Source organism: Jiangella sp. DSM 45060 (assembly GCF_900105175.1).
In the GTDB taxonomy this organism is placed as follows: Bacteria; Actinomycetota; Actinomycetes; order Jiangellales; family Jiangellaceae; genus Jiangella.
Map to the genome: position 1 here is coordinate 7,201,675 of NZ_LT629771.1, position 57,438 is coordinate 7,259,112.

49 protein-coding genes and 1 tRNA gene (1 of these 50 only partly in view) are annotated in these 57,438 nt (G+C 72.1%); 24 read left to right on the forward strand and 26 right to left on the reverse strand.

Annotated elements, in window-relative coordinates; all coding sequences use genetic code 11:
• Positions 1–92: the 5' portion of an ABATE domain-containing protein gene (locus BLU82_RS35885; protein ID WP_092624939.1), read on the reverse strand. The gene continues 481 nt to the left of window position 1, outside the view; 92 of the gene's 573 nt are visible here — the first part of the coding sequence; its start codon is at positions 90–92; its stop codon lies off the left edge, out of view.
• A 99-nt stretch (positions 93–191) separates the two neighbouring features.
• On the opposite strand from BLU82_RS35885, the gene BLU82_RS32560 reads away from it, so the two are divergent.
• Positions 192–1,466 (forward strand): MFS transporter, encoded by a 1,275-nt coding sequence (locus BLU82_RS32560; RefSeq protein WP_157741408.1) that lies wholly within the window; start codon positions 192–194, stop codon positions 1,464–1,466.
• Here BLU82_RS32560 and BLU82_RS32565 read toward each other — a convergent pair.
• The gene (locus tag BLU82_RS32565; protein WP_092624941.1) at positions 1,463–1,675 is read right to left on the reverse strand and encodes a hypothetical protein; all 213 of its coding nucleotides are present in this window, start codon (positions 1,673–1,675) and stop codon (positions 1,463–1,465) included. The genes BLU82_RS32560 and BLU82_RS32565 overlap by 4 nt on opposite strands.
• Before the next feature lie 165 nt (positions 1,676–1,840).
• Positions 1,841–3,013: a hypothetical protein gene (locus tag BLU82_RS32570; RefSeq protein ID WP_092624942.1), complete on the reverse strand. Its 1,173-nt coding sequence runs from the start codon at positions 3,011–3,013 to the stop codon at positions 1,841–1,843.
• Positions 3,014–3,123: 110 nt separating this feature from the next.
• Here BLU82_RS32570 and BLU82_RS32575 point away from each other — a divergent pair, with 110 nt between their 5' ends.
• On the forward strand, positions 3,124–3,819 hold the full coding sequence (locus tag BLU82_RS32575; RefSeq protein WP_092624943.1) for a VOC family protein: 696 nt from the start codon (positions 3,124–3,126) through the stop codon (positions 3,817–3,819).
• 212 nt (positions 3,820–4,031) lie between these two features.
• Positions 4,032–4,922 carry an arginase family protein gene (locus BLU82_RS32580; RefSeq protein ID WP_092624944.1) on the forward strand — a complete coding sequence of 297 codons (891 nt, stop codon included), beginning with the start codon at positions 4,032–4,034 and terminating at the stop codon, positions 4,920–4,922.
• Here BLU82_RS32580 and BLU82_RS32585 read toward each other — a convergent pair.
• Genes BLU82_RS32585 through BLU82_RS32595 form a run of 3 tightly spaced genes read right to left on the reverse strand, consistent with a single transcriptional unit; the run spans position 4,906 to position 8,439 of the window.
• Positions 4,906–5,661 (reverse strand): MerR family transcriptional regulator, encoded by a 756-nt coding sequence (locus BLU82_RS32585; RefSeq protein WP_092624945.1) that lies wholly within the window; start codon positions 5,659–5,661, stop codon positions 4,906–4,908. The genes BLU82_RS32580 and BLU82_RS32585 overlap by 17 nt on opposite strands.
• Positions 5,651–6,895, reverse strand: a complete 1,245-nt coding sequence (locus BLU82_RS32590; RefSeq protein ID WP_092624946.1) for an MFS transporter — start codon at positions 6,893–6,895, stop codon at positions 5,651–5,653. Before BLU82_RS32590 ends, BLU82_RS32585 begins: the two co-directional genes overlap by 11 nt.
• A 41-nt stretch (positions 6,896–6,936) precedes the next feature.
• On the reverse strand, positions 6,937–8,439 hold the full coding sequence (locus tag BLU82_RS32595) for a DUF4041 domain-containing protein (protein WP_092624947.1): 1,503 nt from the start codon (positions 8,437–8,439) through the stop codon (positions 6,937–6,939).
• Positions 8,440–8,547: 108 nt separating this feature from the next.
• Here BLU82_RS32595 and BLU82_RS32600 point away from each other — a divergent pair, with 108 nt between their 5' ends.
• Together BLU82_RS32600 and BLU82_RS32605 are read left to right on the forward strand one after the other, a co-directional pair.
• On the forward strand, positions 8,548–9,549 hold the full coding sequence (locus tag BLU82_RS32600; RefSeq protein WP_092624948.1) for a PHP domain-containing protein: 1,002 nt from the start codon (positions 8,548–8,550) through the stop codon (positions 9,547–9,549).
• A complete protein-coding gene (locus tag BLU82_RS32605; protein WP_092624949.1) occupies positions 9,550–10,293 on the forward strand; it encodes an alpha/beta hydrolase in 744 nt (247 codons plus the stop codon).
• 67 nt (positions 10,294–10,360) lie between these two features.
• Here BLU82_RS32605 and BLU82_RS32610 read toward each other — a convergent pair whose 3' ends face one another.
• The 4 genes from BLU82_RS32610 to BLU82_RS32625 form a co-directional block, all read right to left on the reverse strand.
• The gene (locus tag BLU82_RS32610) at positions 10,361–11,530 is read right to left on the reverse strand and encodes an MFS transporter (protein ID WP_092624950.1); all 1,170 of its coding nucleotides are present in this window, start codon (positions 11,528–11,530) and stop codon (positions 10,361–10,363) included.
• Complete coding sequence (locus BLU82_RS35390; RefSeq protein WP_197682621.1) at positions 11,527–12,102, reverse strand: TetR/AcrR family transcriptional regulator; 576 nt, start codon at positions 12,100–12,102, stop codon at positions 11,527–11,529. The genes BLU82_RS32610 and BLU82_RS35390 overlap by 4 nt, the downstream gene beginning before the upstream one ends.
• Positions 12,103–12,153: 51 nt before the next feature.
• Complete coding sequence (locus BLU82_RS32620) at positions 12,154–15,984, reverse strand: S8 family serine peptidase (protein WP_092624951.1); 3,831 nt, start codon at positions 15,982–15,984, stop codon at positions 12,154–12,156.
• Between the two features lie 150 nt (positions 15,985–16,134).
• A complete protein-coding gene (locus tag BLU82_RS32625; protein WP_092624952.1) occupies positions 16,135–17,028 on the reverse strand; it encodes an NAD(P)-dependent oxidoreductase in 894 nt (297 codons plus the stop codon).
• A gap of 57 nt (positions 17,029–17,085) precedes the next feature.
• Here BLU82_RS32625 and BLU82_RS32630 point away from each other — a divergent pair, with 57 nt between their 5' ends.
• Positions 17,086–17,484, forward strand: coding sequence for a MerR family transcriptional regulator (locus BLU82_RS32630; protein WP_092624953.1), 399 nt, complete (start codon positions 17,086–17,088; stop codon positions 17,482–17,484).
• A 215-nt stretch (positions 17,485–17,699) separates the two neighbouring features.
• Positions 17,700–18,653 carry a carbon-nitrogen hydrolase family protein gene (locus tag BLU82_RS32635; RefSeq protein ID WP_092624954.1) on the forward strand — a complete coding sequence of 318 codons (954 nt, stop codon included), beginning with the start codon at positions 17,700–17,702 and terminating at the stop codon, positions 18,651–18,653.
• Positions 18,654–18,856: 203 nt separating this feature from the next.
• On the opposite strand, the gene BLU82_RS34600 is transcribed toward BLU82_RS32635, so the two are convergent.
• Positions 18,857–19,000, reverse strand: a complete 144-nt coding sequence (locus BLU82_RS34600) for a hypothetical protein (RefSeq protein WP_157741409.1) — start codon at positions 18,998–19,000, stop codon at positions 18,857–18,859.
• A gap of 209 nt (positions 19,001–19,209) precedes the next feature.
• Here BLU82_RS34600 and BLU82_RS32645 point away from each other — a divergent pair, with 209 nt between their 5' ends.
• On the forward strand, positions 19,210–20,829 hold the full coding sequence (locus BLU82_RS32645) for an exo-alpha-sialidase (RefSeq protein WP_092624956.1): 1,620 nt from the start codon (positions 19,210–19,212) through the stop codon (positions 20,827–20,829).
• Positions 20,830–20,881: 52 nt separating this feature from the next.
• On the opposite strand, the gene BLU82_RS32650 is transcribed toward BLU82_RS32645, so the two are convergent.
• Positions 20,882–22,252, reverse strand: a complete 1,371-nt coding sequence (locus tag BLU82_RS32650; protein ID WP_092626692.1) for an FAD-binding oxidoreductase — start codon at positions 22,250–22,252, stop codon at positions 20,882–20,884.
• Between the two features lie 210 nt (positions 22,253–22,462).
• Here BLU82_RS32650 and BLU82_RS32655 point away from each other — a divergent pair.
• From BLU82_RS32655 to BLU82_RS32665, 3 genes are all read left to right on the forward strand, one after another.
• Positions 22,463–22,535 (forward strand) — tRNA-Lys (locus BLU82_RS32655).
• Between the two features lie 381 nt (positions 22,536–22,916).
• Positions 22,917–23,759: a helix-turn-helix domain-containing protein gene (locus BLU82_RS32660; RefSeq protein WP_092624957.1), complete on the forward strand. Its 843-nt coding sequence runs from the start codon at positions 22,917–22,919 to the stop codon at positions 23,757–23,759.
• Positions 23,760–23,830: 71 nt separating this feature from the next.
• Entirely contained in the window at positions 23,831–24,460 is a 630-nt protein-coding gene (locus BLU82_RS32665; RefSeq protein WP_092624958.1) for a dihydrofolate reductase family protein, read from the forward strand.
• Between the two features lie 246 nt (positions 24,461–24,706).
• On the opposite strand, the gene BLU82_RS32670 is transcribed toward BLU82_RS32665, so the two are convergent.
• Both BLU82_RS32670 and BLU82_RS32675 read right to left on the reverse strand, forming a co-directional pair.
• A complete protein-coding gene (locus BLU82_RS32670) occupies positions 24,707–25,210 on the reverse strand; it encodes a hypothetical protein (RefSeq protein WP_092624959.1) in 504 nt (167 codons plus the stop codon).
• A complete protein-coding gene (locus BLU82_RS32675; RefSeq protein ID WP_172885752.1) occupies positions 25,207–26,292 on the reverse strand; it encodes an ImmA/IrrE family metallo-endopeptidase in 1,086 nt (361 codons plus the stop codon). The genes BLU82_RS32670 and BLU82_RS32675 overlap by 4 nt, the downstream gene beginning before the upstream one ends.
• A 1,071-nt stretch (positions 26,293–27,363) precedes the next feature.
• Between BLU82_RS32675 and BLU82_RS32680 the strand changes: the two genes are divergently transcribed.
• A complete protein-coding gene (locus BLU82_RS32680; RefSeq protein WP_092624961.1) occupies positions 27,364–27,948 on the forward strand; it encodes a dihydrofolate reductase family protein in 585 nt (194 codons plus the stop codon).
• A 12-nt stretch (positions 27,949–27,960) separates the two neighbouring features.
• Here BLU82_RS32680 and BLU82_RS32685 read toward each other — a convergent pair whose 3' ends face one another.
• Positions 27,961–28,968, reverse strand: a complete 1,008-nt coding sequence (locus tag BLU82_RS32685; RefSeq protein WP_092624962.1) for an RNA polymerase subunit sigma-70 — start codon at positions 28,966–28,968, stop codon at positions 27,961–27,963.
• Positions 28,969–29,540: 572 nt separating this feature from the next.
• Here BLU82_RS32685 and BLU82_RS32695 point away from each other — a divergent pair.
• The 7 genes from BLU82_RS32695 to BLU82_RS32725 are packed head-to-tail and all read left to right on the forward strand — an operon-like array spanning position 29,541 to position 38,010.
• A complete protein-coding gene (locus tag BLU82_RS32695; protein WP_092624964.1) occupies positions 29,541–30,116 on the forward strand; it encodes a PadR family transcriptional regulator in 576 nt (191 codons plus the stop codon).
• Positions 30,117–30,168: 52 nt separating this feature from the next.
• Positions 30,169–31,710 (forward strand): ABC transporter substrate-binding protein, encoded by a 1,542-nt coding sequence (locus BLU82_RS32700; RefSeq protein ID WP_092624965.1) that lies wholly within the window; start codon positions 30,169–30,171, stop codon positions 31,708–31,710.
• 21 nt (positions 31,711–31,731) lie between these two features.
• Positions 31,732–32,682 (forward strand): ABC transporter permease, encoded by a 951-nt coding sequence (locus tag BLU82_RS32705; RefSeq protein ID WP_092624966.1) that lies wholly within the window; start codon positions 31,732–31,734, stop codon positions 32,680–32,682.
• Positions 32,679–33,542, forward strand: a complete 864-nt coding sequence (locus BLU82_RS32710) for an ABC transporter permease (RefSeq protein WP_092624967.1) — start codon at positions 32,679–32,681, stop codon at positions 33,540–33,542. The genes BLU82_RS32705 and BLU82_RS32710 overlap by 4 nt, the downstream gene beginning before the upstream one ends.
• Complete coding sequence (locus BLU82_RS32715; protein WP_092624968.1) at positions 33,539–35,230, forward strand: ABC transporter ATP-binding protein; 1,692 nt, start codon at positions 33,539–33,541, stop codon at positions 35,228–35,230. The genes BLU82_RS32710 and BLU82_RS32715 overlap by 4 nt, the downstream gene beginning before the upstream one ends.
• Positions 35,227–37,092, forward strand: coding sequence for a sulfatase (locus BLU82_RS32720; RefSeq protein WP_092624969.1), 1,866 nt, complete (start codon positions 35,227–35,229; stop codon positions 37,090–37,092). The genes BLU82_RS32715 and BLU82_RS32720 overlap by 4 nt, the downstream gene beginning before the upstream one ends.
• A 39-nt stretch (positions 37,093–37,131) precedes the next feature.
• Positions 37,132–38,010 (forward strand): formylglycine-generating enzyme family protein, encoded by an 879-nt coding sequence (locus tag BLU82_RS32725; RefSeq protein ID WP_092626696.1) that lies wholly within the window; start codon positions 37,132–37,134, stop codon positions 38,008–38,010.
• Between the two features lie 24 nt (positions 38,011–38,034).
• Here the strand turns inward: BLU82_RS32725 and BLU82_RS32730 are convergent, their stop codons facing one another.
• The 4 genes from BLU82_RS32730 to BLU82_RS32745 are packed head-to-tail and all read right to left on the reverse strand — an operon-like array spanning position 38,035 to position 42,386.
• A complete protein-coding gene (locus BLU82_RS32730; RefSeq protein WP_092624970.1) occupies positions 38,035–38,856 on the reverse strand; it encodes a carbohydrate ABC transporter permease in 822 nt (273 codons plus the stop codon).
• Complete coding sequence (locus tag BLU82_RS32735) at positions 38,853–39,794, reverse strand: carbohydrate ABC transporter permease (protein ID WP_092624971.1); 942 nt, start codon at positions 39,792–39,794, stop codon at positions 38,853–38,855. Before BLU82_RS32735 ends, BLU82_RS32730 begins: the two co-directional genes overlap by 4 nt.
• A complete protein-coding gene (locus BLU82_RS32740) occupies positions 39,787–41,106 on the reverse strand; it encodes an ABC transporter substrate-binding protein (protein ID WP_092624972.1) in 1,320 nt (439 codons plus the stop codon). Before BLU82_RS32740 ends, BLU82_RS32735 begins: the two co-directional genes overlap by 8 nt.
• A gap of 44 nt (positions 41,107–41,150) precedes the next feature.
• Positions 41,151–42,386: an ROK family transcriptional regulator gene (locus BLU82_RS32745; protein WP_092624973.1), complete on the reverse strand. Its 1,236-nt coding sequence runs from the start codon at positions 42,384–42,386 to the stop codon at positions 41,151–41,153.
• 73 nt (positions 42,387–42,459) lie between these two features.
• On the opposite strand from BLU82_RS32745, the gene BLU82_RS32750 reads away from it, so the two are divergent.
• The 4 genes from BLU82_RS32750 to BLU82_RS32765 are packed head-to-tail and all read left to right on the forward strand — an operon-like array spanning position 42,460 to position 47,030.
• Complete coding sequence (locus BLU82_RS32750; protein ID WP_092624974.1) at positions 42,460–44,613, forward strand: alpha-N-acetylglucosaminidase TIM-barrel domain-containing protein; 2,154 nt, start codon at positions 42,460–42,462, stop codon at positions 44,611–44,613.
• On the forward strand, positions 44,610–45,497 hold the full coding sequence (locus tag BLU82_RS32755) for an N-acetylmuramic acid 6-phosphate etherase (RefSeq protein ID WP_092624975.1): 888 nt from the start codon (positions 44,610–44,612) through the stop codon (positions 45,495–45,497). Before BLU82_RS32750 ends, BLU82_RS32755 begins: the two co-directional genes overlap by 4 nt.
• On the forward strand, positions 45,494–46,441 hold the full coding sequence (locus BLU82_RS32760; protein WP_092624976.1) for an N-acetylglucosamine kinase: 948 nt from the start codon (positions 45,494–45,496) through the stop codon (positions 46,439–46,441). Before BLU82_RS32755 ends, BLU82_RS32760 begins: the two co-directional genes overlap by 4 nt.
• 16 nt (positions 46,442–46,457) lie before the next feature.
• On the forward strand, positions 46,458–47,030 hold the full coding sequence (locus tag BLU82_RS32765; RefSeq protein ID WP_092624977.1) for a hypothetical protein: 573 nt from the start codon (positions 46,458–46,460) through the stop codon (positions 47,028–47,030).
• Here BLU82_RS32765 and BLU82_RS32770 read toward each other — a convergent pair.
• The 3 genes from BLU82_RS32770 to BLU82_RS32780 are packed head-to-tail and all read right to left on the reverse strand — an operon-like array spanning position 47,019 to position 49,425.
• Entirely contained in the window at positions 47,019–47,546 is a 528-nt protein-coding gene (locus BLU82_RS32770; protein ID WP_092624978.1) for a GNAT family N-acetyltransferase, read from the reverse strand. The genes BLU82_RS32765 and BLU82_RS32770 overlap by 12 nt on opposite strands.
• A gap of 12 nt (positions 47,547–47,558) precedes the next feature.
• The gene (locus BLU82_RS32775) at positions 47,559–48,494 is read right to left on the reverse strand and encodes a phosphotransferase (protein ID WP_092624979.1); all 936 of its coding nucleotides are present in this window, start codon (positions 48,492–48,494) and stop codon (positions 47,559–47,561) included.
• A gap of 28 nt (positions 48,495–48,522) precedes the next feature.
• The gene (locus tag BLU82_RS32780; protein WP_092624980.1) at positions 48,523–49,425 is read right to left on the reverse strand and encodes a sigma-70 family RNA polymerase sigma factor; all 903 of its coding nucleotides are present in this window, start codon (positions 49,423–49,425) and stop codon (positions 48,523–48,525) included.
• Between the two features lie 91 nt (positions 49,426–49,516).
• Here BLU82_RS32780 and BLU82_RS32785 point away from each other — a divergent pair, with 91 nt between their 5' ends.
• The gene (locus BLU82_RS32785; protein WP_092624981.1) at positions 49,517–51,649 is read left to right on the forward strand and encodes an MMPL family transporter; all 2,133 of its coding nucleotides are present in this window, start codon (positions 49,517–49,519) and stop codon (positions 51,647–51,649) included.
• A gap of 51 nt (positions 51,650–51,700) precedes the next feature.
• Here the strand turns inward: BLU82_RS32785 and BLU82_RS32790 are convergent, their stop codons facing one another.
• The 4 genes from BLU82_RS32790 to BLU82_RS32805 all read right to left on the reverse strand — a co-directional run bounded on the left by BLU82_RS32790 (position 51,701) and on the right by BLU82_RS32805 (position 57,339).
• Positions 51,701–52,720 (reverse strand): glycine betaine ABC transporter substrate-binding protein, encoded by a 1,020-nt coding sequence (locus tag BLU82_RS32790; RefSeq protein ID WP_092624982.1) that lies wholly within the window; start codon positions 52,718–52,720, stop codon positions 51,701–51,703.
• Between the two features lie 62 nt (positions 52,721–52,782).
• Positions 52,783–53,658, reverse strand: a complete 876-nt coding sequence (locus BLU82_RS32795) for a proline/glycine betaine ABC transporter permease (protein ID WP_092624983.1) — start codon at positions 53,656–53,658, stop codon at positions 52,783–52,785.
• Positions 53,655–54,863, reverse strand: coding sequence for a glycine betaine/L-proline ABC transporter ATP-binding protein (locus BLU82_RS32800; protein ID WP_092624984.1), 1,209 nt, complete (start codon positions 54,861–54,863; stop codon positions 53,655–53,657). Before BLU82_RS32800 ends, BLU82_RS32795 begins: the two co-directional genes overlap by 4 nt.
• Positions 54,864–55,374: 511 nt before the next feature.
• Complete coding sequence (locus BLU82_RS32805; RefSeq protein ID WP_157741410.1) at positions 55,375–57,339, reverse strand: sialidase family protein; 1,965 nt, start codon at positions 57,337–57,339, stop codon at positions 55,375–55,377.
• Between the last annotated feature and the right edge of the window lie 99 nt (positions 57,340–57,438).

The following is a 57,438-nucleotide window of genomic DNA, read 5'->3' on the forward strand; positions in this document are numbered from 1 at the left end:
GCCAGCCAGTCGCGCCGGGCGACCGGGCGCGCGTTGACGGTGTTGGCGAAGTCGAGGCAGAGCGCGTTGCCGACCAGTTCGACGTCGGTCATGCGGCCCAGAATATCTCACCGTTCATCAGGCGTTGACAGGTAAGAACGACCTGTGCCAGAACTACAACCAGCAAAACGCCGATGAAGGGTGAGAATCCGATGCGTGCGCTCCCGGTGTCGTTGGGCCGGTCGTTCAACGGGCTGTGGTTCGGCACCGGGGCGGCGAATCTCGGCGACGGCATGGCGCTGTTCGTGCTGCCGTTGCTGGCGATCGCCGTCGACGCGTCCGCCGGTGGCGTCGCCGCGGTGACGGCGGCTCTGACGCTGGCGTGGCCGGTGTTCGGGCTGCACGCGGGCTGGATCGTCGACCGCGTCGACCGGCGGGCGCTGCTGACCACGGTGAACGTGGTGCGCGGACTGGTGCTGGGCGGGGTGACGGCCGCCTTCCTGACCGACGCGCTGTCGCTGCCGCTGATCCTGGTCGCCGCGGTGCTGCTCGGTGTGGCCGAGACGCTGGTGGACACCGCGCTGACCTCGACCATCCCACTGGTGGTCGAGCCGGTCGGGCGCAGCCGCGCGAACGCGCGCATCGAGGCGACCATCAACGTGGCGAACCAGCTGGCCGGCCCGCCGCTCGCCGGCCTGCTCGCCGGCGCGACGCTGGCCCTGGCCACCGGCGCCAGCGCGGCCCTCTACCTCGTCGCCGTCGCCGGGGTGCTCATGATGACGCTGCGCCGCCCGCAGCCCGACGCGCCTGCCGAAGCGAGCGCCGTGCCCGCCGGGCGGCGGCGGGGCGAGCTGGTCGCCGGGTTCCGGTTCCTGTGGCGCCAGCCGGTCGTGCGGATCCTGACGTTGTTCACGGCGGCCATGAACGTCGTCTGGGCGGTGGCGACCGCGCTGCTCGTCGTCTACGTCGTCGAGCCGGGACCGCTGGGGTTGACGGCCGCGCAGTACGGGCTGCTGCTGACGGCGATGGCGGTCGGCGGGCTGATCGCGTCGGTGCTGGTCGAGCCGCTGCGCCGGTGGGTCGGCACCACCCGCCTGATGATCGCCGACGCCGTCGGGACGGTGCTGTTCGTGGCGCCGGTCGCGTTCGACGCCGGGATCTGGGCGGTCGCGGGCGGCGCCGTCGTCGCGGGGGCGGGGTCGAGCATCTGGCGCATCCTCGCGGGCACGATCCGGCAGAACCTGTCGCCGCCGGAGCTGCTCGGCCGCATCTACTCGGCGTCGCGGATGATCAGCTGGGGCGTCATCCCGGCGAGCGCCGCCCTGGCCGGCGTCATCGCGGAGGTGTGGGGGCTGCGGACGGCGTTCGTGGCGGCGACGGCGCTCGGCGTGGCGGTGCTGGCGGCGTTCGTGCCGTTCGCGCTCCGGACCGACCTCGCCGCCGCCGTCCGGGGTCCGGCCGACGACGCGGTCCCGGCTGCGTCCTAGCGGCCCGTCGTCCGGTCCGAGCCGACAACGCGAATGCCGTACTGGTCGATGACGTGCGTGGTGTGGCCGTACTTGTCGGCATGTCCCTGGGCCACGTGCTCAGCGCTGCCATAGGAGGAGAACCTGCGGCCGGCCTTCTTGCAGACCGGGCAGAACGCCCGGTACGACGGCGCCGGGCGCGCGTCAGTGCTCTGGCCCTCAGAGGGCACCGGTCTCACCCCTGATCCTTCAACCGAGCCGCGTCCATCGTGTCCCTCCAGTCCTCTCGAACAGCGGGACGACCGTTCACCGGTGCCATCGCTCGACGGCCCGGAATGGACGCGGGCGGGCGCCGGCGATCATCGGTGGAGTCAGCCGGCGCGCGCTCCGAAGGCCTACTCGGCGAACGCCGGGTAGAGGCGGGGCGGTGGCGCGCCGGCATCGGGCCAGCGCCGCACCATCGCCTCGGCCAGCTCGGCGGACCAGAGCGCGAGGTCGGGCAGGGCGCCGGCGCGAGCCGCGAGCCGCCGGAACACCCCGAGCTGCTGCACCAGCTGAGCCCGCCGCCGCCAGCTGTCGTACACCGACTGGTCCGGCCGCGCGAGGAGTGGAAGGCGGGTCACGCGGCCGGCCAACGCGGCGGCCGCGCCGACCGCGAGCATCTCGTCGTACGCCGGCCACGCGTCGGCCGGCAGCGAACCCGCCAGCACGCCCCGGTACGCGCGGTCGGCGTCGGCGACGACGCCGGCCGGCAGGATCGACCAGTTCGGGCTGTGGTGCGGAAACGGATAGTGCAGGAACGAGACGTCGGGGCCGAGATGCCCGTATCGGCTGCCTTCGAAGTCGACCAGCCGCACGCCGTGCTCGGTGACGAGTGCGTTGGTCGGGTTGAGGTCGTCGTGCACCAGGGCCGCGAAGGCGCCCGGGTCGTCGAGCTGCGAGCGGACGAGCGCGACGTCGGCCCGCGCCGTCCGGGCGTCCGGGAGGCCGAGGTCCGCGCACGCCTCCTCGACGACACGCCAGCGGCGGATGCCGCCGATCCCCGTGCTGCCGCCCGTCGTCACGTCGGCCGCGCCGAACTCGGCCAAGGCCGCCTCGTGGTCGGCGCGGCGCCCCAACGTGCTCGCGTGCAGCCGCCCGACGGCGCGGCCGTACTCCACCATCGCCGCGGCCGCACGGTCCCGGTCGTCCCCGAGGAGCACCTGCTCGAGCGTCGGCCACGTCCCGAGGTCGGACTGCACGACGACACCGGCCTCGTCGTCGGCGAGGATCACCCGCGCGGCGACGTCGCTTCGTCCGAGCGTCCGCAACCCGGCGATCTCGCGCCGCAGGTACGCCGGCCCGCCGTGCCCGTCGCCGTCCACCCGCCTCGTCTTCACGATGACCGTGCGACCCGGGCCGTCGTCGCCGCCCAGACCGGGCAGCTCCCGATCGAACACCAGCCGCGTCACCGGCGCCCAGGCGTGGCCGACGCCGTCCGCCTCCAGGACGACCGGTCGTCGCCCGCAGATCGCGGACAACCCGTCCAGCACGACGTCGCGGCGCGCAGGCGTCAGCGGATGATGCACGCTCGGGCTCCCAGGGTGCCGACGATGGTCGGTCCGTAGCGTAACGACGCGGCCCGCGACGCCGGCGTCGTCCGGCCCACACTGTCGGACCCGCGTGCGAGCATGGCCGGATGGACGACACCGCGCGACCACTGCGCCGGCCCGAGGCGTCGGCCGCCGTCGAGCATCTGGGCTGGCGGTACCTCCTGGCGCGCTTCCACACCGGCGTGGCGGTGGGGTCGCCGGCCGAGGCGGTCGACGTGACGGCGACGGCCGTCCGCGCGGCGGGTCCGGCGGCCGAGGGTCACCTGCGCGCCGACCTGCGGCCGGGACGCGTGCTGCTCAGCCTGCAGGACGCCGCACTGGCGAACGTCACCAGCGTGGACGTCGACGCCGCGGCGCGCATCACGACGGCGCTGCTGGCGGCCGGGCGCGAGGCCGACCCCGCGGTCGGCGGGCGGCCGCGGTCGGAGCAGGCGCTGGAGCTCGCCATCGACGCGCTGGACATCCCCGCCGTCCGGCCGTTCTGGAAGGCCGTGCTCGCGTACGACGACGAGCCCGGGCTGGACGGCCCCACGGACGCGCTGGTCGATCCTCTCGGCCAGGGTCCGGCGGTCTGGTTCCAGCAGATGGACGAGCCGCGGCCGCAGCGCAACCGCATCCACTTCGACCTCTGCGTCCCGCACGACGAGGCCCGGCGACGGCTCGCAGCGGCGCTCGACGCGGGCGGGCGGCTGGTGAACGACGGGCGCGCGCCGGCGTTCTGGGTGCTGGCCGACGCCGAGGGGAACGAGATCTGCATCTGCACGTGGCAGGGGCGGGACTGATGCGATGACGACGCCTTGCTGGTGGGACGACGACGGTGCGGCGGCGGTGGCGGGTGTGAGGCGGCCGGTGCGAGGCGGAGTCGGCCGTGGTGCAACGCGCGCTATCGGCCGGTACCCCGAGGTGATGCGATGACCGTGCTGGGGTTGGTCGGGGTGCCGTCGGGCGTGGCGGCGCGTTGGCCGGTGCACGTGGCAGGGTCGGGGCTGGTGCGATGACGACGCTGGGGTTGGTCGGGGTGCCGTCGAGTGTGGCGGCGCACTGGCCGGGTCAGGAGCGGGCGCCGGCGGTGCTGCGGGCCGCCGGGCTGGTGGAGCGGCTGCGGCAGTCCGGCCACGAAGTGCACGATCACGGCGACCGCCCGGTCCGGCGCTGGGCCGCGCACCCGGCGGCCGGTGAGCCGAACAACGTCGGCGGCGTCATCGAGGTGCTCGACGACGCCCGCGCGGCCGTCGCCGCCGTCATCGAGGCCGGCGAGACACCGGTCGTCGTCGGGGGAGAGTGCACGCTGACCATCGCCGTCATCAGCGCGTTCGCCGCCGCCGGGCAGGACGTCGGGCTCGTCTACGTCGACGGCGGGCAGGATCTCCAGACGCCGGCCGACCACCCGCACGAACCGATCGCCGACGGCATGGGCGTCGCGCACCTGCTCGACCTCCCCGGCACCGCGCCCGCGCTGAGCGGCTTCGGTCCGCGCCGTCCGCTGCTCACCGCCGACCAGGTCTGCTTCTTCGGGTACGCCGACGATGAGGAGGACGTGCACGGGCGGGTGCCCAGCTGGCGCTTCCCCGTCGCGTCGGTCGCGCCCGACCCGCCCGCCGCCGCCCGGCTCGCGCTCGCCGCCGTCACGTCGGTGACCAGCCGGTTCGTCGTGCACCTCGACGTCGACGTCGTCAACTTCCTCGACCTCCCGGCCGCCGACGTGCCGCAGTACCGGGGCCTCACGCTGGCCCAGGTGACCAGCGCGGTGACGGTCATGGCGGGCCACCCCGGGTTCGCCGGCCTGGTGCTCACCGAGTTCAACCCCGACCACGGCGAACCCGACGGCTCCACGGCCGGGCGACTCGCTGAGGCCGTCGCCGCGGTGTTCAGGCCGGCGCGCTGAGCCGCGACTCCACCAGCGCCAGCACCCGCCGCTGCGCCTCGTTCAGCACGTCGCCGGTGTACGCCGAGAGCAGCGGCGCCACCGCATCGAGATCGAGCTCGTCGTCGCTCGCGGCCTGGAACTCCGCCGCGATGGGCGCGACCATCGCCGCGAGGTCGTCGGCCAGCCGCTCGATCTCGGCGTCGTCGCTGCCGGGACCCAGCGCGTCCATGCGCGCGTAGAGCGTCCGGCTCGCCGCCACGACGTCCGGGGCGGTCATCCGCTCGTACAGCTGGGACAGCCGCGGCAGGTTCTCTTCTCCGACAAGATGCGCGACGAGGATCGTCTGCTCGCGGTCGATCCGGGCCAGCGTGGCCGGCGCGTCGGCGTCGGCCCACGCCGCGAGGTGCCGGGCCAGCTCGTGCGGTAGGTCGGGCGCGGCGCGGTCGCGACGCAACTCCGCGACGACGGCCCGGCGTGCCTCCAGCCGCTGGATCTGCCCCGCCAGCTCGTCGTCCAGCTGATCGAGCAGTTCGACGGCGTCGGCGTCGGGCTGGTCGAGCAGACCCGGCAGCGCGGCCAGCGGGAAGCCGAGCGCCGTCAGCCGCTTGATCCGCAGCACCCGGATGAGGTGGTGCACGTCGTACGCGCGGTACCCGTTCGCCTTCCGCGGCGGCTCGTCGAGCACCCCGACCTGGTGGTAGTGCCGCAACGCGCGGACGGTGACGCCGGCCAGCGCGGCCAGCTCGCTACTGCGCACTCATGGACACCTCCTCGGACGGCGCGGTCGTGGAATCAACGGTACGCAGCGCCTGTGAACGTAGTGCGACGATCGCCGTCACCAGCCACACCGCGGCCACCGCGACCGCCGCCACCCGCACGGAGCCGTACTCGGTGAGGACGGCCGCGAGCATGATCCCGGCCGGCGGCGCGGCCGTCGTGACGGCGTTCTGCGTGCCCATGACGCGGCCGCGGAACGCCTCGGGCACCCGCTCGATCATCAGGACGCCGAGCAGGCTGCCGGACACCCCGCTGAACGCGCCCACCAGGAACGCGCCCGCGAACACCGTCCATGGCGCCACGAGGCCGGCGACGACGGCGAACCCGCCGGCCGTCCCGACGGTGCCGATGACCAGCCAGAACCGCTGCGACGCCCGAGGCCCGGCCACCGCGTACGTCCCGGCGCCGAGCAGCATGCCCGCGGCGATCGCGGTGAGGACGAACCCGACCTGCTCCGGGCGACCGGCGTCGAGGAAGTACACCGGCAGGACGAGTCCCTGCAGCGCGGCCAGGACGAACACCGACGTGACGGCGATCAGGGTGACGGTCGCGAGGAACCGCGACCCGGCCAGCACCCGCCAGCCGGCGACGAACTGCCGCCAGGACGAGCCCGCGGGTCCAGCGGCGCTGCAGGCCGCGTCGATGACGCCGACCCGATGCGGGATCGCCAACGTGATCAGCGCCGCGCCGAGCGACGTCGCCGCCGTCAGCCACAGGACCGTCGACCCGTCGAACAGTGCCATCAGCGTTCCGGCCGCCGCCGGCCCGGCCAGCAGCGCGACGGCGCCCAGTGCCTCGCGGGCGCCCATGAGCCGCTCCGCGGCGACGCCGCTGTGCCGCACGATCGCCGGCAGCAGCGCGTCGCGCGCCGTCATCCCCGGCACGTCGCCGAGCGAGCCGATGATCCCGAACAGCACGAACCAGCCCAGCTCCAGCCCGCTGACCGCGTCGACGAGGGGGAGCGCGGCGACCGCCCCCGCCGAGACCAGGTCCGTGACCACCGACGACGTGCGCCGGTTGATCCGGTCGATCACGACGCCCATGAACAGGCCGGCCAGCACCGCGGGCACCGCCGTCGCCGCGGCCACCCAGCCGGCGCCGAGCGCGCTGCCGGTGGTCTGCAGCACGATCAGCGGTAGCGCGACGCCGGCGACGGAGTTGCCGAGCAGGCTCAGCGTGTAGGACGCGAGGTACGCGACCGGGATCAGCCTCATGCCTCCAGCGAAAACTATGACGTCGCGTCGGGGTCAAGCCGTCAGCTCGACTGCGCCGCCACCGCCTGACTGAGCCGGAACTCCTCGGCGTCCGGCTCGGTCCTGAACTCGACGACCGCGATGTTGTGCTCGCGCAGCGCGTCCAGCACCTCGGCCGGCGTGACGTAGAAGAACTCCCGCCTCGGGTTCATGCGGTTGACCCGGACCTCGGCCAGCTCGCGATGCAGCATCGTCTCGACGCCCACGGCATCGTCGGAGAAGAACAGCGCGTGCACGTCGAACCGGAACGGCACCGACGCGTCGCCGAGCTCCCGGATGCGGTCCATCGGGTCCAGCCGGCGGGTCATTCCGATCTTGACCATGCGCTCGCCGAAGGCACCGACATTGGAGATGACGTAGACGTAGCCTGCGCGGATGTTCGCCGCCCGGTAGTCGACGTCGTCGAGCGCCTTGTCGACGTCCGTGAGCTTCGCCTGCAGCGCTTCGGCGCCGGCGGTGTCGCCGCGGGCGCGGAGTGCCTCGAGTGCGTTGGCGTAGTGGTCGCGCTCCTTCTGCAACCGCTCACGTTCCCGGCGCAGCTCGTCCTCGACCTTCTTCTGCTCGCGGAGCTCGGCACGCCGCTCGCGTTCGGCCTCCTTTGCCGCCTTCACGGCCTCGAGGTGCCGGGCGGCCAGCGCCAGCTCGTCGAGCCGAAGCCTGTGGTAGCGCGCTGCGATGCGCAGGTTGATCATCGTGCCGTTCCTCTCGACCCGGTCGACGACCTTGGTGAGGCGATTCCGGGCGGTCTCCAGGCCACCGGCCCGCACGGTCTTGATGCAGTTCTCGGCTTCGGCGTTGTAGGCGGCGAGCATCGTCTTCGACATGTCTTTGACGAACTTGCGCCCCTTGGCGGTGGAGTTGTTGAAGGTGAAGTTCTCGGTCGCGGTGGTCGCCCGGCCCTCTGCGACCAGCTGCTTGATCTCGAGTCGGAGCGCGGCCAGCTGATTGGCGAGGGCCGCCGACTCCTCTGCGGGGTGCTCGAAGTCGTACAGGCCCAGTTCCTGGACGGCCACAGCGCGGCGGGCGTCGACGAGTTCCGCGGCGAGCCGGGTCACCTCGGCGCGCTGGGTCGCCGCCTCGGCTCGCAGCTGCTCGACCTCTCGTCCCGCCTCGATTCTCATCCGCTCGACCTCGCTGCGTGTTTCGGTTCGCACGCGCTCGGCTTCGCTCGTCGCCTTGGCCCGCAGGCGTTCGGCCTCGACGAGGCTCATGCCGCCGAACCGGTCGAGCGCGTTCCTGAGCTCGTCGTTCTCGACCATCAGCTCCTTGGCCCGGGCTCGCGCACCGAAGAACGAGACCTTCTGGTCGGGGCGCGTTCGTGCGGCCTGCTCCGGATGAGCTGCTGCAGTCTGGAGTGGGGTGGCCGCCGCCGCCTGTGGCGCCGGAACTGCTGCGGGTGCCTCGCGAGGGCGGGTCGCCTCGGTCCATCGTGCGCCGTCCCACCACCGGTGGATGGATGCGTCAGTGGTGTCGTCGTACCAGCCTGGCGGTGGTGCCTGTGTCATGATCCCCCCGGGAGACGATGTGTGCCGTCACCGTACTGATCACCCGCGACAGAACCGGAGCCCTGCCAGACTGGGTCCGTGACTGCCGATCCCACGCCGGGCGATCTGATGCGGCGCATCGCGTTCCTGCTGGAGCGGGCCCGCGAGCCCACCTACCGGGTGCGCGCCTTCCGCACGGCGGCCGCGACCGTCGACGAGGTGGGGATCGCCGAGTTGGTGGAGCGGGTGGAGGAGGGCACGCTGACCGAGCTGCCCGGCATCGGCAAGGTGACGGCGACGGTCATCAGCGAGGCGCTGGCCGGGGAGGTCCCGGTGTACCTGCGCCGCCTGGAGGCGACCGGTGGCCGGCCGGTCGCGGAGGGCGGCGCGGAGATCCGGGCGGCGCTGCGCGGCGACCTGCACATGCATTCGGACTGGTCGGACGGCGGCAGCCCGATCCCGGAGATGGTCGCGGCCGCCGCCGACCTGGGCCACGAGTACGTCGCGCTCACCGACCACTCGCCGCGGCTGACCGTCGCGAACGGGCTGTCGGCGCAACGGCTGCGCCAGCAACTCGACGTCGTGGCGGAGCTGAACGACAAGAGTGAGGGAATCCGTGTCCTCACCGGCATCGAGGTCGACATCAACGAGGACGGCTCACTGGACCAGACCGACGAGCTGCTCGGGCGGCTCGACGTCGTCGTGGCGAGCGTGCACTCGAAGCTGCGCATGGCGTCCGACGAGCTGACCGAGCGCATGGTGACGGCCATCGCCAACCCGCACACGGACGTCCTCGGGCACTGCACCGGCCGGCTCATCACGGGCGGGCGCGGCACCCGGCCGGAGTCGACGTTCGACGCGGAGATCGTGTTCGCCGCGTGCGCGCGGTTCGGCGTCGCCGTCGAGATCAACTCGCGGCCGGAGCGGCTGGACCCGCCGAAGCGGCTGCTCCGCCTCGCCGTCGAGGCCGGCTGCTCGTTCGCGCTCGACACCGACGCGCACGCGCCCGGCCAGCTGGACTGGCAGCCGTACGGGTGCGAGCGCGCGGCCGCTTGCGGCGTGCCGATCGAGAAGATCGTCAACACCTGGCCGGTCGATGACCTGTTGGCCTGGACCCGTCGCGGAGGCTAGATGCGCGGAACGATCACGCTCCTCCTGCTCCTCGGGCTCGTGCTGACGGGCTGCTCGGGCGACGAGCGGGACGGCGACGGAGGAGGCGGCCCGACGCCCACGTCGCCGTACCAGGAGATCGAGTTCACCGGCGGCGACGGCCAGCCGCGGGAGGGGCGTCTCTACGGCCAGGACGACGCACCCGTCGGCGTCGTCCTCTCGCACATGGGCAGCGACGGCGACAGCTGGGACGACTGGGCGGCAACGGCGCAGGCACTGGCCGAGCGCGGTCACCGCGTCGTGACGTACCAGCGGCTCCGGCCGCGCTACCAGGTCTGGCAGGAGATCGTCGGCGCCGTGGAGTACCTGCGCGACAACGGCGCCGAGCGGGTGGTCGTCGCCGGCGCGAGCCTCGGCGCCATGGCGTCGCTGCACGTCGCGCTCGAGCCGGAGCCGCCCACCGACGCCGTCGTCTGGATCGCCGGCCTCCTGCACTCGGACGGCCTGGACTTCGACCAGGCCACGGTCGCCGGGCTGGCGTGTCCGGCGCTGCTCGTCAGCGGTGACCAGGACTCCTACGGCGGCGCCGATGCCACCGAGCAACTGCACGCCTGGCTGCCGAGCAGCGAGCTGCTGATCCTGCCGAGCGCGCGCCACGGCACCGACATCCTGGCCGACGGCGGCGCTCCGGCCGAACAACTGGAGGCCGCCGTCCTCGACTTCGTGGACACGGTCGCGGCCGCCGAGACGACCACGCCCTGCTGACGACGTCGCAGTGGTGGTCCGGGGGGACGGCATCCCCCCGGACCACCACGCCAGCCGCCCGCGGTCATCAGTGCGGGCGGCAAACGGCCAGGGCTCCGGCGGCCAACGCCACCACCGCCATGACGGCGCAGCCCCACAGCGCGGCGACCGGCCCGTTCGCGTCGACGAGGACGCCGAGCAGGCTGGTCGTGCCGGCTGCGACGCCGACGCTGAGCCCGAGCGCCGTCCCCGCCGCCAGCCCGGCGTGTCGGGGCAGGCCGTCCTGCGCGACGATGACCAGCGGGTAGAAGACCCCCTCGATCACCAGCCCGATCACGATCAGCACGACGACGGCCAGCAGCGGCCCGGTCAGCGGCAGCACCGCCGACAGCGGCACCAGCGCGAGCACCGACACCAGCACCACCGGCCGCCGCCCGCGCCGGTCGCCGACCGCGCCGGCCGCGTACGTCCCGACGGCGCCGGCCAGCAGCATGCCGGTGACGGCGGCGCTGCCCAGTCCGACGCCGGTGCCGAGCGTCTCGTCGAACCAGACCGGCGCGAAGGCCATCAGCCCGAACAGCACGCCCGCGGCCGCCGTCGCGCCGAGCGTCGCGAACCCGAACGTGCGCCAGTCGTCGGGCACCTCGACGGAGGCGGCGTCGTCGCCCGGCGTCACGAGGTCGGATGGCACGCCGCGGCCCAGCAGCAGCGCGCCGACCAGCGGGATGACGGCGACGGCGCCGGCCGCCTCGATCCCGTACGCGGCGCCGAGCGGGACGACCAGCGACGGGCCGAGCGCGAAGCCGATGTTGCCGCCGAGCGCGAAGACGCCCAGCGCGGCGCCGGGGCTGGCGGCGGCCGCGGCGCGGGTCGCGCGGAACGCCTCGGGGTGGAAGATCGCGACGCCGAGGCCGCCGAGCAGCAGCGCGACGGCGATGGCGGCGAACGAGTCGAGCAGGGTCGCGGCCAGCAGCCCGCCGCCGGTCAGCGCGAGCCCGAGCGGCTGCAGCCACGCCGCCCGGACGCGGTCGCCGACGACGCCGGCCAGCGGCTGCATGACCGACGACGCGAGGCTGCCGGCCAGCACCAGCAGCCCGGCGTCGGCGTAGGACATGCCGCGCTCGGCGACGAAGAACGGGATCAGCGCGGGGACGGCGGCCTGGAACAGGTCGGCGCCGGCGTGCGCGACGGTGAGCCGCGCGACCCGGCCGCGGTCGACGTCCTGCCCGGGGATGACCCGCTCGAGCAGGGCCGTCATGGCAGTAACCCGTGCAGCGCGAGGTCGAGGACGGCGTCGGTGGCCCGTTTCGCCGACCAGCGGTGTTCGCGGCGCAGGTGGCGATACGTCTCGCACACCTGGACGTAGAGGACGGTGGCGGTCTCGTCCGGATCGGCGCAGGGGCGCAGCGAGCCGTCCAGCGCGCCGTCACGCAGCAGGCGGACGATCGGCGCGGTGAACTCGGTGCGGGTGAGCGAGTCGTCGCCCGGGTCGTGGTAGATCGCGTTCAGCGTCGGGTCGTCGAGCCCGGCCATGAGGTCGGCCCGTTCGTCGGTGATCGCGCAGAAGACCTCGAACGCCGCGGTCAGCCGGGTGCGGGCGTCGCCGGGGCCGGTGAGAACGGGGAGCAGCCGCTCGCGCTCCTCGCGGGCGAGCTCGTCGCGCAGCGCGACAAGGATCGCCGCGCGCGTCTCGCCGCGCCGGTACAGCGTGACGCGGGTGATGCCGGCCTCCTTGGCGATGTCGGCCATCGAGGCGCCGCCCAGCTGCTGCCGCTCGGCCAGCCGCTTGGCCGCGGCCAGGACGTCCTGAGACACCGTCGATTCACTCACGATACAAGGTGTATCACGGTGCAGCTCAGGACGTCCAGACCGCGCGGCGGATCAGTCGAGCTGGTAGGCCCGGATCACCTCCTGCTCCAGCCGGGTGCCGTCACCCTGGGCGTCGATGCGCAACGAGACGTGCTCGGCGTCCTTCGGGTGCCGGACGGTGACGGAGTATTCGTCGTCGCCGGTCGCCCGCACCACCGCGGGCCGCCAGGTGGCGCCGTCGTCGTAGGACACGTCGACCCGCACCCGCCGGACCGGCGGCGACTCCGCGCCGACCTGCCCGCCGACGGTGAGGTCGAAGCGGAACGTCCGGCCGGACGGCGCCCGGTTCAGCCCGTCCAGCGGCACGTCGTACGACGCGAACAGCAGCGGCAGGAACGCGCAGTTCCGGTGTCCGCGGTCGGTGCACGCGTACTGCACGGGCAGGTCGCCGACGCCGGACGCCGGGGCGGCCGACCGGAACGTCCACGCCGTCGACGACCGCGTCCCGAAGCTCCAGGGCGCGTCCGACCAGGCGTCGATCTCCAGCCGGTACTCCGAGTCCGCCGGGACCGCGGCGAGCACGCCACGTCCGGTCCGCCGGCTCACCACCAGCTGGTCGTCGCGGTAGAGGCGGGTCGCCGAGTTCTCCCAGCGGGTGTCCCAGGCGCCGTAGTGGCCGTCGCCGGAGTCGGCGAGGTCCTCGATCCAGAAGAACAGCTCGTCGTCGTCGCGGCAGGCCGGGCACGGGATCGCCATCCGCTCCTGCTCGAGCACCTCGCGCCGCGGCGTCGGCACGAACGGCGCGCCGAACCAGGTGTCCTCCAGCTCGTCGCCGGGCTCGAGCGTGCGCAGCCGGTCGCGGGCGTGCCGGGCCAGCATCACCTCGTCGGTCTCGTAGCCGGAGAGCTGTTTGAACCAGAGCAGGTCCGACGAGGTCAGCACGTACTCCGTCCGCTCCAGCGGCGCCCGGAAGTAGCGGTAGGAGTCGAACGACGACACCTGCCAGGGCGCGAACGACGGGTTGACGTCGGAGACGGTGCGCTCCGGCGCGTCCGCGTGGTACGTGCTCGTCACGGTGGCGAGGTCGTCGGTGTCGACGTCGTGCGCGAGGTCGGTGCCCACCCTGCCGTCCTCGTCGAAGCGCAGGTCGTAGAGGTAGTCGCTGACCGGCGTCGAGTGGACGGTGACGGTGCCGCCGCCGCGGGCCAGCAGGGTCTCGGCCTCGCTGAGGTCCAGCGCGGCCGCGGGGATCGGCAGCCCGCGCTCGACCGCGCCGGAGAACGGGTAGCCGGAGCGGTTGTAGAGGAACGCCACCTCGGCGCCGGCCGCCGCGACCGCCCGGATCCGCTCGCTCCACTGCCCATCGGTCGCGTCGACCAGTGCGATCTTCCCCTCGAGGTCGACGGCGGCCAGCTCGGCCGGCGTCGCGGCGCCGGCGTCGACGACGTCGTGGCGGAACCGGCCGTCGGGCAGCTTCGGCGCGTAGACGAAGTACTCCGGCTCGAACGCGGCCAGCCCGTCGCCGTCGACGACGAGGTCGGGCTCGGCCAGCGAGAACTGGGTGACGAGGTGGAACCCGCCCTCGGTGACCTCCTCGGTCGGCGTCGCGAACACGTCGGTGAACGGCTCGCCGAGCAGGTAGCGGTAGTGCATCGCCTCACCGGCCAGCGGGAACCGCCAGAACTCCACCTTCGCCGACACGCCCTCGACGGCCCGGCCGACGTCGGCGGTCACCGGGACCGCGGTGCGGCCGTCCAGCACGGCGCTCGCGCCGCCCGGCCCGACCTCGATCTCCGGCTCGCCCGCGAACGTGTACGTGTACCGCTCGCCGTCCAGCTCGGTCATGATGCTCAGCGCGCTGTACGTGCCCGGTGGGACGCGGACGGTCGCCTGGCCGCGGGCGTCCAGATTCGGGAACGACACGTGCGTCGACGAGTCGTCGACGTTGCCGATCTGGACGGTGGCGCCCCGGTTCGGGTTGCCCCGGCGGTCCAGGACGGTGACCGTCAGCTCGTACACCTCCGGCTCCTTGTTCAGCCCGAGCGGCAGCACGACGCTGACCCCGTCCGGGCCGGTCCCGGTGAGGAAGCCGCTGTACAGGCCGGCCGCGCCGAGCGACGGGTCGAGCGTGACGTCGACGGTGGCGGTGCCGTTGGCGGGAACGGTGACCGACGGCGCGCCGAGCGCGAGCATGCCGGCCGCCGCGGGCGTCGTCCCGGCGGTGGCGGTCGCGGTGAGGTCGAGCGTGACCGGCGCCGCCGTGGTGTTGCTGAACGTGACGGTGCGGACGATCGGCTCCAGCTCGGTCTGCGGGTAGGGCAGGTAGCCGAAGTTCAGCGGCGCCGGACCGGCGTACACACCCTGCGCGACGGCGGTCGCGACGTCGAGGCGGCCGCCGCCCTGCTCGTAGACGGTGAGCCCGTCGCGCGGGATCGCCGTCGACACCAGGGCCGCCTTGACCTGCTCGGGCGTCCAGTCCGGGTGCTGCTGGCGGACGATCGCGGCGGCGCCGGCGACGTGCGGCGTGGCCATGGAGGTGCCGGACGCGCTGGTGTAGAGCTCGTCGACCGGCGTGCCCATGGCGGTGCCGGCGGCGCGGGCGGCGACGATGTTCGTGCCGGGCGCGGTGAGGTCGGGCTTGACGGCGTGGTCGCCGACCCGCGGGCCGCGGCCCGACGTCGACGCCAGGTCGTCGGTCTTCGTGACGTTGCCGACGGTGAGCGCGGCGTCGGCGGCGCCCGGGCTGGTCAGCGAGTAGGCGCTGGGCCCGTAGTTGCCGCCGGCGATGACGAACAGCGCGCCGGTCTCGGCGGTCAGCTCGTTGACGGCCTGGCTGAGCGGGTCGGTGCCGTCGGTGGGCCACCCGCCGAGGCTCATGCTGACGACGTCGGCGCCGTTCCGCGCGGCCCACTCCATGCCGGCGATCACCCACGAGTCCTGCCCGTTGCCGCCGTCGTCGAGTACCTTGCCGATCATGAGGTCGGCGCCCGGCGCGACGCCCTGACGAGCGCCGCCGGACCCCGCGCCGGTGCCGGCGACCGTCGCCGCGACGTGGGTGCCGTGGCCGTGCCCGTCGACCGGGTTGTTCCCACCGGTGAAGTCCTGTTGAACCGTAATTTGGCCGGCGACGTCTGGATGCGCGGGGTCGATGCCGGTGTCGAGGACGGCGACCGTGCTGCCGGTGCCGTCGAACCCCTGCTCCCAGGCCGCGGGCGCGCCGACCATCGGCACGCTGACGTCGAGGGTCGCGGCCACCGTGCCGTCCAGCCAGATGCCGCCGACGGAGCCGTCGGCCTCGACGGCGTCCCAGAACGTGCCGGCGTCGGCCTTCGCGACCTCGACCGCGGCGCCGTCGATGCTGGGCAGCGGCAGCGTGGCGTCGCTGGCCGGCAGGTTCTCGGCACGGGCGGCGACGGTGGACGCGGACCGCGCGGCGGCGCCGTCGTAGGTGACGATGACCGGCAGCTCGGTCGCCGCGTCGTCGGCGTACCCGCTCTCGATCAGCCGCGTCACGTTGAACAGCTGCGCGTCGACGGTGCCGGCGCGGACCTGCGGCGCGACCCGGGCGGGGACGACGTACGTATCGCCGTCCAGCTCGTACGCCTCGACCGCGCCGCCGCCCGCGGCGGCGACCGCGACCGACGTCTTCCCGCCGACCGTGGTGACGTCGACGATGTCGCCGGTGACCAGCGTGACCCGGGTGGTGGTCCCGGAGCCGGCGCCGGCCGGGTCGCCGGACGTCGCGGCGGACGCGTCCGTCTCGGCCGTGGCCGCGGTGCCGGGCGCCGACGTCGCGGGCGCGGTGGTGCCGGCGGTGGCCGCCAGCGCGACGGTCAGTGCGGTGGCGGTCCAGGCGGCCGGTCGTCGTCGGCGGGATCGGGGCACGGGCGCGCTCGGGGGCATCGCGTCGTCCTCTCTCGGCGGGGGCGGGACGAGACGTGGTCCGTCCCAGATGGGCCGGATGTCCGGTCCGGCCAATCTGGCATCGCCGCGGCCCGGCGCGGAAGGACTAGGCGTGGCCGGTAGGCGCCAATGGCGCAAAGATGCCGCTGGTCAGGCCGTGCTGACCGCCTCCCGCTCGGCGAGCAGCACGGCGCTGAGCACCGAGTGGTCGTCCCCGCCGTGCCCGGCGTCGATGGCCCGCCGCATCTGGGCGAGCGCGGCGAGCTGGACGCTGGTGTCGAGGCCGCGCCGCTCCGACGCCGCGACCACGTGGTCCAGCCCGGCGGCGATCGTCGCCAGCGTCGCGACGTCGGCGTGGTAGCGATCCCCGTCCAGCCGCTCGCCGTGCTCGGCGATCGAGGCCTGCAGCAGGCCGGCCAGGTCCTCGGCCAGCGGCACGAGCTCGGCGTCGTCGATGCCCTCGGCCTTGGCCAGCGCGAACGCGTGCGTCATGCCGGCGGCCGCCGTCCAGAAGAAGTCCAGCAGCGCGACGTCGAAGGCGGCGGCGCGGCCGGGGTCGGCGCCGAGGTGGCGCTGCGTCCCGCCGAGCGCGGCCAGCGTCGGCGCGTGCCGGCGGTAGAGGTCGTCCGGCCCGCTGTAGATCAGCACCGCGTCCGGCGTGTCGATGGTGATCGTCGGCGTCATGATCGATCCGTCGAGGTAGTCGACGCCGTGATCGGCGGCCCAGGCGGCCAGGTCTCGGGCGGCGTCCGGTGTGTCGGCGGTGAGGTTGACGACGGTGCGCCCGTGCAGCGCCGCGGCGGCCGGCTCGAGCAGCTGTCGCGCGGCCGCGTAGTCGACCACGCACACCACGACGAGATCGGCGCCGGCGACCGCGTCGGCGACGCTCCCGGCCCGACGCGCGCCCGCCGCCACCAGGGCGTCGCCCTTCGCCGGGGAGCGGTTCCAGACCGTCGTCGGGTGGCCGTGGGCGAGGAAGGCTCGGGCGAGGGCCTGGCCCATGTTACCCAGCCCGAGTGCGGTGACCTGCGTCGATGTCGTCATTCCAGGTACGCTAAACCTTCACGTTGGCGTGAGGGTCAAGCTCGGCGGAGGGTGCGAATGCGGATCGGCGAACTGGCGCGGCGGACCGGCGTGACGGAACGCGCGCTGCGCTACTACGGGGAGCAGAACCTGCTGCGTCCGGCCAGGCTGCCCAGCGGCTACCGCGACTACGCCCCGTCCGACGTCGAGGCGGTGCGGCACGTGCGCTCGCTGCTCGCGGCCGGGCTGCCGAGCCACCTGATCGCCGACCTGCTGCCGTGCATGGTCGACACCGGCGACGGGCTGATGCCCGGCTGCCGGTCGATGCTGGCGCCGCTGGAGTCCGAGCGCGACCGCCTGACGTCGGCGATCGAGCAGCTCACGACGGCGCGGGCGCAGCTGGTCGCGTTGATCGACCGCACCCCCGAGGACGACGCCGAGTACGACGCCTGGGTCGCGGCGCGCGGGGCGGCCTGACGGGCTCGTCGACCCGGCGCGTGGTGTTGACGCCGTCCGAGACGGTGCGTCAGGCTGTGAGCCTGGCGTGGCTCCCGCCTCACCTTCGCCGGCCGGCCCCAGCCCGGCCCCGCACCCGAAGGCAAAGGGACTTCTGATCTCGAGCCGCTCGTCCTGGTCGACCGCCTCGGACGGGATCGCTGGGGGATCACGTGCGAGTGCGTGGGAGGCCAGCGATGACAACCGACCGGAACCTCAAACGACGGGTCCGTGCCCGCGCCGCCAAGACCGGCGAGTCGTACACGGCCGCGCTGCGCCACGTCCGCTCGGCGCCGTCCACCAACGAGCCACCGGGGGCAGCGCCGTTGCCCATCGCCGTCGCGCAGTCGACCGTCCGCACCGATCCCGCCGACGCCGTCGGCCTGCGTGCCAGCGGCGCCGAGGTGCGCCGGCTGATGACGGACGCGGCCGCGGCGGGCGCGCGGCTGGTGCACTTCACCGAGGGGGCGATCTGCTTCCCGGACAAGTACGCCCTGTCCGAGCTGGGCCCGGACGAGGCGGGGCCGGCGGACTGGAGCCGGGCCGCGTGGACGGTGCTCGAGGACGAGCTCGGCCAGGTCGCGCGGCTGGCGGGTGAGCTGGCGATCTGGACGGTGCTCGCCGCGCCGCACCGCCGCCCGGCGCCGTCACGTCCGCACAACAGCCTCTACGTCGTGTCCGACGAGGGTGCCGTGGTGGCCCGGTACGACGAGCGGACGCTCTCGAACACCAAGCTCAGCTACCTGTACGACCCCGGCGCCGCACCCGTCACCGTCAGCGTCGACGGGTACCGGCTCGGGCTCGCGCTCGGGATGGACGTGCACTTCCCGGAGCTGTTCACCGAGTACGAGCGCCTCGACGTCGACGGCGTCCTGGTGTCGTACGAGACCGGCGGCGTGCCCGGCCGCGAGACCGTCACGACCGAGGCCCGCGGCTACGCGGCGGCGAACAGCTACTGGATCAGCCTCGCGGTCCCCGCCGACGCGACGGGCCCGCACGCCGGGATCATCGGCCCGCGCGGCGGCTGGTCCGCCAGCTGCCCGCCCGACGGCACGCCCGCCGTCGCCGTCGCCGACGTCCACCGCGACGACGAGCTCAGCCCGTACGCCCGCGACTGGCGCCGCCGCACCCGGGACCGCGTCAGCCTCTGACGGCACCGGCGGAGGCTCGCTGCCACTGCGGAACGGCAGGGCGCTGAGGTCGTGGGCGCCGGCCCAGCGGATGCGGTGGTCGGTCCGGTCGCCCATGACCTTGCGGCTCTCGTCCAGCGTGAAGCCGGGGATCGGCTCGCCGTCGGCGTCGAGGATCTCGACCCGCAGCGTGCCGCCCGGCGCCAGGGCGGCGGCGTCGCTCGTCAGGACGGCCGATGCGGCACCGAAGGGCCCGGTGGGGCGGCGGCGCCCGGCCCGGCGGGGTCGGCGGGCTCCAGGGCCAGGGTCAGCGCGGCGCCGATGACGGCGGACGCGGCGGCCAGTGCGGCGGGAGCGGCCAGCCTCATCTGATCACTCCACTGGGATCGGGCCGGCGTCGCGTTGCGTCGAAGAAAGCGCAAAATGATGTTCCATGTCAATGCCTGTCCACGGCTGATGCGCCGCTCACCCCGTCGAACTCTTGACACGGAACGCTATGCCAGGTTGAGTTCCGCCATTGCGTCAGCAGCTCTCTCGAACGGCAGTGCCGCACGGCCACGCATCGAAAGGAGCAGTCATGACCAGATCTCCCCGGAACCTCCGCAAGGGCTTGCTCGGCGCCCTGATCGCGGGTTCGGCCCTCGTCGTCAGCGGCCTCGCCGGAGCGCCCGCGGGCGCCGGCCCGGACGACCCCACCCAGCCCGACGTGCTCATCGCGACGCCCGAGGGCGACCGGAAGCCGTTCTTCCCCGAGCTCGTGCACCTCGACGACGGCCGGCTGGTCACCGTCTACTACTGGAACAACGAGCACTCCGCCGGGATCCCCGGAGGCGATCACGACGGGCAGGTGCGCTGGACGGAGAGCACCGACGGCGGGTCGACGTGGTCCGAGCCGCGGGTCGTGATCGACACGTCGTACGACGACCGCGACGCGCAGATCACGCAGCTGCGCGACGGGACCATCGTGATCACCTGGTTCCAGACCGACTGGACCGGCTATCCCGAGGCGGCCGGGACGATTCGAGGCACCTACGTGGTGCGCTCCGAGGACGGCGGGCAGACCTGGTCGGAACCGGCGTTGGTGGAGTCGTCGATGAGCTGCGGGTGCGGCCCGCGCAGCGGCGCCTACAACCTGGGCTGGGCGGCGGAGTCCGGTGAGGTCGTCGAACTGGACGACGGCGACCTGCTGATCCCGCTGTACGGGACGCGCCCGGACGCCACGCTCGGCCGCGCCAGCGTCGTGCGCAGCACCGACGGCGGGCGCACCTGGCCGCTGGAGAACGAGGTCATGCTGCCGGCGGAGCCGGGCGTCGGGCTGTCCGAGACCGAGCTGGCCGTCCTCCCCGGCGGGCACGTGACGGCGGTGATCCGCCCGGGCTACGTCAGCGACTCCTATGACGGCGGCCGCACCTGGAGCGTCGCGAGCAAGGTGCCGTGGAGCATGCAGGCCCCGGACCTGATGACGCTGCCGGGTGGCAGGGTGCTGCTCACCTACGGCGGGCGGGACTACGGCTCGAACGAGCCGATCGTGGGCCGGCTGCGCCGCCAGGACCAGGCGTGGACCGACACCGACCCCGTCCTGCTGTACATGTCGCAGCAGAACGTGGACCAGGGCGACCCGAGCACCGCGATCGTGCGGGGCGGCCGGTTCCTGACGGTCAGCTACGACACCAACATCCACGCCGTGGTCGGGACGTTCAGCTCCCTCGGCGACTACCTCGGCATCCAGACGCCGAAGCCCGACGTGCCCGCGCCGGACGCCGTCCTGGACCTGCCCGCCATGGTCGCCGCCGGCGAGGCCACCTTCACGACCGACCTCACCAGCAGCCACCAGAACCATCCGACCGCCCAGCCGGGCGGCGCGGTCGACGGCGTGGCCGAGTACTGGTACTCCTCGCTCGGCCCCGTCGCCACCCCCGAGGCGCCGCGGCACTTCACCCTCAGCTTCGCCGAGCCGCAGCGGATCTCGTGGATCGGGCTGAACCTCAAGCCCGGCTACGCCGAGACCGCCTCGGTCTACCTCTCCGACGACGGCGTCGACTGGGGCGAGCCGGTCGACGTGCGCACCGGGCACGTCTCGGTGGCCGGCGAGATCGCGTGGGCCGAGATCGATCGCACGACGGCCGGGCACGTCAAGATCGTCATCACCGCCTCGGCGGGAGCGTCGATGCTCGCCGAACTGAACCTCGCCCGCTGACGGGCTCGCACGGCTGGGGTGGCCGGTCGCGGCCGGCCACCCCAGCCGCGATTCAGTTCGCCGGCGGGATGTTGACGTTGCGGCGGAACAGGTTGCCGGGGTCGTACTGCTGCTTCACCCGTACGAGCCGCTCCCAGGTGGCGCCCGGGTAGGCCTCGCGCGCCCGCGCCGCGCCGTCGTCGGCGAGGAAGTTGACGTAGGCGCCGGGACCGCCGTTCTCGGCGACGGCGGAGGTGTCGAGGACCCACTGCTCCCGCTCGGCCCTGGTGTCGGCGCCGTCGAGGAACGAGGCGACGTTGACCATGAACGCCCGGCCGCGGTGCGCGTACGCCGTGGCGTCGGCCGAGACGCGGTCGATGGCGCCGCCGAGCGGCCGGAACTGCGCGACCCGCATGGGCGCCGGCGCCGTGCGCAACTGCTCGACGATCTGGGTGACGCGGCCGAGGTCGAGCTCGTCGGCGTACATGGTGCGGGCGGTGGCGGTGGGGTGGTACTCGTCGTCGCCGCCTTCCTCCATGAACATCTCGGCGTAGGTGATGGGGCGGACGAAGTCGGCGATGGGCTCGGCCAGCGCGCGGATGGGCGCCAGCACCTTCTCGCCCTCCTCGGCCGGGCCCGCGTAGCAGACCAGCCCCATGACCACCATGGTGCCGTGGTGGTCGGCCGGGATGAACGGCATCGGCGGCGCCGGCATGACGTTGACGATGACGGACAGTTCCTCCGGCGCCGCGGCGGCCTCGCGGAGGAAGCCGTGGATGACCTCGGGCGTGGCCGGGAGCAGGATCATGCCGCCGACGACGCCGGGCACCTCGTGCAGCTGGTACTTGAACCGGGTGACGACTCCGAAGTTGCCGCCGCCGCCCCGGATGGCCCAGAAGAGGTCGGGGTGGTGGGTGTCGTCGACCTGCAGGATCTGGCCGTCGGCGGTGACGACCTCGGCGGCGAGCACGTTGTCGATGGTCATGCCGTACTTGCGGGACAGGAAGCCGACGCCGCCGCCGGTGGTGATGCCGCCGATGCCGACGGTGCCGGTGTCGCCGAAGCCGACGGCCAGCCCGTGCTCGGCCACCGCCTTCGTGACGTCGCCCGCCGTCAACCCGGCCTGCGCCCACACCGTCCGCTCCTCGACGTCGACGGCGATGGCGCGCAGGTGGGTGAGGTCGAGGACGATGCCCCCGTCGACCACGCTGTGGCCGACGGGGCTGTGCCCGCCGCAGCGGACGGAGAGTTCGAGGCCGGTCTCTTGGGCCAGCCTGACGACGGAGGCCACCTCGGCGGGATCGGCCGGGCGGATGACGACGGCGGGCCGGGGGTCGTGGCCGCCGTAGAACAGCGCACGTGCGCCGTCGTAGCCGTCGTCGCCGGGAGCGACGACCTGGCCGGTGAAGCGAGTACGAACTGCGGAGACGTCGAGCGTGGTCATGAGGGCGTTCTCCTTCGTGGTCACCACGCCGGGGCGGAAGGTGTGCCCGTCCGGTGTGGAAGACCCATTCAACTCGCGCACACTGACAGAGTCCGCACGTTTTTCCGCCAGGTACCGTCAGCGTTCTGTCAGCGGCGCCGGATAGTTCGGCCGGCCAGCGCGCCCGCGCCGGTTCGGCCGGTGGCGTGGGTACTGGGTAGCCTGTCCGCGGGGCCTCTAGCTCAACTGGCAGAGCAGCGGACTTTTAATCCGCGGGTTCAGGGTTCGATCCCCTGGGGGCCCACCGCTGAGCTGCGACGGTATCGGCTGGCGCCACCGATTTGCTCACTCTGGTCACCCTGGTGGACACGAGTTCATGCCACGCGATGGTCCGCCGGTCCTCTGTTCGACAGCTGGTATCGGCTCTTGCGCAATCCCCAACACCTGAGCAGCGGAGCCTCGAGCCGCGACCGGCAGGGCCCGGCGTCATGCGTGATTCCGACGTCGGCCTGCTCGATCGGCTGACGCTGCACGTCAGTCCGGAGACGATGTCGCCATCCACACGACCCATGACGTGAACTGATCTACCACGCAGCCGGCAGGTGCGACGATCGACCACTTCCCCCGGGTTCCGCGGCAATGACTGTCCAGGCGTGGCCTGGATCGAGCACGGGAGAATGGCCTCGTGGAGTACACGAGCCGCGTGCCCGCGCCGCCGCTGGACGGGCTCATCGACGACATCTATTGCCTGAGCGGGGTGCCGCGGCACCCTCGACTCAACGTCCCACCGATGCCGTCCGCGCACTTGTTCATCACCATGGGTGGGCCTGTGCGTCTCTACGACGCGGACGCGGCCGTGCCACCGATGGTGTTCGAGGACGGCTGGTTCATGGGGATGCGGACCCGACGCTTCGTGATCGAGTTCCCGTCCCCGGCGCGGATGGTCGGGGTGCACTTCAAGCCGTGGGGCCTGTCACCCTTCGTCGACCTGCCGTCCACTGAGTTGCGGGATCGGTGTGTCCCGGTCGATGGGGTGTGGGGCCGGTCCGTCGACCGGATCCGCGGCCGGATCGCTGCCGTCAAGACCGTCGGCGAGGCCTTGCAGGTGCTCGAGGACGAGCTGCGCTCTCGGCTCGTCGCCGTACCCTCGCGTGGACTCCAACTGGTCGCTCAGACGGCTGGGTGCGTGGAGGCCGCTTGGGGCAACGTCTCGATCGGGGCGCTGACCAAGGACGCCGGGGTCAGCGGCAATCAGCTGGCCGCTCAGTTCAAGTTCCACACCGGGCTCGGTCCGAAGCGGGTGGCGCGGATCTATCGCTTCGCGCGGCTGATCCTCTCGATCGATGCCCGACGTCAGGTCGACTGGTCGGACCTGGCTGGTTCCGCGGGCTTCTTCGACCAGGCTCATTTCACCAAGGAGTTCAAGGAGTTCACCGGTCTCACCCCGACGGCGTACGTGGCTCTTCGGCGCCAGCACCCCGCTGACAAGGGCTTCCCTCCGGACAACGGGCCGATGCCCGCCGAGTGATTTTCTACAAGACGAGACGACACGTCCTTGGCAGCATCAGCGCTGAGCGTGTTTCAGCCGAAGGAGATCCTGTGGGCAAAGTGATCATGCACAACGTGGTGTCGCTCGACGGGTTCATCGCCGACCAGAACGACGACGTCGGGCCACTGCATGAGTGGTACTTCAGCGGAGACACCCCCATCACGCCGCCCAACAACCAGAGGCCCGACGGGCCCGAGAAGTTCGACCACTCCGGCGCCGGAGTCGAGTTCAAAGTGTCCGGTGCCTCGGCGGAATACGTCGGACCCATGTGGGAAGGCATCGGCGCCAGCATCATGGGTCGGCGCCTGTTCGACCTCGTGAACGGTTGGGAAGGTCAGCCACCCGCAGGCGACCACGTGGTCGTCGTGTCCCACCGGCCCAAACCGAACGGATGGCATCCCGAGGCGTCCTACCACTTCGTCGACGACGTGACCACGGCCGTCGCCACGGCGAAGGAGCTGGCGGGCGACCGGACCGTCATCGTGAACGCCGGGATGGTCGGAGGCCAAGCCCTCGCCGCCGGACTCGTCGACGAGGTGGCGATGGACGTCGTGCCCGTGGTCTTCGGGTCGGGTAGGCGCTACTTCGGAGACATCGACCGACAACACCTGCTCGACGACCCACACGTGGTCATCCAGGGTGACCGCGTGCTGCATCTTCGGTTCACGGTACGTCACTGAACCTGGCCACCTCACGCCCAGCCCTGTCACGATCTCTCGCGATCGCGACGGATCTGCCAGCAGCCGTGGCACGCACCGTGGCATCAACTCCTGGCGGCCCGTGTTGCTGGGGTACCTCCAGAGGGCCTTGGCGAGACCATTGTTGCTGCTCAGGGCCGCAGCAGACGGTGTCATGCGTCTCATTGATCCGCGGGTTCAGGGTTCGGTCCCCTGGGGGCCCACCGATCTGACCAGGGCAAACGGCTGCTACAGGAGCGAATGTTCGGTTGCCCAGTCGACGAAGCCGCCTGGCTCGAAGGGATACCGCGCGCCTGAAGCGAGCATGGCGTCCACAAATCCGCTCGCGGCTGGCCTCGTGATTCGGTCGCTCTTGACGGCTGCGGCGACTACCCAGAGCAGGCCGTGGGCGTCGAGGCCTCCACGTTGCGCCGCCGCACGCGCATTCCGATCATCGATGATCGGAATGGCCCCGTGTACCTCCGCCCACGCCAGCACGGTGGCTTCGCCCCGATTGCGCGCGCCGGCTGAGACACGCTGAAGCCAGGATCCCAGAGCGACGAGTTCTGCCAGGCCATCGACGTGGACGACATCCAGCCAGCCGGGCAAGGCGACGCCCTCGGTCTCCAACTCCTCGATGACGGCGGCGGTTGTCACGTTCTTCCAGCCCGACGCGATGTCGCCCAGGACATCAAGTCGATCAATGCGGCCGGCATGGAGGATCGGCGACGTGTCCCAGACGAGGTCGGTCATTGCAACGCGTCGTCCCGGCGGTCGGGCAGATCGGACTCGTCGAGCGCACCATGCAACAGTTCGATGGCTCGGGCCGGCGTCACCGTGCCATCGTGGTACGCGGCTAGCACGGCCCGACGCCATGCCGGGCCCGTCTCTCCTGCGCGCAAGTCTTCTGCCGGCTCCGCACCGCAGATCGCCAAGAAGTCGCCTCGCTGCGGGGTCTCAGAACGCAGCTTGCCAGCCTGCTGAGGAGCGATGAGGCCAGCATGCTGGGCCACCTTCACGGCGACGCTCCAGGACACACGGAATTCGGCGGCGAGCTGAATCAACCGGTCGCGCTCTGAACCCCCTAGATGCGTCCAGCGGCTGATGGCGACTGCCTCTGGCAGCAGGAAGGCCGCTGCGAACGCGTCGATGAGGCGCTCACGTTCATCACGGCTGGCCGCGACACCGATGTCTGATTGATACTCGTCGCCGAGCAAATGATGGCCGAGTTCGTGAGCGGCGGTGAATCGGCGCCGACCCGCCGGAGCGCCAGCGCCGACGATCGCAACGCCGAAACGGTCGTCTAGGCGCAGTGACGCACCCTCGCCAGGTAGTGCTGCCACAAGGATGTAGAGCCCGAAGGACTCGGCTATCGACGCCATGCCCGGCAAGGGTCCATCGTCATGGGCGATGGCAACCCGCGCTGACGCTGCCAAGACTTGGGCATCGGCGATGCTCGCCACCGGTTCTGGTGACAGCCGGATGCCGTCGTGGAGAAGGCCGCAAGCCCGTAGGAAATCGGCGTCACGTGCATGAGCCTCGAGGACAGCGTCCAAGCGGAACCGGTCGCGCGCCGCAGGTTGAGCGGCTTCATCGAGATCCATCCGTTGCGACACGATGGCAGGAGTCGGCGCAGAGACGAAGTGAGTCGGCGGCACCCCGAGGTGATCCGACAGCCGGAAGAGCTCCAACGCAGAGACCTGACGCTGTCCACTCTCGATGCGCACGAGAGCAGAGCGGTCAACGCCCAGCAGGCCCGCGAGCTGGACCTGGCTGAGCCCAGCCGCGATCCGCGCCTCGCGAACCCGAAGGCCCACCTGCTCCCAGCTCTCCACGCCACCCGCCATAGTGCGAATATCGCACACCTTCGAGTACGTGGCAACGAATCCGGCTCGCGTAGGCGGCGACCTTTGGACTCTGGATTGCGATCGATCATCACGGGGGAGGGTTTGGGTATCGGGGACTAGTAGACACTGGTCCTCGTTGCTGGCCTACTAGCTCCGTAGACGCAGACGTACCCGACCCGCTGCTCCGCCTGCCCGACGAACAGATCGCTGCCCCGCCAGGTCTCAGAGGCATTGCGCTCAAGGAAGCGTTCCGGCCCTACGGCGGAACCAGCTCCCTACAGCGGACCGGAATGACGTTAGACGAGCATGGCCACGTGAGCATCAGACCGGACCTGATCTGGTGTCATCAAGGCGTTGATCGCGTGTTGGCCGACGCCAAGTACGAGGCCGAGAGGCCCGCCGGTTCCCAGAAGCCGACCTCTACCAACTGCTCGCCTACTGCACGGGGCTGGGTCTCAGACCACGGCCATCTCGTCTACGCCGCGGGAAATGAAGTCGGTCAGGTGCACGAGGTGCGAGGTGCGACGTCCGGATCAGCTGCCACGTTCTGGACCTCGACCAGCGCCCAGACGACTTGCTCGCCCGGATAGGGGGCTCGCCGAGGTTATCGTGGCTACTGCGCCGTCGTTAGACGGCCGAGCTTCGTAAGTGGAAGCTGTCGACGCCACGTGATCGGCGCCGGTCGTGCGGCGCCCGGGTTGTGTCACTGGTTAGCCGATGGTTTCGGTCCTGTGCGGACGCGGTCGCGTGGCATGGTTCGTGGCACGAACTGACGGTGTCTCGTGTGGATCAAGCATTCCTGAGGGGCGTCGGTTGAAACCATCGTCGCTGGTAGAGGTCAGATGAGGCGCTGTCATGCGGCCTTTTAATCCGCGGGTTCAGGTTTCGATTCCCTGGGGGCCCACCCCACACCAGGTCAGTGGCCTGTGTGATCCAGGCGGCCAGCAGAGGCCACACTTTTTGCCGGGCCGCTCCCTGCGGACGTAGATCGCGCACCGATCAGGTTTCCGCGCCGCGCTCGTCGGTACGTGTGAAATCAACTGACGGAAGGCTGACGCCATGCGGAAACTGACCTTTGCCATGAACGTGACCGTGGACGGCTACATCGCCGCGCCCGGCGATGACCTCGGCTGGAGTGGGGGTGATGGGCCGGACTCGTCGTCGAGCGACGAGCTGTTCCAGTTCTGGTCCGACCGGGTGGCGGCGACGGGCCTGTCGCTGTACGGGCGCAAGCTGTGGGAGGTGATGAGCTCCGCCTGGCCGACCGCCGACCAGCAGCCGGGCGCCACACCGGCGGAGATCGAGTTCGCCGGCCGCTGGCGGGACATGCCGAAGGTGGTGTTCTCCTCCACGATCAGCACCGTCGACTGGAACGCCCGCCTGGTCACCGGCGACGCGGTCGCCGAGATCACCAGGCTCAAGGCCGAGGGCGACGGCCCGATGGACGTCGGCGGCGCCACACTCGCCGCGGCGGCCATGCGGGCCGGGCTGATCGACGAGTACGTGGTCGTCACCCATCCGGTCCTGGTGGGCGGCGGCACGCCGTTCTTCACCGCGCTGGACAGCTGGGTGAACCTGGCCCTGGTGGAGACCCGGACGTTCCCCGGCGGCGTGGTGCTCAGCCGCTACGAGACGAGGCGATGAGCGCTCGTCCGATCACAGCGTCGGCGGCAGGTCCAGCCATGGTTTGTCGGTGGCGTCGAATCCGGTGAGCTCGGCGATCTTCCCGTCGGCGATGTGCAGGACCGCGACGGCGAACAGCCGGTACTCCGGATCGTCGGGGGTGCGCAGGTACAGCGCGGCGGCGGGCATGCGGTTGACCGTCGTGCTGATACCGCGCCAGTCGTCGCGGCCGGGCTGGAAGAGCCCACCGGAGACCCAGCCGTCCACCGCGTCCTCGGCCGTCGTGGTCACGGTGCCCGGGTCGGGCAGCATCGCGAAGCGCAGGTCGGCGCGCAGCAGGGAGGTCAGCCCGTCGAGGTCGTTCCGCTCATGGGCGTCGATGTACGACCTCACCGCGCCGCGCTCGTCGTTCGACAGCTCGTGGGTGGCGGGGCTGCGCCAGTCGAGGCGGCGGCCGGGCAGCTGCTCGCGCATCGTCACGCGCGCCCGCTGCAGGGCGCTGGTCACCGATGCGACGGTCAGCTCGAGGGCGTCGGCGGCTTTCGACGCCGGCCAGCCGAGGACGTCGCGCAGGATGAACGCGGCCCGCTGCCGCGGCGGCAGGTGCTGGACGGCGACGATGAACGCGAGCTCGATCGTCTCCCGCGCCACCACCGATTCCTGCGGGTCCTCGGGGAGCATCCGGTCGGGGTACGGCTGCAGGTACCCGAGCTCGGCGCCGGGGTCCGGCAACTCGGACGGCACGGGTGCGCGGTCGTTGCGCTTCCTCAGGAAGTCGAGGCAGGCGTTCGTCGCGATCCGGTACAGCCAGGTCCGCACGGCCGCGTGGCCCTTGAACGACTCCCGCTTGTTCCACGCTCGCAGGAACGTCTCCTGCGTCATGTCCTGGGCGTCCTCGTAGTTCGCGAGCATCCGGTAGCAGTGCACCTGCAGCTCACGCCGGTGACGCTCCGTGATGTGCGCGAACCGCGTCGGGTCGTTCGAGCGGACCGCCGCGATGAACGTGGCCTCGTCGGCGCCCAGCGAGCTGGCGTCGGTCATGGTCGTCAATCCTTCCACCGGTGCGAGAGGGCTACCAGAAACTGACGACGTGGCGGAGGATTCCTGATCGGTGAAGTCGCTGATCCTGGGTCGGTGCTCTCCACCCGCGTCGCCGGCCGCACGGTGATGATGACCGGCGCCGGGCTGCTGCTCACGAGGGTGGAGAGCGGCCGTCGAGATGGCCGCACCGGGGTCGCCGGCTGGGGGCGTCACCGCACCCCGTCCGGGGGCTCATCGGCGGCGGCATGGCCGCTCACGACGGCCCGGTTCTACTTCGGTCGGAAGGGCGACACCAGCAGGGCGCCCGAGGTGCCGCACCCCCAGGAACCCCGGATGACCCCCGGAACTGACGATGAGCGGTGATGATCCGCGACGATCGGCTCGCACCCGTCAGGCGGCCAGCAGCGGCCCATGCTTCACCGCGTCATCGAACTGGCATCTCTGCGGCAGTGCATATGCACATATTAATGAGGGCAGGATGCCCAAGCTTTTCGTGAACGTAGACGTAGGGAGGGCTTCTCGGCTACGGTGCATATCTGCATTTGCACATAGATCTTCGCCGAGGAGTACGGATGGATCTCTCCAGGCCACTACTGGGGCTGCTCGCTGTGCGACGGATGAGTGGCTACGACATCAAGAAGTGGATCGATGAGGAGGGCCGCTACCTCGGCCTTGCCCGCCACCAGAGCCAGGTCTATCGGGAGCTCGCCCGGATGCACGATGCCGGCTGGGTCGAGTACGAGATCGACCCGCGTGGCGGCGCGCCCGACGCGAAGCTCTACCGGATCACCGATGCTGGAATCCACAGCCTGCAGGATTGGGCGGCCTCGCCGTACCAGCCGCCGCTCGCGTTCCAGGACCCCGAGTTCAACCTGAGGCTCCGCTTCGCCGGAATGCTCGGCCGGGAGCACGCCCTCGCCCTCGCCCGCGTCGAGCTGCGCGCGCGGCGCGAACAGGTGCGCCGCCGCCGCGGACAGGACCGCGCGGTTGTGCCGCTCGACCCGCGTCCCGAGGTCGACCTCGACCTGCTCGGCTTCACGACCGGTTCCCTGCACATCCACGGCGCGCAGGCGCTCGACGCGTGGATCGGCTGGCTCGAGCAGCTCATCAAGACCCTCGAGATCGACGACGATCCCGCGTCCGCCTGACCCGCTACCCGCACCGCTCTACCTCCATCTCGGCAAGGAAGTGAGAGAAGCAATGTGGAGCAAGAAGTCACTCGCGACGTGCGCCCTTGTCGCCACGATCGCACTCGCGCCGGCCGCATGCAGCAGTAGCGACCCCGCCGCCGACTCCGCCAGCCCGACGCCGGTGCGCGGCGGCCAGCTCGTCGTCGCCCAGCCGGTCGACGCTCAGCCGGGCGTCATCCTCGCGATCCGGGCGGGCAACCTGACCTGGGCGCCGAGCGTCTTCGAGACGCTCGTGCTGATGGATCCGTCGACCCTGACGCCCGAGCCGCTGCTCGCGTCGAGCTGGGAAGTCGCCGCCGACGGGATGTCCGTGCGGCTGCACCTGCAGCCGGACGTCACGTTCCACACAGGACGCCCGATGACCGCCGAGGACGTCAAGTTCTCGCTCGAGAAGGCGGCCGACCCCGAGATGGCCGCGCAGGTCGGCTTCATCGCGCGCAGCTTCGAGTCGATCACGGTCGTGGACGAGGCCACCCTCGACATCGTGTTCACGACCCCGCTCGGGTCGAGCCTGTTCGACCTCCTGTCGCAGGTGTACATCCTCGACGCGGAGACCTTCGCCGGCTTGGCGGACGGCTCGCAGATCATCGGCACCGGCCCGTACGAGTTCGCCGGCTGGACCCCTGGCAGTTCGATCACGCTCACCCGCTATGCGGACTACCGCGACGCGGACGTCGGCCACCTCGACGGGATCGAGTTCGAGGTCATCACGGATCCGACCGCGATGGTGTCCGCGCTACGCAGCGGCCGGGCCCAGATCGGGGCGAATCTCAGCGCCACCGACATCTCCTCACTCCTCGCGGGCCCGGGGTACACCTCTCTCACCAGCGGAGGCGGGATCCCGGTGTTGGGCCTGAACGTGACCGTGCCCCCGTTCGACAACCCGGAGGTGCGGCAGGCGATCGGTTACGCGATCGACCGCGAGCGCATCCTCGACCAGGCGCTCGGCGACGGCGCCATCTCGACCGACCTGTTCTGGTCGCCGAGCACGCCTGGCTACACGCCGGAGCTGGCGAACCACTTCACCTACGACTCGGACAAGGCGAAGCAGCTGATCGACGCCGCCGGAGCGACAGGCGCTGTCGTCCCGATCTCTTACCCCGCTCTCCCGACGCAGACGGCGGTGTACGAAATCGTGCAGAACAACCTCGAGGCGGTGGGCCTCGAACCGCAATCGGTCGCGCTGAGCGTCGCCGAGTTCGATCAGAAGCAGACGAACGGGGAGCTCGGTGCCGCGTTCGTGCTCGGCCACGGTCAGGTGGGCCTGAGCGCGGCCACCATGCTCGACTCGTTGCCGTCGCTGCGCGAGGGCAACCCGTCCGGCTTCTGGAACGACGAGTACGAGCGCTTGCGCGACGATCTCCGGGCCGCACGCGACGAGGCCGAGACCGCGTCGGCCGTCGAGGCGCTGTCGACCTACCTGCTCGAGCAGGCGTTCACCCTCCCGTTCGGGCAGACGCCGAACATCATGGTGGTCTCGGACGCCGTGAGCGGCGTCACCGCGCGACCGACCGGAGGCCTGCTCTTCGGCGGCGCCTCCCTCGTCGGCTGAGCCGGGGCGCGTGCCACCACCATGATCCGCTACGTTCTCGGCCGGCTGCCGTCGATCGTGGTCGTGCTGCTCGTCAGCTCGATCATCGCCTTCGCGCTTCCCCGGCTCGCGCCGGGCGATGCCGCGGCGGCGATCGCCGGCCCGGATGCGACGCCCGAGGCGCTCGCCACCATTCGCGAGCGCCTCGGGCTCGATCAGCCGCTGCCCGTGCAGTACCTCGACTGGGTCGGCGGCCTCTTCCGCGGCGACCTCGGCACCTCGTACGTGCTCGGCCGCGACGTCGCCTCGCTGATCAACGACCGGCTGGCGAGCACCCTCGAACTCACGCTCCTGGCGGTCCTGCTCACGGTGCTCATCGCGCTGGTGCTCGGCACGGCGGAGGGGTCGGTGCGGTCCGGACGGGTGCGGACGATGCTCTCCGCGGTCAACACGCTGTTCGTCGCCATGCCGCCGTTCCTGACCGGGATCATCCTGATCCTGGTGGTCGGGATCACGTACCGGCTGTTGCCGATCAGCGGGGAGATCGGGGTCCTCCAGGACCCGGCGGAAGGCTTGAAGTACCTCATACTGCCGGCGTTCGCGCTCGCGATACCGCAGGGGGCAGCGATCGCGCGGCTCATCCACACGTCGATGCGCACCGCCCGGACGGAGGACTTCATCGACCTCGTCGTGGCGAAGGGCGCTTCACCCGTGCGGGTCACCCGGCACGTCCTGCGCAACAGCCTGGCCACCGGCGTCGTCGCGCTCGGGCTGCGCATCGGCGAACTGCTCGGCGGCGCGATCGTGATCGAGGCGATCTTCGCCAGGAACGGACTCGGCCAGCTCGCGGTGACGAGCGCGAGCACGCGCGATGCCCCGGTGCTGCAGGTGCTCATCGTCGGCGCGGTGCTCGTCGCCGCCGTCATCCAGATCCTCACCGAGCTGTCCATCGCTGCGCTCGACCCCCGAATCCGAATGGACGCCAGCGCATGACGATCCCCACACGCTCCTCGATCCGCCGTACCCGGCCCGGCCCCACCCTGCGCCGATATGCGAGCGGGCTGCGTTCGCCGCGCGGCATCGCGGCCAGCGCGATCATCGTGCTGATCGGCGCCGCTGCGGCGCTCGCACCGGTGCTGTTCCCGGCCGGGTACGACGTGCAGAGCGCCGACAGTCTCGCCGGCCCGTCCCTCGAGCACCCGTTCGGCACGGACGAGCTCGGTCGCGATCTTCTCGTGCGCTCCGTCTTCGGCGTCCGCGCCGACCTCACCCTGATCGTGGCCGCCGTGCCGGTGAGCGGAGTCGTCGGCATGATCCTCGGGATGCTCGGCAGCATCTCTCGCGTCCTCGGCATCGCCGCGCAGCACGTGCTCGACGTCATCGTCGGCTTCCCGAGCCTCATCCTCGGCATCTCGATCGTGCTGTTGTCCGGGCCGGGCTGGACCGCCCTGTTCGTGGCGATCGTGATCGCCGGCCTGCCGGGATTCGGACGCCTGGCACGCGCCGTGGAACTCAGTCAGCAGAGCCGCGAGTACGTGCTCGCGGCGCGCACCCTCGGCGTCGGACGCGCGCGGATCATCGTCCGGCACATCCTGCCGAGCACGCTCGATCCGGTCATCGTGCACGCCGCGGTGTTCGCGGTGACCGCGATCTTCATCGAGACCGGCCTCAGCATCGTCGGTCTCGGCCTGCAACCGCCGGAGCCGTCGCTCGGCACCCTCTTGAACGCCGGGATGCGCTATGTCTACGAGTCGCCGAGCTACGTGGTCGGGCCGATGCTCATCCTCCTGCTGCTCGCCCTCGCCTTCACCCTCCTGGCGGACGCCCTGAACGAGACGGTCACCACACGATGACGAGACCCCAGATCGCGAGCCTGCCGGTGACGACCGGCTCCGAGGCCATTCTGCGAGTCGACGGGCTCCGGGTCACCTTCCCCGGGGCCGCCGCGCCGGCTGTCGATGACATCTCGTTCGACGTCGTCGCCGGTCGCACGCTCGGAGTGGTCGGCGAGTCCGGGTCGGGCAAGTCGCTGACCGCCCGGGCCATGCTGCGGATGGTGCGCGCACCCGGACGGGTCGAGGCGCGGTCGATCGACTTCGGCCGGCGGGAGCTGTCCGCGATCGGCGAGCACGGGATCCGCCGTCTGCGCGGTGCGGACATCGCGATCGTGTTCCAGGATCCGCAAGCCTCGCTCGACCCGGTGGTGCGCATCGGTGATCAGATCGCCGAGGCGCTGGTCATCCACGGCGCGAGACGCCGGGACGCCGCGGCGCGCTCCCTGCGACTGCTCGAGGACGTCGGCATCCCCGACCCGGGAACGGCCGCACGGCAGTTCCCGCACGAGTTCTCCGGCGGGATGCGGCAGCGCGTCGTCATCGCGATCGCCATCGCCAACAACCCGCGGCTCCTGATCGCGGACGAGCCGACCACCGCGCTCGACGTGACGGTGCAGGCGCAGATCCTGCGGCTGCTGACGGACCTGCGCACGCGGTACGGCCTCACGATCATGCTCATCACGCACGACATGGGCGTGGTGGCGGAGTTCTGCGACGACGTGCTCGTGATGCGGAAGGGCGAGATCGTCGAGCGCGGCTCGGTCCGCGACGTGCTCACGGCGCCCCGCCACCCGTACACGGCGCAGTTGCTCGACGCGGTGCCGCGGCTGACCGATCCGCGCGACCGACCGGCGATCGAGCGGGCGAGCACGCCGATGCTGCGGGTGCGGGACCTCGAAACGGTTGTGCACCGGCGGCCAGCGAGCGCGCTCGGCCGGCGCCGCCGGGTGCCGATCCTCGGCGGCGTCAGCGTCGAGGTCCACCAGGGCGAGACGCTCGGGCTGGTCGGCGAGTCGGGCTCGGGCAAGTCGACGCTGTCGAAGGCGATCGTCGGGATCATGCCCACCGTGGCCGGTTCGATCGAGATCGACGGCCGGGACGTCACGCGGATGGGCCCCGCGGAGCGCCGCATCGTTGCCTCCGCCGTGCAGTACGTGTTCCAGGACCCGTACGCCTCGCTCAACCCGCGCCGAACCATCCGGCAGTCGCTGGCCGAGGCGCTCACGGCCGCCGGCGTCCACGGGCGGGAGACGGAGGTCCGGGCACGCGAACTGCTCGACCTGGTCGGTCTCGGCGCGGAACACCTGGATCGGTATCCCCATGCGTTCTCGGGCGGCCAGCGCCAGCGCATCGGCATCGCCCGTGCCCTCGCCGCGCGGCCCTCCGTCCTGATCTGCGACGAGCCCGTGTCGGCGCTCGACGTGTCGATCCAGGCGCAAGTGCTCGACCTGCTCGCTCGTCTGCAGCGCGAGCTCGGTCTCGGATACCTCTTCATCTCCCACGACCTTGCCGTGGTGCGGCGCGTCAGTGACCGCGTCGCGGTCATGCACCGCGGGGAGATCGTCGAGACCGGGGACGTCGACGACGTGTTCGAACGACCCCGGCACCCCTACACCCGCTCGCTGCTTGCTGCGACCCCCACGTCGCCGCTGCTCGCGTCGCGCGCCATCGAGGAGCCGTCCGGCGAGAACGGAGCCCCCGCATGAGGGCGATCATGGTCATGTTCGACAGCCTCAACCGGCGCTTCCTGCCGAGTTACGGCGCCGACTGGCACGAGCTGCCGAGCTTCAGCCGGCTGGAGCGGCACGCCGTCACGTTCGACACCGCCTACGGCGGGAGCATGCCCTGCATGCCGGCGCGCCGGGAGATGCACACCGGCCGGTACAACTTCCTGCACCGCTCGTGGGGGCCGCTCGAGCCGTTCGACGACTCGGCCGTGCAGATGCTCACCGACCGCGGTGTGCACACCCACCTGACCACCGACCACTACCACTACTGGCAAGACGGCGGGGCGACCTATCACAACCGGTTCAGCACGTTCGAGCTGCACCGCGGCCAGGAGGGCGACGCCTGGAAGGGCGAAGTGGCCGACCCGGAGATTCCGGAGACGGTGAGCTGGCGCAGCGGCGACCGGTGGCGGCAGGACTGGGTGAACCGCAAGCACATGCCGACTGAGCAGACGCATTCGCAGACACGGACGGTCGATGCCGGGCTCGAGTTCTTGCGCACGAACGCCGCGGAGGACCGCTGGTACCTCCAGATCGAGTGCTTCGATCCGCACGAGCCGTTCTTCAGCTACTCCGAGCACAAGCGCCGGTACCCGCACGAGTACGACGGCGCGCACTTCGACTGGCCCGACTACCGCCGGGTCGCCGAAGACCCCGCCACCGTCGAGCACGCTCGAATGGAGTACGCGGCCCTGCTCAGCATGTGCGACGACAGCCTCGGCCGGGTGCTCGATCTGCTGGACGAGCAGGACATGTGGGGCGACACGCTGCTCATCGTGTGCACCGACCACGGGCTGCTGCTCGGCGAACGCGGCTGGTGGGGCAAGAACGTCCAGCCCTGGTACGACGAGAACATCCACCTGCCGTTGTTCGTCTGGGATCCGCGCTCCGGCGTCGCCGGCGAACGCCGCTCGGCTCTCGTGCAGACCATCGATCTCGGCCCGACGCTGCTCGACTTCTTCGGCGTCGAGCCGACCGCGCGGATGCAAGGGCGATCGCTGTTGCCGGTCATCGACGGGAATGGGGGTGTGCGTGACATCGGCATGTTCGGCATCTTCGGCGGGCACGCCTGCATCACTGACGGGCGCTACGTCTACATGCGGGCAAGTGTCGACCGCGACAACGCTCCACTGTTCGAGCACACCCTGATGCCGTCGCACTCGGACCACATGTTCCGGCCGGAGGAGCTGCAGGCCGCGGAACTGATCGGGCCGTTGCCGTTCACGCAGGGCGTGCCGGTCATCCGCGTGCCCGGCCGTCCGGTCAACAGCCCCTTCCGGTTCGGCACGCTGCTCTACGACCTCGACGAGGACCCCGGCCAGCAGCACCCCTTGCGCGACGACGAGCTCGAGCTCCGAATGGCGACCCTCCTGGTGGAGGCGATGCGCGCCAATGACGCGCCGCCGAGCCAGTACGTCCGACTCGGGCTGCCCGAACAGGGCGCGGTCACGCGCGAGCACCTGCTGATCGCCGCACAGTGGGAGCAGGTGCGGGCGTCGGCCGACCAACCCGTGCAGAGCGAGCAGTTCGCGACCACCAGCCCGGTGTCGGCCACCGTCGACATCCTGCTCGACCTGCCGGGCGCCGCGGACGTCATCGGCGATCGGCTCGGCGTCACCGTCTCACCCCTGTTCCAGCGGCGCTACGGGCGGCTCACGCCGCTCCAGCTGGCCTATCTGCTGCCCGGCGTGTCGGAGGCCGACCTCCGCGAGCTCGAGTCGGCCCTCGCGGCGATCGGCACAGCGGCCGCCCCGAACGGTGACCTGGCGGTCGTAGACGACGCCTCGGTGGACTGGACCGGCCAACCGCACCCTGGCCGTTCGTCTCGGGACCTGTCCTGAGACGGTCACAACTCGCGTGGTGGTGAGGTGGTTCAGGTGATCGTTCCCGAGTTCGTCTCGCTCGACGGCGGTGAGTTCACCATGGGTTCCGATCGGTTCTGCCCCGAGGAGCGACCGGTGCATCGGGCCCGCGTCGATCCGTTCCGGCTCGGGCGATACGCGGTCACGAACCGCGAGTTCGCGGCGTTCGTCGAGGCGACCGGGTATCTGACCGTGGCCGAGCGTCCGCTCGACCCCCGCGAGTTCCCGGATGCCGAGGACCTGGGCCCAGGCTCGCTCGTCTTCGAACCCACTCCAGGCCCGGTCGACCTGCGCAACTGGCGGGCGTGGTGGCGGTGGGTTCCTGGTGCGTCGTGGCGGCATCCGCACGGGCCGGAGAGCGGGATCGACGACAAGGGCGAGCATCCGGTCGTGCAGGTCGCTTACGAGGACGCGACGGCCTATGCGGCCTGGGCCGGTGCCCGCCTGCCGACCGAGGCGGAGTGGGAATACGCGGCGCGAGGTGGACTCGACGGCGCGACGTTCGCCTGGGGTGAGAATCCGAACGATGGGACCCTCGCGAACACCTGGCAGGGCCGGTTCCCCTATCGGAATGACGGCGCCCGCGGCTGGGTGTACACCGCCGCCGTGGGCAGCTTTCCGCCCAACGGTTACGGCCTCCACGAGATGACGGGCAACACCTGGGAGTGGACCTCGACGTCGTGGAGTGCGTCGCATCGTGACGACGATCATTGCGCGCCGGCGTCTCACCCAGCTCATGGCGGTGGCGGGGATGACCTGGTGATCACGAAGGGCGGTTCGCATCTCTGCTCACCGGAGTACTGCCTCCGCTATCGCCCCGCGGCTCGATCACCGCAGACCCCTGACTCGTCGACCACCCATCTCGGTTTCCGGCTGGCTCGGGATCGCGCGCGGTAGCCGGGCTGGGCTCACCCGCCGCGCCTACTTGACCGCCCCCTGGGTCAGGCCGCTGACGAAGTTGCGCTGGAAGGCGAGGTAGACGACGACGATGGGGAGGATGACGATCAGGCTGGCGGCGGACAGGAGCGGGATGTTGGTGGAGTACTGCCCGACGAAGTAGCCGAGGCCGGCCGGGGCGGTGCGCTTCTCGGGATCCTGCATGAGCACGAGGACCAGCAGGAACTGGTTCCACGACCACATGAAGACGAGCACCGTGAGCGTCGTGATGGCCGGCCACGAGATCGGCAGCAGCACGCGCAGCAGCACGATCAGGTCGCGCGCGCCGTCGATGCGGCTGGCCTCGACCAGCTCGACCGGGACCTGGGAGAAGTGCGCCGACATCCAGTACACGCCGAACGGCAGGAACAGGGCGACCTCGGCCATGATGATCGCGAGGTACGAGTTCGACAGGCCGACGTCGCGCAGGTTGAAGTAGAGCGAGACGACGACGAGCTCGACGGGGATGGTGAGGCCGAGCACGAACGCCCCGGTGACGGGGCGGCTGCCGGGCGCGCGCAGCACGGTCAACCCGTAGCCGGCGAGCGTGGCGAGGATGACGGTGGTGGGCACGACGCCGGCGGCGATGATGAGGCTGGACTTCACCAGGCTGCCGAAGTGCGCCTGGTTCCACGCCTCGGAGAAGTTCTCCCACGAGATGTGGTCGGGCAGGCTCAGTCCCGACACCGCCTGGTCCGGCGGGTGCACCGAGGCGAGGATGATGCCGGCGAACGGCACCAGCACGAGGGCGGCGAGGGCGAACAGGACGCCGTAGCGCAGCGTGATCCCGGCGGGTCCGACTCTCACGATCGCTCCTTGGTGAGCCAGCGGATGACGGTCACGAGGCCGATCACGATGACCGCGAGGACGACGGCGAGGGCGGCGGCGCCGCCGATGTCGCCCTGGGTGAAGGCGAGCCGGTAGACGAGCAGGCCGGGCACGGTGGTCTGGTTCGCGGGCCCGCCGTTCGTCGTCACGTAGACGAGGTCGAAGCTGGCGAGCGCGGCGATGGTGGTGATCACGGCCGCGATGGAGACCTCGCCGCGCAGGCCGGGCAGCGTGACGGCGAAGAACTGGCGGACGGCGCCGGCGCCGTCGAGGACGGCGGCCTCGTAGAGCGACGGGTCGATCTTCTGCACGCCGCTCAGGAAGAGCATCATGCACAGCCCGCTCATCACCCAGGTGCCGATCAGCCCGAGCGCGAACAGGGCCACGCCGTAGTCGCCGAGCCAGGCCCGGGTGATCCCGCCGAGCCCGACGGCGGTGAGCGCCTCGTTGACGACGCCGTCGTCGCTGTACAGCCAGCGCCAGGTGATGCCGACGGCCACCAGCGGCAGCACCTGCGGGAGGAAGAAGACGACGCGGAAGAACGCCATGCCCCGGCGGACGCGCCCGCTCAGCATCGCGGTGAGGAACAGCCCGAACGCCACGGGGATCATCGAGAAGAAGACCACCAGGACGAGGCTGTGCCCGACCGCGCCGTACAGAGCCGGGGTGTCGAAGATCTCCCGGTAGTTGTCCAGCCCGACCCAGCGCGGCGGCAGGATGCCGTTCCACTCGAAGAACGACAGCCGCGCCGTCGCGATGGTCGGCCAGATCGCGAAGGCCAGGTAGACCACGGCCGCGGGCAGGATGTAGAGCCACCCGGACCACCGGCGTCGCGGAGCGGGCCCGCCGCGCCTCCGCCCCGCGGCGGGCGAGGCGGCGGCGCTGCGCTGGGCGAGCAACGTGCGGGGTTCAGCCATGGTAGGAGGACCAGACACCTTGCAGGCCCTCCAGGAACTGCTCGGTCGTCGACTGCTGGCTGATGAGGCCCTGGATGCCGGAGACCAGCTGGTCGAGCATGGCCGGCGCCGCGAAGTCGGCGAACGGCACGATGCCGTCGACCGCCACCACCTCGGAGAACCCGGTCGCGATGTCGGCCTTCAGGCCGGTCGCCTCGACGGTCGCGTCGACGTTGACGGGCATGAAGCCGCTCTCGACCTGCACCGGCGCGGCGTCGGCGGAGCCGAGGTAGTCGAGGAACGCGGCCGCGACGTCCGGGTGTTCGGTCTTCGCCGAGATCGAGTACGCGACGCTCGCGCCGGAGGCGACCAGCGGCGCGTCCGCCGTCGGGCCCGGCATGAGGAAGAAGCCCACGTTGTCGCCCAACTCCGCCTCGATCGCGGCGGCGGCCCAGTTGCCCGTGACGTGGTAGGCGGCGTCCCCGGCGGTGAACTCGCCGATGGCGTCGGCGTACCCGACCGCGTTCGACGACTCGGGGATGTAGCCCTCGGCGATCCAGTCGACCAGGGTGTCGGTGGCCTCCTCGGCCGCCGGCGTCTGGATGGTGGCGCCGTCGACGCCGTACACCCAGTCCTTGTAGTCCTGGATGTCGCCGAGGCGGTTGAGCAGCGCGCCCCACAGGTGCAGGCCGCCGACCTCGAGGGACGGGACGGTCAGCGGGTCGACGCCGCTCGCGGCCACCGCGGCGAGGTCGTCCTCGAACTCGTCCAGGGTGGCCGGCGGGCCGTCGACTCCGGCGGCCGTGACGAGGTCCTTGTTGTAGTAGACGCCGAGCACGGACAGCGCGCCGGGCACCGCGTAGAGGCCGCCCTCGCCGTACTGCTTCGCCTCGTCGTCGGAGGTCAGCACCTCCAGGCTGGACGGCGGGAAGCTCTCGTCCCACCCGTAGGCCTCGCTCCACGCCGTCAGGTCGAGGATCAGCCCGGCCGGGACGAGCGACCGCATGGCGCCGGGGTTGTACTGCGCGATGTCGGGCGGCGTCTCCGACGACATCGAGAGCTGCACCGACTTCACGTAGTCGCTGAACGGCGTCTGCTGGGTCTCGATGGTGACGTTGGGGTGCAGCGCGGTGAAGCCGTCGACCAGCGCCTGCGTCGGCGGATCGTCGGTGTAGGCGAGCGTGAGCGTCACCGGATCGGAGGTGATCTCGGTGGAGACCTCGGTCGGGGCGGCGCCGGCGGGCGCGTCGGCCGAGTCGCTCCCGCACGACGTCAGGGCGAGTGCCGCCGCTCCGGCCGCGACCAGCGCAGCGGATCTCCGGGTGGTGAGCATGTGCTGCTCCTCTCGTTGCTGTGACGCAGGACAGTGGGGCGGGGCTACTCCGAGAGCGCGCTCGGTGCGAGTCGCTCCGCCTCGACGATGGCGAGGGCGTGGTGGAGCGCCCCTTGGACGACGGCGTCGCCGCCGAGGGTGGAGAGCTCGATGGACGGCTGGTTGAGGGTCTCGCCCTCCAGCTCGGACCGGAGCGTGACGAGCAGTTCCTCGCCGCAGCGGGCCATCGGGCCGCCGATGATCACCAGTTCGGGGTCGAGCAGCGCGCGGATCGCCGCGATGCCGCGGGCGAACCGCGCGGCCACGGTCCGCATGGCCTCGAGGGCGGGGGCCCGGCCGTCGCGCACGGCGGCGATGACGAGGTCCAGCCGCGTGTCGGCGGGCGCGGACGTGAGCGTCGCGAGCCACTCGTCGTCGCCGTGCCGGCCGGCCGCGTCCATCGCCAGCTGGGCCAGCGCCGCGCCGCCCACTGTCCGCTCGAACGGGCCGAGGACGTCGGCGCGGTCGGCCTCGCTCGGCCGCGACGTGGGGTCGAGGCGGAGGAAGCCGATGTCGCCGGAGTCGTTCGACGCGCCGCGGTACAGGGTGCCGTTGAGCATGAGGCCGGCGCCGACCCGTTCCCCCCATTCGACGAGGACCAGCGACGACGTCTCGTGCGGGGTGCCGCGCCACTGCTCGCCCTCGGTCGCCAGCTTGACGTCGTTGTCGACGTAGACCGGGCAGTCGAGCAGCTCCGCGACCGCCGACCGCAGCCCGTCGCCGTGCAGGTGCGCCATGCTCGAGCTCAGCACCACGGTGCCGGTGGCGACGTCGACGATGCCGGGGACGGCGATGCTGGCCGCCCAGACCCGCTCGCGCGGGAGCGACAGCTCGTCGAGCGCGGCGCCGATGCCGGCGCGGACCTGCTCGCGCACGGACGACGGCTCGGTGACCGGCAGGTCGCGCCGGTCCAGCAGCTCGCCGGCGAGGTCGGCCGTCGCGACGGTGACGACGTCGGGCGCGATGGCGATGCCGACGACGGCGGCCGCGTCGCCGCGGAACACGACCGACTGGGCGGGGCGCCCCGCGCGCGTCGCATGCGGCTCCGGGGCCCGGAACTCGGCCAGCCCGAGCTGCTCGAGACCGGCGATGGCGCGGGTGACCGCCTGGCGGGAGAGGCCGGTGCGCTTCGCGATGGTCGAGACGCCCAGCGGGCTCGCGTCGCGCAGGACGGTCAGCACGGCGGCGGCGTTGATACCCCGCATGATCTGCGTGTCGACCGCGACGGTGTGCGTCGTCACCGGTGCCTCCCTTTGTCAGTGCGCGTCACCGTACCATATAGTTGCGGGCCGTACGTAAATATTTGGAGGCGTGATGAACGGTGCCCACGAAGCCGCCGTCCGCGAGCTCGCCGAGCGGGCGGCGGGCGCCGGGTTCGCCGGTCGGCTGGCGATCCGCTGGGACCCGGGCCTCGGCCGCGGGTTCCGGCATCGCGTGCGCGACGGCCGCCTCGAACTGACGGCGAGCGACCCCGTCAGCGCGTGCGCCGGCCTGCACGATCACCTGCGCCAGCAGCACGGAACCGCCGTCCACTGGCCCACCCGGACGCCCCTGGACGTCGCGCCGGTCGCCGAGACGCCCGAGCGCACCGTCCGCGCCCGCGTCCGCGACCAGTACATGCTGAACTTCTGCACGTTCAGCTACTCCACCGCGCACTGGTCGTGGCCGGACTGGGAGCGCGAGATCGACTGGATGGCGCTGCACGGCGTCACCATGCCGCTGGCGCTGACCGGCCACGAGGCCGTGCTGGCCGACGTCTACCGCCGCTTCGGCTGCGATGACGAGACCATCCTGGGCTTCCTCGGCGAACCGCTCTACCTGCCGTTCCAGTACATGGGCTGCCGCGACGGCCACCGGGTCCAGCTCACCGCCGACGACCTCGAGCGGCGGGCTCGCCTCGGCCGGCGGATCATCGAGCGGATGCGCTCGCTGGGCATGACCCCGGTGCTGCCCGGCTTCACCGGGCACGTGCCCCAGAGCCTCGCGCCGGACGCGTCGCGGCCGCGCCGGTGGCAGGACAACACCACCTGGTTCCTCGACCCAGGCGACGCCCGGTTCGCCCGGCTGGCCGCCGAGGTGGTGCGCGTCCAGCAGGAGCGCTTCGGCGCCGTCACCCACATCGCGTCCGACCCGTTCATCGAGACCCCGCCGGCCGACGAGGACGACGACTTCCCCACGCGCGTGGCCGGGCAGCTGGTGCGCGGCTTCCGCGACGCCGAACCGGACGCCGTCTGGGTGCTGCAGGCCTGGCCGTTCGCGTACCAGGCGGACTACTGGACCCGCGAGCGGGTGCGGGCCTTCCTCGACGCCGTGCCGCACGACGCCCTGTACGTCCTCGACCTCTGGGCCGAGCACGCGCCGGTCTGGCCGCGGCAGGACGGCTTCGCCGGCCGGACCTGGCAGTGGTGCGGGCTGCTCAACTTCGGCGGGCGCAGCGACGCGGTCGCCGACCTCCCCCGGGCCCGCGACCAGTTCGAGGCGGCGCTCGCCTCGCCCCGTCCGCCCGCCGGTCTCGGCCTGACGATGGAGTCGATCCACCACAACGGCGTGTTCTTCGAGCTCCTCGCCGACCTCGCCTGGGGCGACCGGCCCGACCTCGACGCGTGGGGCCGCCGCTTCGCCGCCGATCGCTACGGCCGCCGCGACGACCGGCTGGAGGACGCGTGGTCCGGACTGCTCGCCACCATCTACGACGCACGCGGCCGGCCGATCTTCCCGGAGACCTTCCACGGGGTGCTCATGCGGCGCCCGACCCTCGCCTGGATCGACGACCCCGCCGCACTGCGCCGCGACGTCGAGTCGCAGCGCTGGTTCGACGCGGACCGGTTCGCGCGGTCGTGGCGGCTGCTGGTCGACGTGCTCGACGACGACCCCGCGCTCGCCGCCGGTCCGCTCGGTCTCGACCTCGTGGAGCTCGCGCAGGCCGCCTGTTCGCGGATCGCCGACGAGCTCGTCGTCCGCATCGCCGAGCAGCCCGACCCGGCCCGGCGGCGGTCGTTCGCCGAACGGTTGAGCGCGGAGCTCGACGGGTTCGACGAGCTGTTCGCGACCCGCGCGGAGTCCCGGCTGGACACCTGGGAGGACGCCGCCGCCCGCGCTGCCGCCGACGGCGTCGACCCGGCCGAGCTGGTCGGCTCCGCCCGGCGGCTCGTCACCAGTTGGAACGAGACGCCGCGGACCACGCTGGAGGACTACTCCGGACGGCTGTGGCGCGGCCTGGTGGGCGGCCACTACAACCGGCGGCTCGCGGCCTGGGCCGCGGCCGTCGAGCTCGCCGGGACCGACCGGCCCCGCGCCGAGGCGCGGCTCGATCGCGACCTGGACGACCTGCACCGCCGGTTCGTCGACGGCGGCGTCGACGCGCCCGCCGTCCCGCTCGACCGGCTCGCCGCCATCAGCCGGCGGGCTGTCAGCGCCTTCACCGACATCATCGCCCCGCCCCCGGCCGAGAGGACCCCGCACCCATGACCACCCGACCGACCGAGGCGCGCAACCCGGCGACGCTGGACCTCGACACGCTGCCGACGCGAGAGGCGCTCGCGCGCATCGTGGACGAGGACGCCGCCGCCGTCGAGGCGGTGCGCGCGGCGCTGCCGGCGATCGCCGCGGCGGTGGAGCTCGCCGACGCCCGGCTCGCCGCGGGCGGGCGGCTGCACTACGTCGGCGCCGGAGCGTCGGGCCGGTTGGCCGTCCTCGACGCGACCGAGCTCACCCCGACCTTCGGCGTGGACCGCTCACTCGTCACCGCTCACTTCCCGGGCGGCGCGGCGGCGCTCGTCGACTCCGCTCTGGACTTCGAGGACTCCGGTGACCTCGGCGCCGCGGACGTCCGGGACGTGACCGGCGCCGACCTCGTGCTGGGCATCACGGCCTCCGGTGCGACGCGGTACGTCGCCGCGGCGCTGGGCGAGGCGCGCCGGCGGGGAGCGTCGACCGTCCTCATCAGCTGCTCCCCGGACCCGGTGATCGAGGCCGGCCACGTCATCGTGCTGGACACCGGCCCGGAGGCGCTCACCGGATCGACCCGGCTGAAGGCCGGCACGGCGACCAAGGTGGCGCTGAACGCGTTCTCGACCGCTCTCATGGCCCGCCGCGGCCGGGTGTACTCGAACCTGATGATCGGCATGTCCGTCACCAACGAGAAGCTCCGCGAGCGTGCCGTCGCGGTCGTCCGTGCGGCGACCGGCCGCGACGAGGCGGCCGCGCGGGCGGCATTGAGCGACGCCGGGGGAGACATCGAGGTCGCCCTCGTCGCGCTGCTCTCCGGCGCCGGCGCCGAGGACGCGCGCACGGTGCTGGCCGAGGCCGGTTCGGTGCGGGCCGCCGTCGCGCGGTTCGAGGGTCGCGCGTGAGCGCTCGGGCCGGCGTCGACGTCGGAGGCAGCGGCGTCCGGGCAGTGGTGGAGTTCGCCACGGGACGACGCCGGGTGCGGCTGACCCGCCCGACCCATCGCCGCGCCACCATCGACGGCGCGAGCGTCGTCGAGGCGGCCGTCGAGGCCGTGACACAGGCGGCCGACGCGGAACACCCGCCGCGGCTCGACGCCGTCTGCGTCGGGACGACCGGCCTGCCGGGGCTGATCGAGGACCCCGCCGCGATCGCCGCGGCGTTGCGGGACCGGCTCGGCGCCCGCCGGGTGATGGTGGCCGGTGACGCGCTCACGACGCACCTGGGCGCCCTCGGCGGCCGTCCCGGCGTGGTCGTGGCGGCCGGGACCGGCGTCATCGCGCTCGGCACCGACCTCGGCCCGGTCTGGAACCGCACCGACGGCTGGGGCCACCTGCTCGGCGACGAGGGCGGCGGCGCCTGGATCGGCCGCCGGGGGCTCGCCGCCGCCCTTCGGCACCTCGACGGACGCGCCGGCGGGTCGGCGCCGCTCGCCGCGGCGGTGGCCACGCGGTACGGCGAGCCGGCGGGTCTGCTGGGCCGCGTGTACAACGGCGACTCGCCGTCGTTCGAGCTGGCGGCGTTCGCCCCGGCGGTGGCCGAGGCCGCCCACGGCGGAGACCCGGTCGCGAGCGGCATCTGGCGCGACGCCGGGGAGCGCCTCGCCGAGTCGGCCGTCGCGGCCGCCGCCGGGCTGGAGCCGCTCTTCTCGTGGGGCGGTGGCCTGTTCCGGACCGGCAACCTGCTCGAGGACCCGTTCCGCCACGCCGTCCTGACCCGCGTCCCCGCCGCGCGCATCGTCGCACCCGACGGCGACGGCGCCGACGGTGCGCTCCGGCTGCTCGACCACCCGCCGGTCACCCGGCACGCGGGCCCGTTCCTGCACGCCTCCGGCTTCGACGACGCCTGACGTAGCGTCGGTCGCGATGATCGACCAGAACTGGGTGGTGCTGAGCGCGGCGCTCGGCCTCATCGGCGGCCTCCGCTACGCCGTCGCGACGATGCGGGGGCGAGCCAGTCCCAACCGGGTCACCTGGGTGCTCTGGGCAGCGGCGCCGCTGATCGCCTTCTCCGCCCAGCTCGACGCGGGGGTCGGCCTGCCGGCGGTACTGACGCTCGCCGCGGGCGTCGGGCCGCTCATCGTCCTGACGGCGTCGTTCGCCGGCCGGCACGGCAGCGCCACGATCACGCCGTTCGACCTCGCCTGCGGCGCGGTCTCGGTGATCGCGCTGCTCGTCTGGATCGGGCTCGGCAGCGCGTCGTGGGCCGTGGTCGTGGCGGTGGCCGCCGACGCGGCGGCCGCCACCCCGACCGTCCGGAAGGCGTGGCGGGAGCCGCATACGGAGAACGCGCTCTTCTACGTGCTCGTCGGTCTCGGCGCCACCGTGACGCTGCTGACCATCACCGACCCGGCCCCGGCCTCCTGGCTGTTCGCCGCCTACATGCTGGCCCTCAGCCTCACCCTGACGGCCGTCATCGCCGGCCGCTCAGCCCCGTAGCTCGCCCTCGAGCACGCTCATCAGCACCATGTCGTGCCAGCGGCCGTGGCGGCGCAGGGTGTCGCGGGCGCGGCCCTCCTCGACGAACCCGAGCTTCTGGTAGACGCGGATGGCCGCCGCGTTCTCGTCGGCCACCCACAGCTGGATGCGGTGCAGGCGCATGGCGTCGAAGCCGTAGCGGCAGATGAGGCGGCCCGCCTCGGTGCCGTAGCCGCGGCCCCAGCAGTCCTTCTCGCCGATGTAGAGGTCGAGCTCGGCGCCGCCGGTCTCGGGTTCGGCGCCGGTGAGCGCCACCACCCCGGTCAGCCGGCCGCCGTCGAGGGTCTCGATGCCGAGGACGACGCGCTCGTAGGAGTTCTTCGGCCGTTCGCCGTACTCGCCGGCGAAGCGTTCCGCGCTGACCGGGTAGCCGTGCGCGAACCACTGCATGACCTCGGGGTCGTGGTTCCAGCGGTGGTGCGCCGCCGCGTCGGAGGGCTCCAGCGGGCGTAGCAGTACGAGGTCTCCGGTCAGCACCCGATCACCCCATCAGCTCGGCCGGTGGACCGGCAACGGGTTTTCCGCGTCGGCCAGTTCCTCGCGCAGGCCGTCGAGGGCGGTGTGGTCGTCGTCGGTGCCGGTGTGCGGAGCGGCGAACCAGCGCGCGTACTCGTCCAGCTCGACGAGCCGCCAGTCCAGCCGGAACAGCTCGATCATCTCCGGGCCGGCCGGCGCCTGGCCGGCGAGGTCGACGAGGTCGCGCTCGGCCGGTGCGAGGGCCAGCGACTCCCAGTCGGCCAGCCGCAGGCCGTCGCCGGTCACGACCTGGTTGGCGTGGTGCGGTTCGCCGTGCGTCGGCACCCAGTGGTCCCGGCGGGCCGCCGCCCAGCCGGCCAGCTCGAGGTAGCGCGCGGTACACGCCGCGATCGCGGCGTCGTTCGCGGCCAGCAGGCCGCGTGCCTCCTCGGCCAGCGGCCCGCTCGTCCACGGCGATCGCGTCCGCTCCCGTAGCCGCGCGGCGAAGCCGGGACCGGCCCGCGGCGCCCACACCGGCAGGCCGTCCGGCGGGTCGGCGCGATGCAAGGCCTCCAGCGCGGCCAGCACGACGGCCGCGTGTGCGGGTGCGGCGGCCTCGTCCTCCGACGGGCTGCGCCCGTCCAGCCAGGGCGTGACGCTGAGCGCGCCGGGTCCGGCCTCGGCGGTGAACCGGCCGGACCGGGTGGGCAGCGGCGCGCAGACGACGTCCAGACCGGACGCGGCCAGGGTGGCGGCGCCGCGGTAGGCGGCCTCCAGCGACGCCGCCGTGTGCCGCGGCGCCAGGTGGTCCAGCGTCACGAACAGCGCCCGGCCGGCCCCGGTGGCCCGCCAGTGGTGCGCGCCGAACCCCCACGGCAGGTGCTCCAGCGTCTCGACCTCCGGCAGCCAGTGCGCGCCGACGGCCCGGCCGATCGTCGCGTCGTCGATGAAGGAGGGCGGCGTCAGCACGCGGCCCAGCGTCTCACGCGGAGGTCGGTCAGTCCGTGAGCAGCTCGATGTCGAACGCGCTGACCCGGTCGGGGTCCATCACGATCCCGATCTCGACCACCCGGCCGCCGGCGACGGTGAACGGGAAGACGCCGCGGACCTCGCCGCAGGACCACCAGACCAGGCCGGGCTCGCCGTCGATCAGCGCCCGGCGGGTGTTCTTGGCCCGGTGCAGGAACACGTCCGCGACCGCCTGGCGGCCGAGCATCACGCCGGCCAGCGGCGCCGCACCGCGGGACCGGGCCGCGAGGGACAGGTCGACGGCGACGGCGTCGGCCCGCATCACGACCTCCGGGTCCAGGACCGCGAGCAGCGCCTCGAAGTCGCCCTGCCGCGACGCCGCCGTGAAGGCGTCGACGACGGTGCGCTGCCGCCTGACGTCGTCGGCGCCGGGCGAACGCGCCTCCACACCCTGCACCCGCCGCCGGGCCCGGCTCGCCAGCTGGCGTGTCGCCGCCGGTGAGCGGCCGACCAGCGGCGCGATCTCGTCGAACGGGACGGCGAACAGGTCGTGCAGGACGAACGCGAGCCGCTCGGCCGGCGCCAGCGTGTCCAGCACCACCAGCAGCGCCGGGCCGACAGTGTCGGCCAGCAGCGCCTCGCGCTCCGGGTCGGCGCCGTTGACGGCCGTGGCGGGCGCCGGCTCGGGCGGCAGCGGCTGCTCGCGCCGCGCCGTCCGGGACCGCAGCATGTCCAGGCAGACCCGGGCCACGACGGTCGTCAGCCAGCCGCCGAGGTTGTCGACGCCGCCGGTGCCGGCCCGGGCCACCCGTAGCCACGACTCCTGGACGGCGTCGTCGGCCTCGGTGGTCGAGCCGAGCATCCGGTAGGCCACGGCGCGCAGGTGACTGCGGTGGTCCTCGAACTGTCGTACCAGCCAATCGTCGCTCATCGGTCACATTCCTCCGTCGCAGTCCGTCAGTGCGCTGACGAATGAAAGGCGGCAGGTGTGACACCGCGGAACGGGAAGGAAGTGGGCAACGATGCGTCGATGGGCTGAGTTCGTCCTGGCACATCGCCGATGGGTCATGGTGTTCTGGCTACTGGTCGTGGTGGCGGGCGCGATGGCGTCCGGCCCGGCCAACGAACGGCTGACGACGGACTACTCGCTGCCCGGCGAGCCGGGCGCGGAGACCGCGGAACGGATCGACGAGCGGTTCGGCAACGGCGGCAACCAGGCGCCGTACCTGGTGTCGTTCACCCACCCCGACGGTGAGGCGGCGGAGCAGGGCGACGCGGCCGCGTTCGACGCTGTGGGGGAGGCGCTGCCGGACCTGCGGCTGCTGCACGCCGGCAACACCGGCGACGACGCGTTCGTGACCGACGACGGGAGCACGGCGTACGCGCTGCTGTTCTGGCGGTGGGACGAGACGGCGACGTCGCTGCCGACCGACCGCATCCGCGACGCGCTGGAGGAGGCGGCGCCGCCCGGCACGACCGTCGGCGTCACCGGCTACGACGCGCTCGCGGCCGGCTCGGAGGAGGAGGGCTGGGGCGTCCTGGCCGAGGTGGTGGCCGGCTCGGTCGGCGCGCTGGCGGTGCTGGCGTTCGTGTTCGCCTCGCTGCTGGCGTTCCTGCCGCTGGTCGTGGCGGCGGGGTCGATCATGGCGACGTTCGTGATGCTGCTCGGGCTGACCTACCTCGGCGACTTCTCCGCGCTGGTGACGTTCCTGATCGCGCTGATCGGGCTGGGCGTGGCGATCGACTACTCGCTGCTGCTGGTGACCCGCTGGCGCGAGGAGCGCCACCACGGCCGCGACAACCACGACGCCGTCGTCGTGGCGATGGGCACGGCCGGCCGGGCCGTGCTGGTCAGCGGCGGGACGGTGGCGATCGGGCTGATCTCGCTGCTGGTGCTGCCGGTGCCGTTCATGCGCAGCGTCGGCATCGGCGGTGCGCTGATCCCGCTGGCCAGCGTCGCGGCGACGCTCAGCCTGACGCCGGCGCTGCTGGGCGGCATCGGCCCGCGGGTGGACTGGCCGCGGATCCGCCGCGAGAACACGGCCAGCCGCGCCTGGACCGGCTGGGCGACCCGCGTCGTCCGGGCCCGCTGGGCGGCGGCCGCCGCCTCGCTCGCCGTCCTGCTCGCGCTGGTCGGGGCGTTCTCCGGGCTCAAGATCGGGCTCGCGTCGACGGAGGCGCTGGCCCAGAACGGCGCCGCGTACGAGAATCTGCACCGGCTCACCGACGGCGGCGTCCCACGCGGGACCCTCACGCCGATCGAGGTGCTGGTCGACTCCGACGACGCCGACGCGGTGGCCGGCGACCTGGCCGGGGTCGACGGCATCGACCGGGCACTGGTGTCCACGGACGCCGCGAGCAGCCGCGACGGCGAATCCGTCGTCGTGCTCATCCCCGACCACGAGACCGTCGACTCCACCAGCGTCGACGTCGTCGACCGGGTGGCCGAACGGGCCGGCGACCTCGACGGCGTGACCGGCGTGTCCGGCGTCGGCGCGATGCAGTCGGACTTCATGGACGCCGTCTACGGCAACTTCCCGCTGATGCTCACGCTGATCGCGTTGCTCACGTACGTGCTGCTGGTGCGGGCGTTCCGGTCGCTGCTGCTGCCGTTGAAGGCGGTGCTGCTCAACCTGCTCTCGCTCGGCGCGGCGTACGGGCTGGTGGTGCTGTTCTGGCAGTACGGCTGGGGATCGGACGCCGTGTTCGGCATACCGGAGACCGGCGCGATCACGTTCTGGGTGCCGCTGCTGATCTTCGCGTTCCTCTACGGGCTGTCGATGGACTACGAGGTGTTCATCCTGGCCCGGATCAGGGAGGAGTACGACGCCACCGGCAACACCGACCTGGCGATCGTCCAGGGCATCGGGCGGACCGGGCGGCTGGTCACCAGCGCGGCGCTGATCCTGTTCCTGGCGTTCGCGGCGCTGGCGGCGAGCCCGGCCACCGACCTCAAGGTCATGGCGACGGGGCTCGGCTTCGGCATCCTGCTGGACGCGACCGTCATCAGGTCGCTGCTGACGCCGGCGCTGGTGTCGCTGTTCGGAAAGTGGAACTGGTACCTGCCGGACTGGGCGGCCCGGCTGCTGCGCGTCCCGCCGTCGCCGGTCGCCGTGGCCGAGCCGGAACCCCGTCCGGTCGGCACCGGCTCCTGAACGCGTCCTGGCGGGGCCGCAGTGCCGCGGCCCCGCCAGGACGGCGTCGGGTCAGGTCAGCGTGCCGGCCCGCCAGTTCTCGACGAAGTCCGGGTTCGCCTCCAGCCACTGCGCCACGGCGCCGGCGTTGTCCTCGCGGTTGTTCTGCACGACCATGAGGTCCTCGATTTCCAGCAGCTGCTCGTTGGAGAGGTAGAGGTTGCGGATCAGCTGCGCGGCGTTCGGGAACTCCTCGTGGAAGCCCGGCCGGCCGAGGCTGTACAGCCGCTCCGCCTCACCGAGCGAACCCTCCGGGTCCTCCAGGTCGCGGATGTCGTACGCCGCGTAGGCCCAGTGCGGGTGCCACAGCGTGACGGCGATGTTGTCGCCCGAGGCCATCGCGCTGTCCAGCTCGGCGAGCATGGCCGGCGACGAGGAGGTCGGGAACTCCCAGTCCTCCAGGCCGTAGGTCGGGATGACCTCGTTCTGCGTGGTGTTGGTCAGCCCGGCGCCGGGCTCGATGCCGACCAGCCGGCTGCCGTACGCGTCGGCCTCACCGGCGAGGTCGGCCAGCGACTGCGCCGGGGAGTCGGCGTTGACGGCGATGGTGAGGAAGCCCTCGTCGAACCAGCAGCCGGTGTCCTCGAGGTCGTCACCGAACTGCTCGACGTAGTCGGCGTGCGTGTTCGGCAGCCAGGCGTCCATGATGACGTCGATGTCGCCGTCGGCGACGCCGGTGTAGGCCGGGCCCGCCTCGAGCTCTTCGAACTCGACGGTGTAGCCCTGCTCCTCCAGGGCGACCTTGGCCAGCTCGGCGACGACGTAGTTCTCGTCCCAGCCGGTGAAGACGCCGATGGTCAGCGACGTCTCGTCGTCGCCGGTGCCCTCGGCATCGGGGATCTCGGCGTCGCCCTCGGCGGGGTCGCAGCTACCGCTGTCGACGTCGCCGATGGTCTGCACGTCGGCGCCGGCACCGTCACCGGAACCGCCGCCGTCGGCGGACCCGCCGCCGTTGTCGTCGTCGCCGCAACCGGCGAGGACGAGACCGCTCGCGGCCAGGCCGGCCACGAGGGTGAGGGTGGACTTGCGCATGATTCTCCTCTTGATTCGATACCAGGCACTCTGGGTTCGAGGACCAACTCGTGAAGCGACGTTCAGGCGCGCACTCTCGACGCCCGGACGACTGGAGCGCGGTCGGCCAGCGCCGACACCACGCGGTCCAGATAGATGGCGAGCACGACGACGGCCAGACCGGCCTCCACGCCGCGAGCCACGTTCAGGGACTGCAGACCGGCCACGACGTCCAGGCCCAGACCGGCCGCGCCGACCATGGCCGCGAGGACCACCATCGACAGCGACAGCATGATGACCTGGTTGATGCCGGCCATGATCGTCGGCAGCGCCAGTGGCAGCTGGATCTGCCGCAGGATGCGCATCGGCGACGACCCGAACGCCTGCCCGGCCTCCACGACCTCGGTGTCGACCTGCCGGATGGCCAGTTCGGTGAACCGGACGCCGGGCGGCATCGCGAACACGATGGTCGAGATCATGCCGGGGACCACGCCGATGCCGAACGCGCCCAGCGTCGGGATCAGGTAGACCATCGCCGGCATCGTCTGCATGAAGTCGAGCACCGGCCGCACCAGGTTGCTCACCGTCGCCGAACGGGCCGCCCAGATGCCCAGCGGCACGGCCAGGACGCTCCCGATGAACGCGGCCACCAGCACCAGCGCGAGCGTCTGCATGGCGCCGTCCCACTTGTCCATGGCCGCGATCAGGTAGAACCCGACCACGGTGAAGACGGCGAACTTCCACGACCGCACCGCCCAGCCGAGCGCGGCGAACAGCACGATCATCACCAGGAACGGCGGCGCGCTCAGCGCGTCGGTGACGGCGGTGTACGCGCCGTCGAGCACGGTGTCGACGAAGTCGAGCACCGGCTGGAAGGTGTCGGTGAACCAGTCGAACGCGTCGGAGATCCAGGTGCCGACGCGCAACCGCGGGTCCAGCGGATCGAAGGAGTCGCTCATCGGGCCACCTCCAGGTCCGGCTGGGCCTCGGCGAGGCTGGCCATGGCGGTCAGCAGCGTCACCCGCGGGATCACGCCCATCAGCCGGCCGTCGTCGCCCACCACCGCCAGCGGCAGCGCCGACTCGGCGGACGGCGCGAACAGCTCGGCCAGCACGGTGTCGGGGTGCACGGAGGCGGCGTCGGAGACGATGATCGACTCGAGCGTGCTGTCGCCCCGGTTCACGGCCGCCACGACGTCCTCGTCACGGACGACGCCGCGCAGCTTGCGGTCCCGCGCCACGACGAACGCCGCGCTGAGCTGCTTGTCGCGCATGCCGTGCAGGGCCACCCGCGGCCCGGCCGAGGCGTTGACCTCGAGCTGGGCCGGCACCATGACGCTGGACGCGGTGAGCACGCGGGTGCGGTCGACGTCGGCGACGAACTGCGCGACGTAGTCGTTCGCGGGGTCGCGCAGCACCTCCTCCGCCGTCCCCACCTGCACGATGCGGCCGTCGCGCATGACCGCGATGCGATCGCCCAGGCGCATGGCCTCGTTGAGGTCGTGGGTGATGAACACCACCGTCTTGCCGAGGCTGGCCTGCAGCTCCAGCAGCTGGTCCTGCATCTCGCGCCGGATCAGCGGGTCGAGGGCGGAGAACGCCTCGTCCATCAGCATGATGTCGCTGCCGGCGGTGAGCGCCCGGGCCAGCCCGACCCGCTGCTTCATGCCGCCGGACAGCTGGGCCGGGTAGCGGTCCTCCCACCCGCGCAGCCCGACCAGCTCCAGCGCCTCGGCGGCCTTGGCGCGCCGCTCGTCCTTCGGCACACCCTGGATGTCCAGCGCGTATGCCGCGTTCTCGGCGACGGTCCGGTGCGGGAGCAGCGCGAAGTGCTGGAAGACCATGCTGATCTTCTGCTGCCGCACCCGGCGCAGCTCGCTCGCGTCGATACCGGAGATGTCGACGCCGTCGACATAGACATGGCCGGCCGTGGGCTCCCACAGGCCGTTGAGCATTCTGATCAGCGTGGACTTGCCCGATCCGGACAGCCCCATCACGACGAAGATCTCGCCCGGCTGCACCTCGAAGCTCGCGTCGATCACCGCGGGGGTCGCCCCCTGCGCCACGACGTCGGCACGGCTCGCGCCGTCCCTGAGCCGCTGAACGGCGTCGTCGGCGCCTCGGCCGAAGACCTTGAACAGTCCTTCCGCGCGTACGGCGGTCACGCCCTCCCCTTCGTTCGTCTGCCACGCGACGCACCGGTTCCACCGGGCGCGCTTTCGGCGCCCACGTTCAGGGCGGCCGGTGAGCCACGCGACGAGCGACGCGAGCGGGGACGAAAGCGGCACCGCGGGCTTGAGCCCGCACCGTCGGCCGACAACCCCAACCGCGTCTGGTCTGGTTCGGTCGCTGGTGACGCTAGCTCAAGGCGGCGATAGTCGGCCAACCGGACAGGTCCGGAGCAGCGGAATTGTGACGAGTGCAATGCCAAATGGTTACCTGCTGAGACGTTCGGCGTCCATCATGTGGACGATCAAGCGCGCACTGTGGCGCCGGTTACTGCGGCTTGCGACCTGACGACGAGCGAGACGCGGACCGCCCAGGCTGGGCGGTCCGCGTCCGAAACTTGGTGATTCTGACCACGCTCGTCGTGGCGCTGTCGGTGCTCCACGTCGTCGGGCCTGAGCCGTATTCCGAGCGGGCGCTGGAGGTGCTGCGTGTCCTGATCGGTTGGGCTCAGTCGTAGTCGGCGGCAGTGGTGCGGAAGGAGACCACCGTGCGGGCGGCGACGTCGAAGCCGAAGGAGAGGAAGGAGCCGTCGTCGAGCTGGACGGTGGTGGGGTTGGCCTGGTCCTCCCAGCCGGAGTTGTACAACGCCAGCGGCCGCTGGTCCGTCCACGGCCCGGACGGGTCGTCGATCAGCACGCCGTACGTCGGCCGCCCCGCCTGGGCGTAGTTGCCGTACGTCATCAGCACCGAGCCGTCGTCGGTGACCAGCAGGTGCGCCGACGACGCGGGCAGGCCGGTCGGCTCCGGGTCGGTCCAGGTCGCGCCGTCGTCGAAGGAGCGGACGAGGGTCGACTCGCTCTCGATCGCCAGCAGGTTGTCGTGCCGCCGGATCTGCATGACCAGCTCGCCGCCGGGCAACCGGACGATGTTCGGCTCGCCGTTGGAGAACCGCTCGTCGTCTTCGACGACGGTGCGCTCGTTCGCCGCGGGGAACGAGCGGCCGCCGTCCGTGCTGCGGGCGACCCGCGCGCCGTACCCGTACAGCGGCTGCAGGATGTCGCCGTTCGGCAGCTCGACGGCGGGACCGTGCTGCCAGGCGCCCGGCTGCGCACTCTCGACCTGTGTGACCTCGGGGAACGTCAGCCCGCCGTCGGCCGAGCGGTAGACGAACGTGCCGAGGTTGCTCTCGGGGCTGGTCGACCAGTCGGTGCGGAACACCGTCAGCAGCACCGTGCCGTCGCGCAGCACGCTGAGCTTCGGGTCGCGGTTGTCGGCGCCGGCGGTGGCCGCGACGGTGACGGGGGCGGTCCAGGTGGCGCCGCCGTCGGCGGAGCGGACCATGCGGACGACGCCGTCGGCCTTCGTGTGCGCGTCGGCGTAGTGGTAGGCCAGCACGATGGTGCCGTCGGCCAGCCGGACGGCGTCGGGGAAGCGCGGCTCGGCGGCGCCCTCCGGCTCCTGCGCGACGACCTGGGCAGGGATCGGCGCGTACGCCTGGATCCGCATCTGGGTCGACCGCGTGACGCCGGTGCGCAGGTCGGTGACGGTGACGGTGACCGGGTGCAGGCCGATGTCGGCGGCGTCGATCGGGGCGCTGACGGCCAGCCGGCCGGGCTCGCCGTGCACGCGGCCCGGGAACGGCTCGGCGACGCCGTCGACGACGACGCTGGCCCGGACCTGCGCGGCCCGCACACCGGGTGCGTCGATGGTGGCGACGACGGTGGACGCCGGGTGCTTCTCGGCGACGTAGGACGGGAGGGCGCCGGTGACGAGCAGCCCTTCGGCCAGCGCCGGGCTGGCCGGGTCGAGCTCGCTCAGGGCGACGTCGTCCAGGTACGCGTCCGAGCCGACCCCGGCCGCGCCGCTGGAGGCCAGCTCGAGGCCGGTGATCGCGGTGCCGCCGGACGCGCGCACCGTGGTACGGAACGACATTCCGTTCACCGTCAGCACGGCCGCGTCGCCGCTCGCGTCGATGCGGACCCGGCTCGGGTGGTCGCGCGCCGTGAGCATCGGGACGGTGGCCAGGCGCAGGTACTGCCGTCCGTCGTAGACCAGGACCTGCGCGGTGGTGCTGCCGCCGTACGCGTACACCGGGGTGATCATGAACCGATACGCGCCGAGCGCCGGGTTGTCGCCGTCGGCGTGCACGGCGAGGAACACCGCCTGCCGCGTCGTGTGCATCGCGAGGTCGAACTCGAACCGCCTGGCAGCGGCGGCGGGGGCGGGAATCTGCAGGCGAGACTGGAGCGTCGCCGTGTAGTCGGCCAGGTGCACCGCGCGGTTCCCGGGCGGCCCGAACGGCGCCTCGGCGACGGTGATGTCGCCCTGCGTGGTGTAGCCGGCGGGCGCCGCGCCGAGCGGCTCGGCGTCGAACGTCCGGACCTCGCCGGACGCGGCGGCCGACGTGCTCACCCCCAGCCCGGCGGCGAGTCCCAGCGCGGCGATGGCGGCGACGACGGCGGTGCGTGGCATGCGTCCACTCCCTGACAAGTCCGGCGGATCGACATGAAACGTCGTGCCACGGTAGCTGTGTGGGCGGGGCCGGGCAAGAGCTTGCCGCGAGATTCGTCC

Coding starts and splice junctions, on each gene's coding strand:
- BLU82_RS32560 (WP_157741408.1), top strand. CDS start 192: ATGCGTGCGCTCCCGGTGTCGTTGGGCCGGTCGTTCAACGGGCTGTGG.
- BLU82_RS32575 (WP_092624943.1), top strand. CDS start 3,124: ATGGACGACACCGCGCGACCACTGCGCCGGCCCGAGGCGTCGGCCGCC.
- BLU82_RS32580 (WP_092624944.1), top strand. CDS start 4,032: ATGACGACGCTGGGGTTGGTCGGGGTGCCGTCGAGTGTGGCGGCGCAC.
- BLU82_RS32590 (WP_092624946.1), bottom strand. CDS start 6,895: ATGAGGCTGATCCCGGTCGCGTACCTCGCGTCCTACACGCTGAGCCTG.
- BLU82_RS32595 (WP_092624947.1), bottom strand. CDS start 8,439: ATGACACAGGCACCACCGCCAGGCTGGTACGACGACACCACTGACGCA.
- BLU82_RS32600 (WP_092624948.1), top strand. CDS start 8,548: ATGCGGCGCATCGCGTTCCTGCTGGAGCGGGCCCGCGAGCCCACCTAC.
- BLU82_RS32605 (WP_092624949.1), top strand. CDS start 9,550: ATGCGCGGAACGATCACGCTCCTCCTGCTCCTCGGGCTCGTGCTGACG.
- BLU82_RS32610 (WP_092624950.1), bottom strand. CDS start 11,530: ATGACGGCCCTGCTCGAGCGGGTCATCCCCGGGCAGGACGTCGACCGC.
- BLU82_RS32620 (WP_092624951.1), bottom strand. CDS start 15,984: ATGCCCCCGAGCGCGCCCGTGCCCCGATCCCGCCGACGACGACCGGCC.
- BLU82_RS32625 (WP_092624952.1), bottom strand. CDS start 17,028: ATGACGACATCGACGCAGGTCACCGCACTCGGGCTGGGTAACATGGGC.
- BLU82_RS32630 (WP_092624953.1), top strand. CDS start 17,086: ATGCGGATCGGCGAACTGGCGCGGCGGACCGGCGTGACGGAACGCGCG.
- BLU82_RS32635 (WP_092624954.1), top strand. CDS start 17,700: ATGACAACCGACCGGAACCTCAAACGACGGGTCCGTGCCCGCGCCGCC.
- BLU82_RS34600 (WP_157741409.1), bottom strand. CDS start 19,000: ATGAGGCTGGCCGCTCCCGCCGCACTGGCCGCCGCGTCCGCCGTCATC.
- BLU82_RS32645 (WP_092624956.1), top strand. CDS start 19,210: ATGACCAGATCTCCCCGGAACCTCCGCAAGGGCTTGCTCGGCGCCCTG.
- BLU82_RS32650 (WP_092626692.1), bottom strand. CDS start 22,252: ATGACCACGCTCGACGTCTCCGCAGTTCGTACTCGCTTCACCGGCCAG.
- BLU82_RS32670 (WP_092624959.1), bottom strand. CDS start 25,210: ATGACCGACCTCGTCTGGGACACGTCGCCGATCCTCCATGCCGGCCGC.
- BLU82_RS32680 (WP_092624961.1), top strand. CDS start 27,364: ATGCGGAAACTGACCTTTGCCATGAACGTGACCGTGGACGGCTACATC.
- BLU82_RS32685 (WP_092624962.1), bottom strand. CDS start 28,968: ATGACCGACGCCAGCTCGCTGGGCGCCGACGAGGCCACGTTCATCGCG.
- BLU82_RS32695 (WP_092624964.1), top strand. CDS start 29,541: ATGGATCTCTCCAGGCCACTACTGGGGCTGCTCGCTGTGCGACGGATG.
- BLU82_RS32700 (WP_092624965.1), top strand. CDS start 30,169: ATGTGGAGCAAGAAGTCACTCGCGACGTGCGCCCTTGTCGCCACGATC.
- BLU82_RS32705 (WP_092624966.1), top strand. CDS start 31,732: ATGATCCGCTACGTTCTCGGCCGGCTGCCGTCGATCGTGGTCGTGCTG.
- BLU82_RS32710 (WP_092624967.1), top strand. CDS start 32,679: ATGACGATCCCCACACGCTCCTCGATCCGCCGTACCCGGCCCGGCCCC.
- BLU82_RS32715 (WP_092624968.1), top strand. CDS start 33,539: ATGACGAGACCCCAGATCGCGAGCCTGCCGGTGACGACCGGCTCCGAG.
- BLU82_RS32720 (WP_092624969.1), top strand. CDS start 35,227: ATGAGGGCGATCATGGTCATGTTCGACAGCCTCAACCGGCGCTTCCTG.
- BLU82_RS32735 (WP_092624971.1), bottom strand. CDS start 39,794: ATGGCTGAACCCCGCACGTTGCTCGCCCAGCGCAGCGCCGCCGCCTCG.
- BLU82_RS32740 (WP_092624972.1), bottom strand. CDS start 41,106: ATGCTCACCACCCGGAGATCCGCTGCGCTGGTCGCGGCCGGAGCGGCG.
- BLU82_RS32750 (WP_092624974.1), top strand. CDS start 42,460: ATGAACGGTGCCCACGAAGCCGCCGTCCGCGAGCTCGCCGAGCGGGCG.
- BLU82_RS32755 (WP_092624975.1), top strand. CDS start 44,610: ATGACCACCCGACCGACCGAGGCGCGCAACCCGGCGACGCTGGACCTC.
- BLU82_RS32765 (WP_092624977.1), top strand. CDS start 46,458: ATGATCGACCAGAACTGGGTGGTGCTGAGCGCGGCGCTCGGCCTCATC.
- BLU82_RS32780 (WP_092624980.1), bottom strand. CDS start 49,425: ATGAGCGACGATTGGCTGGTACGACAGTTCGAGGACCACCGCAGTCAC.
- BLU82_RS32785 (WP_092624981.1), top strand. CDS start 49,517: ATGCGTCGATGGGCTGAGTTCGTCCTGGCACATCGCCGATGGGTCATG.
- BLU82_RS32790 (WP_092624982.1), bottom strand. CDS start 52,720: ATGCGCAAGTCCACCCTCACCCTCGTGGCCGGCCTGGCCGCGAGCGGT.
- BLU82_RS32795 (WP_092624983.1), bottom strand. CDS start 53,658: ATGAGCGACTCCTTCGATCCGCTGGACCCGCGGTTGCGCGTCGGCACC.
- BLU82_RS32805 (WP_157741410.1), bottom strand. CDS start 57,339: ATGCCACGCACCGCCGTCGTCGCCGCCATCGCCGCGCTGGGACTCGCC.